This is a genomic window from Thermoanaerobaculum aquaticum, assembly GCF_000687145.1.
In the GTDB taxonomy this organism is placed as follows: Bacteria; Acidobacteriota; Thermoanaerobaculia; order Thermoanaerobaculales; family Thermoanaerobaculaceae; genus Thermoanaerobaculum; species Thermoanaerobaculum aquaticum.
In genome coordinates, this window is the sequence record NZ_JMFG01000022.1 from 1 (window position 1) to 50,215 (window position 50,215).

At 63.9% G+C, this 50,215-nt stretch carries 44 protein-coding genes, 1 CRISPR repeat array and 1 riboswitch; of the genes, 25 read left to right on the forward strand and 19 right to left on the reverse strand.

Features of this window, described 5'->3' with window-relative positions; all coding sequences use genetic code 11:
* Positions 1-50 precede the first annotated feature (50 nt).
* A CRISPR array of direct repeats spans positions 51-445; the repeat unit is 30 nt; unit sequence GGAGTCCCCACGCACGTGGGGATGGACCGG.
* Positions 446-571: 126 nt separating this feature from the next.
* A riboswitch (TPP riboswitch) is annotated at positions 572-755 on the forward strand.
* A 48-nt stretch (positions 756-803) separates the two neighbouring features.
* Positions 804-3,206 carry a TonB-dependent receptor gene (locus tag EG19_RS08610; protein WP_152544001.1) on the forward strand — a complete coding sequence of 801 codons (2,403 nt, stop codon included), beginning with the start codon at positions 804-806 and terminating at the stop codon, positions 3,204-3,206.
* A 95-nt stretch (positions 3,207-3,301) separates the two neighbouring features.
* Here EG19_RS08610 and EG19_RS08615 read toward each other — a convergent pair whose 3' ends face one another.
* From EG19_RS08615 to EG19_RS08625, 3 genes are read right to left on the reverse strand one after another with little or no spacing between them, the layout of a single operon-like run.
* Complete coding sequence (locus EG19_RS08615) at positions 3,302-6,469, reverse strand: S41 family peptidase (RefSeq protein WP_053335129.1); 3,168 nt, start codon at positions 6,467-6,469, stop codon at positions 3,302-3,304.
* 2 nt (positions 6,470-6,471) lie between these two features.
* On the reverse strand, positions 6,472-7,305 hold the full coding sequence (locus EG19_RS08620; protein ID WP_038049760.1) for a hypothetical protein: 834 nt from the start codon (positions 7,303-7,305) through the stop codon (positions 6,472-6,474).
* Positions 7,302-8,426 (reverse strand): hypothetical protein, encoded by a 1,125-nt coding sequence (locus tag EG19_RS08625; protein ID WP_038049761.1) that lies wholly within the window; start codon positions 8,424-8,426, stop codon positions 7,302-7,304. The genes EG19_RS08620 and EG19_RS08625 overlap by 4 nt, the downstream gene beginning before the upstream one ends.
* 60 nt (positions 8,427-8,486) lie before the next feature.
* On the opposite strand from EG19_RS08625, the gene EG19_RS08630 reads away from it, so the two are divergent.
* The 4 genes from EG19_RS08630 to EG19_RS12750 all read left to right on the forward strand — a co-directional run bounded on the left by EG19_RS08630 (position 8,487) and on the right by EG19_RS12750 (position 12,445).
* On the forward strand, positions 8,487-8,903 hold the full coding sequence (locus EG19_RS08630) for a secondary thiamine-phosphate synthase enzyme YjbQ (protein ID WP_038049762.1): 417 nt from the start codon (positions 8,487-8,489) through the stop codon (positions 8,901-8,903).
* A 25-nt stretch (positions 8,904-8,928) separates the two neighbouring features.
* On the forward strand, positions 8,929-9,402 hold the full coding sequence (locus EG19_RS08635) for an arsenate reductase ArsC (RefSeq protein WP_053335130.1): 474 nt from the start codon (positions 8,929-8,931) through the stop codon (positions 9,400-9,402).
* Between the two features lie 37 nt (positions 9,403-9,439).
* Positions 9,440-10,804: an MFS transporter gene (locus EG19_RS08640; RefSeq protein WP_081800055.1), complete on the forward strand. Its 1,365-nt coding sequence runs from the start codon at positions 9,440-9,442 to the stop codon at positions 10,802-10,804.
* Positions 10,805-10,882: 78 nt separating this feature from the next.
* On the forward strand, positions 10,883-12,445 hold the full coding sequence (locus tag EG19_RS12750) for a DUF4153 domain-containing protein (RefSeq protein WP_053335131.1): 1,563 nt from the start codon (positions 10,883-10,885) through the stop codon (positions 12,443-12,445).
* 20 nt (positions 12,446-12,465) lie between these two features.
* On the opposite strand, the gene EG19_RS13415 is transcribed toward EG19_RS12750, so the two are convergent.
* Positions 12,466-14,775, reverse strand: coding sequence for an aminotransferase class I/II-fold pyridoxal phosphate-dependent enzyme (locus EG19_RS13415; protein WP_038049764.1), 2,310 nt, complete (start codon positions 14,773-14,775; stop codon positions 12,466-12,468).
* 15 nt (positions 14,776-14,790) lie between these two features.
* Entirely contained in the window at positions 14,791-16,176 is a 1,386-nt protein-coding gene (locus EG19_RS08655) for a flotillin family protein (protein ID WP_038049766.1), read from the reverse strand.
* 137 nt (positions 16,177-16,313) lie between these two features.
* Between EG19_RS08655 and EG19_RS08660 the strand changes: the two genes are divergently transcribed.
* Both EG19_RS08660 and EG19_RS08665 read left to right on the forward strand, forming a co-directional pair.
* Positions 16,314-17,225, forward strand: coding sequence for a patatin-like phospholipase family protein (locus EG19_RS08660; RefSeq protein WP_053335132.1), 912 nt, complete (start codon positions 16,314-16,316; stop codon positions 17,223-17,225).
* Between the two features lie 17 nt (positions 17,226-17,242).
* Positions 17,243-17,683: an acyl-CoA thioesterase gene (locus EG19_RS08665; RefSeq protein WP_038049767.1), complete on the forward strand. Its 441-nt coding sequence runs from the start codon at positions 17,243-17,245 to the stop codon at positions 17,681-17,683.
* Between the two features lie 58 nt (positions 17,684-17,741).
* Here EG19_RS08665 and EG19_RS08670 read toward each other — a convergent pair whose 3' ends face one another.
* Positions 17,742-19,985, reverse strand: a complete 2,244-nt coding sequence (locus EG19_RS08670) for a sodium-translocating pyrophosphatase (RefSeq protein ID WP_038049768.1) — start codon at positions 19,983-19,985, stop codon at positions 17,742-17,744.
* Between the two features lie 128 nt (positions 19,986-20,113).
* On the reverse strand, positions 20,114-21,322 hold the full coding sequence (locus EG19_RS08675) for an MFS transporter (RefSeq protein ID WP_038049798.1): 1,209 nt from the start codon (positions 21,320-21,322) through the stop codon (positions 20,114-20,116).
* Positions 21,323-21,364: 42 nt separating this feature from the next.
* Between EG19_RS08675 and EG19_RS08680 the strand changes: the two genes are divergently transcribed.
* Entirely contained in the window at positions 21,365-21,832 is a 468-nt protein-coding gene (locus EG19_RS08680) for a nuclear transport factor 2 family protein (protein WP_038049769.1), read from the forward strand.
* Here EG19_RS08680 and queF read toward each other — a convergent pair.
* Positions 21,795-22,202, reverse strand: coding sequence for a preQ(1) synthase (gene queF / locus EG19_RS08685; protein ID WP_038049770.1), 408 nt, complete (start codon positions 22,200-22,202; stop codon positions 21,795-21,797). The genes EG19_RS08680 and queF overlap by 38 nt on opposite strands.
* On the reverse strand, positions 22,183-22,905 hold the full coding sequence (locus tag EG19_RS08690; RefSeq protein ID WP_053335144.1) for a uracil-DNA glycosylase: 723 nt from the start codon (positions 22,903-22,905) through the stop codon (positions 22,183-22,185). The genes queF and EG19_RS08690 overlap by 20 nt, the downstream gene beginning before the upstream one ends.
* A 112-nt stretch (positions 22,906-23,017) precedes the next feature.
* Between EG19_RS08690 and EG19_RS12755 the strand changes: the two genes are divergently transcribed.
* The 4 genes from EG19_RS12755 (at position 23,018) to EG19_RS08710 (ending at position 28,171) form a co-directional block, all read left to right on the forward strand.
* Positions 23,018-24,736 (forward strand): cyclic nucleotide-binding domain-containing protein, encoded by a 1,719-nt coding sequence (locus EG19_RS12755; RefSeq protein WP_152544002.1) that lies wholly within the window; start codon positions 23,018-23,020, stop codon positions 24,734-24,736.
* A 21-nt stretch (positions 24,737-24,757) separates the two neighbouring features.
* On the forward strand, positions 24,758-27,172 hold the full coding sequence (locus EG19_RS08700; RefSeq protein WP_152544003.1) for an ATP-dependent DNA helicase: 2,415 nt from the start codon (positions 24,758-24,760) through the stop codon (positions 27,170-27,172).
* A gap of 70 nt (positions 27,173-27,242) precedes the next feature.
* Positions 27,243-27,683, forward strand: coding sequence for a CBS domain-containing protein (locus EG19_RS08705; RefSeq protein WP_038049773.1), 441 nt, complete (start codon positions 27,243-27,245; stop codon positions 27,681-27,683).
* A complete protein-coding gene (locus EG19_RS08710) occupies positions 27,680-28,171 on the forward strand; it encodes a WbuC family cupin fold metalloprotein (RefSeq protein ID WP_038049774.1) in 492 nt (163 codons plus the stop codon). Before EG19_RS08705 ends, EG19_RS08710 begins: the two co-directional genes overlap by 4 nt.
* Here EG19_RS08710 and EG19_RS08715 read toward each other — a convergent pair.
* On the reverse strand, positions 28,143-28,865 hold the full coding sequence (locus EG19_RS08715) for a glycosyltransferase family 2 protein (protein WP_038049776.1): 723 nt from the start codon (positions 28,863-28,865) through the stop codon (positions 28,143-28,145). The two genes, EG19_RS08710 and EG19_RS08715, sit on opposite strands and share 29 nt — an antisense overlap.
* 24 nt (positions 28,866-28,889) lie before the next feature.
* On the opposite strand from EG19_RS08715, the gene EG19_RS13180 reads away from it, so the two are divergent.
* Positions 28,890-29,216, forward strand: coding sequence for a Smr/MutS family protein (locus EG19_RS13180; RefSeq protein ID WP_081800057.1), 327 nt, complete (start codon positions 28,890-28,892; stop codon positions 29,214-29,216).
* On the opposite strand, the gene EG19_RS08725 is transcribed toward EG19_RS13180, so the two are convergent.
* The 4 genes from EG19_RS08725 to EG19_RS08740 all read right to left on the reverse strand — a co-directional run bounded on the left by EG19_RS08725 (position 29,194) and on the right by EG19_RS08740 (position 34,036).
* Positions 29,194-29,490 (reverse strand): hypothetical protein, encoded by a 297-nt coding sequence (locus tag EG19_RS08725; RefSeq protein WP_038049779.1) that lies wholly within the window; start codon positions 29,488-29,490, stop codon positions 29,194-29,196. The genes EG19_RS13180 and EG19_RS08725 overlap by 23 nt on opposite strands.
* A gap of 48 nt (positions 29,491-29,538) precedes the next feature.
* Positions 29,539-30,489 carry a TerC family protein gene (locus EG19_RS08730; RefSeq protein WP_038049780.1) on the reverse strand — a complete coding sequence of 317 codons (951 nt, stop codon included), beginning with the start codon at positions 30,487-30,489 and terminating at the stop codon, positions 29,539-29,541.
* A gap of 3 nt (positions 30,490-30,492) precedes the next feature.
* Positions 30,493-33,111, reverse strand: a complete 2,619-nt coding sequence (locus tag EG19_RS08735; protein WP_053335135.1) for a M14 family metallopeptidase — start codon at positions 33,109-33,111, stop codon at positions 30,493-30,495.
* A gap of 82 nt (positions 33,112-33,193) precedes the next feature.
* Entirely contained in the window at positions 33,194-34,036 is an 843-nt protein-coding gene (locus EG19_RS08740; RefSeq protein WP_152544004.1) for a DUF4412 domain-containing protein, read from the reverse strand.
* A gap of 239 nt (positions 34,037-34,275) precedes the next feature.
* Between EG19_RS08740 and EG19_RS08745 the strand changes: the two genes are divergently transcribed.
* On the forward strand, positions 34,276-34,485 hold the full coding sequence (locus tag EG19_RS08745; protein WP_038049782.1) for a DUF2905 domain-containing protein: 210 nt from the start codon (positions 34,276-34,278) through the stop codon (positions 34,483-34,485).
* 3 nt (positions 34,486-34,488) lie between these two features.
* On the opposite strand, the gene EG19_RS08750 is transcribed toward EG19_RS08745, so the two are convergent.
* Positions 34,489-34,722, reverse strand: a complete 234-nt coding sequence (locus EG19_RS08750; protein WP_200867133.1) for a NifU family protein — start codon at positions 34,720-34,722, stop codon at positions 34,489-34,491.
* A 77-nt stretch (positions 34,723-34,799) separates the two neighbouring features.
* Between EG19_RS08750 and EG19_RS08755 the strand changes: the two genes are divergently transcribed.
* From EG19_RS08755 to EG19_RS08765, 3 genes are read left to right on the forward strand one after another with little or no spacing between them, the layout of a single operon-like run.
* Complete coding sequence (locus EG19_RS08755; RefSeq protein WP_152544005.1) at positions 34,800-35,405, forward strand: RNA polymerase sigma factor; 606 nt, start codon at positions 34,800-34,802, stop codon at positions 35,403-35,405.
* Positions 35,402-36,151 carry an anti-sigma factor family protein gene (locus EG19_RS08760; protein ID WP_038049784.1) on the forward strand — a complete coding sequence of 250 codons (750 nt, stop codon included), beginning with the start codon at positions 35,402-35,404 and terminating at the stop codon, positions 36,149-36,151. The genes EG19_RS08755 and EG19_RS08760 overlap by 4 nt, the downstream gene beginning before the upstream one ends.
* On the forward strand, positions 36,148-36,663 hold the full coding sequence (locus EG19_RS08765; protein WP_152544006.1) for a LiaI-LiaF-like domain-containing protein: 516 nt from the start codon (positions 36,148-36,150) through the stop codon (positions 36,661-36,663). Before EG19_RS08760 ends, EG19_RS08765 begins: the two co-directional genes overlap by 4 nt.
* Before the next feature lie 71 nt (positions 36,664-36,734).
* Here the strand turns inward: EG19_RS08765 and pruA are convergent, their stop codons facing one another.
* Positions 36,735-38,363 (reverse strand): L-glutamate gamma-semialdehyde dehydrogenase, encoded by a 1,629-nt coding sequence (gene pruA, locus EG19_RS08770; RefSeq protein WP_038049786.1) that lies wholly within the window; start codon positions 38,361-38,363, stop codon positions 36,735-36,737.
* A 289-nt stretch (positions 38,364-38,652) separates the two neighbouring features.
* Between pruA and EG19_RS12760 the strand changes: the two genes are divergently transcribed.
* The 3 genes from EG19_RS12760 to EG19_RS08785 are packed head-to-tail and all read left to right on the forward strand — an operon-like array spanning position 38,653 to position 41,520.
* A complete protein-coding gene (locus EG19_RS12760; RefSeq protein WP_053335137.1) occupies positions 38,653-39,579 on the forward strand; it encodes a glycosyltransferase family 2 protein in 927 nt (308 codons plus the stop codon).
* Entirely contained in the window at positions 39,576-41,183 is a 1,608-nt protein-coding gene (locus EG19_RS12765; RefSeq protein ID WP_053335138.1) for a glycosyltransferase family 2 protein, read from the forward strand. The genes EG19_RS12760 and EG19_RS12765 overlap by 4 nt, the downstream gene beginning before the upstream one ends.
* Positions 41,184-41,241: 58 nt before the next feature.
* Complete coding sequence (locus tag EG19_RS08785) at positions 41,242-41,520, forward strand: DUF3467 domain-containing protein (protein WP_038049787.1); 279 nt, start codon at positions 41,242-41,244, stop codon at positions 41,518-41,520.
* Between the two features lie 4 nt (positions 41,521-41,524).
* On the opposite strand, the gene mnmA is transcribed toward EG19_RS08785, so the two are convergent.
* From mnmA to EG19_RS08800, 3 genes are read right to left on the reverse strand one after another with little or no spacing between them, the layout of a single operon-like run.
* Positions 41,525-42,589, reverse strand: a complete 1,065-nt coding sequence (gene mnmA / locus EG19_RS08790; protein ID WP_038049788.1) for a tRNA 2-thiouridine(34) synthase MnmA — start codon at positions 42,587-42,589, stop codon at positions 41,525-41,527.
* A gap of 16 nt (positions 42,590-42,605) precedes the next feature.
* A complete protein-coding gene (locus EG19_RS12770) occupies positions 42,606-43,229 on the reverse strand; it encodes an FHA domain-containing protein (protein ID WP_053335139.1) in 624 nt (207 codons plus the stop codon).
* Positions 43,230-43,233: 4 nt separating this feature from the next.
* Positions 43,234-44,358 carry a cysteine desulfurase family protein gene (locus EG19_RS08800; RefSeq protein WP_038049789.1) on the reverse strand — a complete coding sequence of 375 codons (1,125 nt, stop codon included), beginning with the start codon at positions 44,356-44,358 and terminating at the stop codon, positions 43,234-43,236.
* 147 nt (positions 44,359-44,505) lie between these two features.
* Between EG19_RS08800 and dnaB the strand changes: the two genes are divergently transcribed.
* The 5 genes from dnaB to radA all read left to right on the forward strand — a co-directional run.
* Positions 44,506-45,864 carry a replicative DNA helicase gene (dnaB, locus tag EG19_RS08805; RefSeq protein ID WP_038049790.1) on the forward strand — a complete coding sequence of 453 codons (1,359 nt, stop codon included), beginning with the start codon at positions 44,506-44,508 and terminating at the stop codon, positions 45,862-45,864.
* On the forward strand, positions 45,839-46,618 hold the full coding sequence (locus EG19_RS08810; RefSeq protein ID WP_038049791.1) for an MlaE family ABC transporter permease: 780 nt from the start codon (positions 45,839-45,841) through the stop codon (positions 46,616-46,618). The genes dnaB and EG19_RS08810 overlap by 26 nt, the downstream gene beginning before the upstream one ends.
* A gap of 9 nt (positions 46,619-46,627) precedes the next feature.
* A complete protein-coding gene (locus tag EG19_RS08815; protein ID WP_053335141.1) occupies positions 46,628-47,410 on the forward strand; it encodes an ABC transporter ATP-binding protein in 783 nt (260 codons plus the stop codon).
* Entirely contained in the window at positions 47,407-48,882 is a 1,476-nt protein-coding gene (locus EG19_RS08820; RefSeq protein WP_038049792.1) for an MlaD family protein, read from the forward strand. The genes EG19_RS08815 and EG19_RS08820 overlap by 4 nt, the downstream gene beginning before the upstream one ends.
* Positions 48,883-48,912: 30 nt before the next feature.
* Positions 48,913-50,215 (forward strand): DNA repair protein RadA (radA, locus tag EG19_RS08825; RefSeq protein WP_053335142.1); only part of this gene is annotated, 1,303 nt, incomplete at its 3' end.

Here is a 50,215-nt window from a genome sequence, read left to right on the forward strand (position 1 = left end):
GCACGTGGGGATGGACCGACCACATTCATCATGTCGGCTACGGTGCTTTGGGAGTCCCCACGCACGTGGGGATGGACCGAAATCTCTGAGGCCAAATATGAGCAGCTCCAGGGAGTCCCCACGCACGTGGGGATGGACCGACCATCGCGGGGCGCAGGATGATAGGCGGCTGGGAGTCCCCACGCACGTGGGGATGGACCGGACCCGCAAACCAAAGCGGCGTATAAATTTAGGAGTCCCCACGCACGTGGGGATGGACCGGTCGTGGCCACCCCCTTGTGCGCCGCCCGTGCGGAGTCCCCACGCACGTGGGGATGGACCGGCGTTGCTGGGCATGGTGGAGGCCATGGAGGCGGAGTCCCCACGCACGTGGGGATGGACCGCGAAAAGCCCTCGCCCCGGTGCATGTGCCAGTGGAGTCCCCACGCACGTGGGGATGGACCGCGCGAGACCGAGGCCATCATCGAAAAGATGAAGCGGAGTCCCCACGCACGTGGGGGCAGCGCCACCTTGACACGCCGGAAGGGCGGGCCTAGTATGCTTTTGGTTCTTTGAAAGCTCACGAAACGTGAGGCATCCGTAGGGGTGCCCCGCACCATTCGCTTCGGTGCGCTGTGCCTGCCAGGGACCGGCCAATAACGGGCTACTGGGGGCATAGCAAGCCGAATGTGCAGAGCGAATGGTGCGGGGCTGAGATCACACCCTTGGAACCTGATCCGGGTCATACCGGCGGAGGGAACGGAGCCGAGGCGCCAAACCACCTCGACCTCTTTTCCCCCGCCTGCCCGGGGGAGGAGGAAACCATGAGAAAGGTTGTTTTGGCGCTTTTTTTGTTGGTCACCACCACCCTCCCGACGGCGGCGGCGGAGCTCAAAGGGCGCGTGCTCGCCAGCGATACCGGCAAACCACTGGCCGGGGCCAAGCTGGAGGTGCGCGAGCTGGGGCTTTCCGCCACCACCGACGGGCAAGGCCAGTTCGTGCTGGAGGTGGGGGCGCAAGCCCAGCTCACCCTGGTGGTGACGTACCCGGGGTATTACCCCGTAAACCAGCGGGTCACCTTGCCCGCCCCGGCGCTGGAGCTTTCGCTGGCGCCGGTGAGGCCGTTTACCGAGCAGGTGGAGGTGAGGGCCAGCCGCGCCCAAACTGGCAAGGACCCCGCCACCTTCACCAACCTGCCCAGGGAGCGCATTGAGGAAAGCTACTACGGGCAGGACCCCGCCATGCTTTTGGCAGCCACGGTGCCGGGGTTTTTTGCCTACAACGACAACGGCCACGGCATCGGCTACAGCTACTTCACCATTCGCGGTTTTGGCCAGGCCCGCACCCGAGTGAGCCTTAACGGCGCTCCCCTCAACGACGCCGAGTCGGGCGAGCTGTTCTTCATTGACCTGGCCGATTTTCTGGCCACCGCCGGGGACATTCAGGTGCAGCGCGGTGTTTTCGGGCTTTCGGGGATGGGAGGCGCGGTGGACATCACCACCGCCCCCGCCAGCATGGAGCCTTCCTTCCAGTTGCACCTGGGGGCCGGCTCTTACAACACCCAGAGGCTCACGTTGCGCTACGACTCGGGCCTGGTGGGCGGACAGTGGGCCCTTACCGCCCGCTACTCCAAGATCACTACCGATGGCTACCGCGACCAGTCCTGGGTGGACATGTGGAACTACTTTTTCTCCTTAAGCCACTTCGGCCAGCGCTCCCGCACCCGGCTGGTGCTCTTCGGGGGTCCCGAGCAAACCCACCTGGCGTACTACGGCATCCCCAAGTCGGTGCTGGAAGGTGGGCGCACCGGAAATGCGGATAGGGACCGTAAGTTCAACCCCCTGACCTACCCCGGAGAAATTGACAACTTCCACCAGCCCCATTTCCAGCTAATTTCCGAGCTGCGGCTTTCCCCCAACACCGAACTCACGCAAACGTTTTACCTGTTCCAGGGGGACGGCTACTACGATCAGTTCAAGACCAACCGCAAGCTGGTGGAGTACAACCTGCCCAACATCACGTTGCCCGACGGCACCGTCATCCGCCGCACCGACCTGGTGCGCCGGCGCACGGTGGACGAGTGGGATGCCGGCTGGGTGCCTACCCTTTCCTGGCAAAAGGGCAACTGGGCGCTGGAGCTGGCCGGTGAGCTGCGCCTCCACAAGGCCCACCACTACGGGCAGGTGACCTGGGCCCAGTACTACCCGCCGGGCGTTCCCCCCAACCGCCGCTACTACGACTACCAGGTGGACAAGCAGAGCTCAGCTCTTCGCCTCAAGGCCTCGTACAGGCTTACCGATGACCTCCTGGCGGTAGCCGGTTTGGGCTACGCCCATCACCGCTACGAGCTTTCCAAGGACCGGCTCAAGGGGCAGGCCTTTACCGACAACTTTGACTTCCTGCTGCCGCAAGCGGGGCTTTTGTGGCGGGTGAAGGAAGGGCAGGAGGCTTATCTCAACGTGGCCCGGGGCATGCGGGAGCCCAACTTCCGCCAGCTTTACGACCCCCAGGACTACTACGGCACCCGGGCGTACCTGGACCCCGAGGACGTGTGGGACTGGGAGGCCGGCTACCGCCTGCGGGGCGAGCGCTTTTCCGCCCGCGTTAACGCTTTTTACATGCGCTTTGCCAACGAAATCGTGTGGGCCGGCGCTCTCGATGACAGCGGCGTGCCCATTTACGGCAACGGCGCGCGCTCGGTGCACAAGGGCCTGGAGCTGGAGGGGAGCTGGTCGCCTTCACCCAACTTTGGTGTGGATGCGGCGCTCACGCTTTCCCGCAACACCTTTACCCGCTACCGCGAGTACGGCTATGACGGCACGTTCACCTCTTACGACGGCAACCGCATTGCCGGCTATCCCGACACGCTGCTGCTGGTCACCGCCCGCGGCCAGCTGGCGGGCTTCCAGGCCGCCCTTACCCTGCGGGCCGTGGACCGCTTTTACCTGGACAACACCCAGGACAACCGCAAGAACCCCGAGGCCCGCCGCCAGCCGGGCTACGTGCCGCTGGTGAACCCTGGCTTTGCGGTGGTGGACCTCACCCTCCGCCGCCCGCTGCCGGAGCTGGCCACCACCCTGGGGCTTTCTCAGCTCGGTGCGGAGCTCCGGGTGAACAACCTCCTGGACAAGAAGTACACCGCCTTTGGCTACGTGGACTACGGGGAGCCACAGTTCATCCCCGCAGCCCCGCGGCATTACTACCTGGGCTTCAGTTTGGGCCTTTGACCTCCTCACCCTTCTGTACGACCCGGGGCCGCAAGGCCCCGGTTTTTTTTAGCCGCAGGCCAGGCCTGAAAAACCCTCTTTTCGCTGCTGCCCAGCTACCACGGCAGGTCCCTGGGATCGGCGGGGAGCTGGGCCAAAAGCACCTCCACCGCTCTGGCCAGCTGGGCGTCGTTCTCCTTGTCCAAATCCTGCTGGGGCGGTTGGAAAACCAAAACGTCGGGTTCACAGCCCTGGCGCTCCATGTTGATCCCCGAACCCGCCACGTACCAGCCGCGGAAAGGCAAACGCACGAAGGAACCGTCAATTAAGCGGGTGCCACCGGTAGAAATTACCGCCCCAAAGGTGGTCATGCCCACCAGCGGCCCGCGTTTTAAGGTCTTGAACGCCCAGGAGAAGATTTCGGCGTTGGAGTAGCTGGCTTCGTCGCAAAGGGCTGCCGCCGGGCGCGTCCACGCCGGCAACGGCAGGCGGTCCTGGGGGTAACCGCGAAGGGACGGGTCCATGCCCCGGGGGACGGTCCAGGCGTGCCGCTTCACGTTGAGGATGGCCATGAGGTAATCGGTGGTCCAGCCGCCGCCGTTGTTGCGCACGTCAATTAAAAGCCCCTGCTTGCCGGACGCGGCGGCAAACAGCTCCCGCTGGAACTCCTCCAGGGAAGGCGCGTCCATGCCTTGAATGTGGATGTAGCCCAGCTTGCCGCCGGAAAGCTTCTCCACGATGGCCCGCCGCTCCTTCACCCAGGCACGGTAGCGGGCCTGCCGCACCTCGTCCAAGCTGGCCGGTTTAACGGTAACCTCCCGCTCCCCCGCCGGGTTTTTCACCGTGAGCCTCACCGGGTGGCCCACCATGCCTTCCAGAAGCGCGAAGAAGTTGCGCTGGGCGTTCACGGGTTCGCCGTTCACCGCCAGGATGCGGTCCCCCACCTTAAGGCCCACGTCCTCCCGGGCCGCAGGGGTATCCTCCAGCACTTCGGTAACGATCACACCCAGGCCGTCGGCAGCGGGCTCCACCTCCACACCCAGCACGCCGGTTTGCACCGGCTCCCCCCGTTCGTTGCGGCGGAAGCCCATGTGGGAGGCGTTGAGCTCCCCCAGCATCCAGTTCACCACCTGCTCGAAATCGCGGTCGGCAAAGGCCACATCGCTGAGCTTCTGGTAGCGCTCACCGATGGCCCGCCAGTTGTAACCGTGGAAGTGCGGATCGTAGAAGTTGCGATCCAGCTCCCGCCAGGCTTCCTGGAACACCTGGGCGCGCAAAGCCCTCCGCGACACGGTAAAGAGCGCCTCAAACTTCACCGGGTCCCCCGGTTTGCCTTCCAGATTCACGCTTTCCACCGTGCCCTTGGCCCCCCGGTACAGAACCAGCTTGCCCTCCTTGAGGAAGGCCAACTGCGAGGGCCGGGCGTCCGACTCGGTGAGGCGCTTGAGCTCCTTCCCGTCAAACCGCACCTTGTAGAGGTCCCGTTGGCCATCGGGCTCGGCCACAAAAACCACGGTGCGGGCATCGCTGGCCACCACAAACTCGCCCTCGTCACCCGGAAGCTCCGTGACCGCCCGGGCCCGCTCGTTGATGCCCGGAAAGTCAATGCGCACCGTGACTTTTTTTTCGCCCTTGGCCTCATCCTTCTTGGCCGCCTTGTCTTCCTCCTCGAAGAGCGCTACCCATTGCTCCGGCGTTCGCTCGTGGTCGGCCTTGGTGAGGTACACCGCCCACAGGTCGAAGGTGCGCTCGTGCCGACGGGAAAGCCAGTAGAGACGCCGGCCGTCCGGGGACCATACGGGGTTGCGGTCCTCGTCCGGGTGCTGGCTCACGTTTACCGCCTGCCCGCCGGCCACGGGGATGATGAAGATATCGGTGTTGAAGTGCTCGTCGTCGCGGGAAAAGGCAATCCACTGGCTATCCGGGGAAAAGGCAAACTCCACGTCCCCCCAGTGGGTGAAAAGCGTCCTGGGGTTGCGGCCGGAAAGCTCGGCGACCGTGAGGTTCCCCTTCCCCACCAGGTACGCCAGGAGCTTGCCGTCGGGGGAAACCCGCGGCTTGCGCTCGTCTTCATCGGACGCGGTCAACCGCTCCTCCCGGAACGAGGTGGCCTTCACGAAGGAGCTGCCGCTGGCCGGCTCCGCTCGGAAGAGGTCGTACTGGCCAAAGCGGTCGGAAGCGTAAAAGAGGGCTTTGCCATCGGGGGTCCAGGTCACATCCCTTTCCCACGCCGGCGTGTGGGTCACCCGCACCGTGACCGGCCCGGAAATGGCGGAAAGCTCCTTGCTCCTCCTGGCCGTGACGTACACGTCCCCGCGCACCACCAGGGCCACCTGGCTGCCGTCGGGAGAGGGCACCACCTCTGAGGCTTGATCCCGCAGCACTGCCCGCTCCATGTCGTCTTCCAGCGCGTCGGTGGCCACCTCCACCGCCAGGCGCCGGGGCTCGCCGCCACTGGCGGAAACCACGTAAAGCCCATCGCCAAACTCGTAGGCCACGATGGCCCCGTTGGCCGAGGCCTTGGGGTAGCGCACGTCCCCGCCCTGGTGGTGGGTGAGCTGCGTGAGCTTGCGGTCGGCGAGGTTCAGGCGGAACACGTTGCGGTCATCGCCACCGTTGTCCGAACGGAAAATCAACGCGTCGCTACCGGCCCAGGAGACGTGATCCTCATCCCACAGGGTTTCGGTAAGCCTCACCAGGTTTCCGGTTTGCAGCTCCAAAAGCCAGAGGTCGCGGTTGGCCGAACCCCGGTAATGCCGGCGGCTGTCCGGGGTGCTACCGCGTACCAGGGCGAGAAAACGCCCATCCGGCGAGGGCACCGCCTCCAGGGCGAGGATCTTCGTGAGCAGCTTTTCGGTGCCCCCGGTGACCGCCACGGTGTAGACGGTGTTTTTGCGGTTCCACGCCTCATGGCGGCGGGAAACGAACACTACCCCGGAGCCCTGGAAGCCCTGGGGAATGTCGGCCGCTTCGTGGAAGGTCAAACGCTTGGTCCTCCCTTCGGGCCAGGACAACAGCAGCACGTCGTCGCTGCCCTCCCGATCGGAAGCAAAAGCCAAAAAGCGCCCGCTGGCATCCCAAACGGCGCCCCAGTCGTAGCCGGGGTCGGCGGTGAGCCGCTGGGCTCGCCCCCCCTGGGCGGGCACCGCCCACAGGTCGCCCTGCCAGCTAAAAACCACCGTTTGCCCATCCGGCGAAGGGGCCGGGAAACGGGCCAACCGCACCTCTTCACCGTGAACCGCCACTGCCAATCCAACCGTAAGAACTCCGGCTAAAAAGCGCATGCTTACCCTCCCTGTTGCGCGCCGACGAAGCGGCCAAACTCCACCATGAGGGAGACCAGCTCGGCGTTGTGCTCCACCGGCAGCGGGTACTCCACCCCCAACAAAGCCCCATCCCGCCGGGTAAAAGCCGCGTACTGCTCCTGGGTGGGGGCAAAGACCTGCAACCCAGAACGTTGGCCAGCCCACCGCGTCACGGTCAAGGCGGCGGCAATTTCCTCCCGCCGTTGCACGGTGGCCAAAAGGGCGTTACCGAGGCCCGGCCGCTCCACCGCTGGCCACGGAAACCCACACACCACGTCCACCTCCGGCGAGGAAAGCGGCGGGAAATCCAGCTCCGCACAGGCCCCTACTCCACCCCAAAGGCCAGCAGCCGGCGGGAAGCCCCAGGGGAAAGCCGCTGCCTCGGAAAGCCTCCCGCCGTGGGTGAGCTCCCTCCAGCCCCTCTGGCCGGAGGCCAGGTCTTCCGTGCAAAGCCAAAGCTTGACCCTTCCCGCCAGGGCCGTTTCCGGGGCCAGGTACTCCCCCAGGGCCGCCGGGGAAAGCCACCCGGAAAGGCGGAAAGGATCGGGCAGCAGCAGGAAACCCTCGTTGAGACCCTCGCGGGCGTAGGCCAAGGCCGGACGGAACAACGCCGCCCCCTCCTGGGCCAGACGCAAAAAGCGCCGGGCCGCCTCCTCGGCTTCTCCGGCCAGAGCCAAAAGCGCCACCTGCGCCGCAAGCCCAGCAGCGGCAGCTTCCCCCCACCGGCGGCCGGAAGCGGTAAGCTGCGCCACCACCCCGGCGCAAAAGGCCGCCTGGGCTCCATCCGCCAAAACCACCAGGCCCCGGGAGCTCACGGTGCCCCCCTCACCACCCGGCGCAGCTCCAGGCTGCGGGTTGCGGCAGCCACTTCACCCAAGGTCAAAAGCCGGGGGGGCTGCATCCACGCCAGAAGCACGGTGTCTGGAAAGTCCAGGGTGCCGTTGCCGTCATCGGCCCACAGCACCGCCCACCGCCCGGACCAGCTCACCGCATCCCCGGGAAGCACATCGTTCCGCCAACGCAAAGGCCGCCCACCCTCCGAAAGCCAGAGCCCATCCCCCACCACCAACCGCTGCGGCGGTCCCCACGGCTCCGCCAGGGGATCCCCCACCGCCGCCAGGGCCGCCACCGCCTGGGGGGTCATGATCAGGTGCCGCACCACCAGCTCCCGGGGGGAAAGGGGCAGGGGCCAACCGGGGCCGCCCTCGGGCCAAACCCCCGGTGCAAAGCTAAAAACCCCACGGCGAAAGGCCAGGCTCACCCTGGGGTTCACGCCTTCCGGAACCTCGGCCAACCGCCAGAGAGCGGGAACCTCCGCCACCTCCCTGGCCCCCGGGGAGGAAACGCTGGCCCAGGGGAGAAGGTCCTGCGGGCGGGCGTAGGCACCCACCTTGACCTTGAAGCGGGTCACACCCCCAATTAAGGTGTTGCCGGCCACGGGCTGGGTGAGGAAGTCGTCGTTGTGGGCTTCGCTGGTGACTGGCGCTTTGAGCTCGCTCCCCATTTCCGGGGCGGCAAACTCCCCGTACGCAAGCTTGTCAGCACTTCCGGCGTTGACGCCTTCCCAGCCGAAGAAAGCCGGCTCCAGCGTGAACCACTGGGCTTTCAAAAACCCATACGCCGAGGGCCAGGCGGCCAAAGGCTCCGGGTGCAGCTCCTGCCCTTGCCAGCGGACCTTGGGAAAGGGGCACAGAAAACGCGCCGGTTTTTTCCCCTGGCGAAACTGCAGCAACACACCGGCCCAGACCCGCTCCTGGGGTTGGCGCGGTCCCACGTCGTCGCTGGCCCACTCCTCACCCTCCACCCAGAACACCACGGCAGCTTGCAGAAGCTGCGGGCGAAGACTCTCGTGCCGGCGCCAAAACGCCAAAACCGCGGCCACCAACAGGACCAGCACCGCTGCCACCAGCAAAACCCGGCGGGTGTCTTCGCTCACGGGCCCATTGTACGTGGGCCTTGCCGGGTAAGTTACAGTTTGCAGGGAGGCAAAAGGCCCATGAAGTCCTACACCAAAACCCTGACGTTCCACACGCCCACCCGGGTGGCCTTCATCAACATCACCCCGGAGGTGGAAAAGGCCGTAGCCGAATCGGGGGTGCGGGAAGGGCTTTGCCTGGTGAACGCCATGCACATCACCGCCAGCGTCTTCATCAACGACGACGAACCGGGCTTGCACCGGGACTTCGCCCGCTGGCTGGAGGAGCTGGCCCCCCACGATGTGAAGCGGTGGGAACACAACCGCACCGGCGAGGACAACGGCGACGCCCACGCCAAAAGGCAAATCATGGGCCGCGAGGTGGTGGTGGCCATCACCAACGGCCAACTGCACTTTGGCCCCTGGGAGCAGATCTTTTACGGCGAGTTCGATGGGCAAAGGCCCAAGCGGGTGCTCATCAAGATCATTGGCGATTAGCTGATAAACTGTCCCGGGGGTTGAAATGCAGAAATACAGGGTCTTGATCCTCTGCACCGGCAACTCCTGCCGCTCGCAAATGGCCGAAGGCTGGGTGCGTCACCTCCTGGGTGACCGCGTGGAGGTGGCCTCTGCGGGGACCCACCCGGCGGGGTATGTTCACCCCATGGCCATCAAGGTCATGGCCGAAGAAGGAGTCATCATTTCTCGCCAGCGGTCAAAATCGGTGGCCCAATTTGCCAATGACACCTGGGATTTGGTCATCACCGTTTGCGACAGCGCCCGGGAAGAATGCCCCTACTTTCCCGGCGCCAAGGAACAAATCCACATTTCGTTCCCTGACCCTGCCCTGGTGGGGGGACCTCGGGAGATACAGGAAGAGGCCTATCGCACGGTCCGCGACGCCATCCGCCAGCGCCTGGTCCCCGAGGTGGAACGCCGCTGCCGCGCGGGGGCTAGCGGCTCCGCCGGTGCTGCCGAGGCTGCCTCGGAGAGCTAGCGCAACGTAAGGCCACTGCACCGCGTAAACTCTTGGCGTGCAGACGGCAAGCCCTGCGGGTTTCATCCAAGATCACCGTCCGCTGTTGTGGGCTACAGCTCTGGGTTCGTTCTTACCGCCTTTTTTGGGGTCCTCCCTGAACGTGGCCCTGCCGGTGATTGGCCGGGAGCTCCAGGCCACCGCCTTTGAGCTTGGGTTAATCGTCAACGCCTTCCTCATTGCCGCCGCCGGCATGCTGGTGCCCCTGGGACGCTGGGCCGATGCCTGCGGCCGCGCCCGGGTGTTCACCTGGGGGCTTTTGGGACAAGCTCTCTGCTCGGCGGCAGCGATCTTTACCCGGTCGGTGCCGGCGCTTTTGCTGGTGCGGGCAGCGCAAGGGGTGGCTGCTGCCGCTACCTTTGCCACCGCCGTGGCTCTGGTGGCCCAGGTGGCACCGGCGGGGCAAAAGGGGAAGCTCCTGGGAGCCAACACCGCTGCGGTGTACCTGGGGCTTACCCTGGGGCCCCCCACCGGCGGCCTGCTCACCCAGCACCTAGGCTGGCGCAGCGTCTTTGGCGCTTCAGCGCTCTTGGCTCTGGGCGGTTGGGCTCTGGCCCGTCCCTGGGGGAGGGAAAAGAGCCCGCGGGAAGGCGTGGCTCAGCCCGCCAGCCTCTGGCTTTTTGCCGCAGGCGTTTCCCTGGTCCTGGGTGGCCTGGCCATGACCCGCGTTCAGGGGCGCTTTGCCGCCCTGGCCGCACTGGGAGCCATTGCCGTTGTCCTTTCCTTCCGGGGTTCCTCGAACTTACCCCTGGAGCCAGCCCTTTTTCGCAACACCGCCTTTACCTTTTCCAACCTGGCGGCGTTGATCCATTACGCCGCTACCTTTTCGGTTTCGCTGTTCCTGGCCCTTTACCTGCAGGTGGTGGGCGGGCTTTCCCCCAAGGCCACCGGCTTTCTCCTCCTCGCCCAGCCGCTGCTCATGGCGCTGCTTTCCCCCGTGGCCGGCAGCGTCTCGGATCGGTGGGAGCCGCGGTGGGTGGCCTCCGCCGGCATGGCCCTCACCGCCGGGGGTTTGCTGGTGTTGAGCTCTGCCCAACTCCGGGTTTCGCTTTTCCAGGTAATCTCGGGGCTTGCGCTTTTAGGCATTGGCTTTGCGCTGTTTTCATCCCCCAACACCCATGCGGTGATGGGCCAGGCTCCAACCAAGTTGCTTTCGGCGGCTTCCGCCACCCTGGCGCTCATGAGGCTCACCGGCCAGGCCGGAAGCCTGGTTCTGGCCAGCTTCTTCCTCCCCGCGAGCAGCCTCGATACGCAAGCCGGAAAGCTTTTGGTGCCCGGGATGCAGGCCAACCTCTGGGTGGCGTCGCTGCTTTGTCTTGTGGGCATGGTTTTTTCTTTAGCAAGGGGCAACGTGCATGGTTAAAGTCGGGTTTGGTGGGTACAGGAAAAGCGGGATGGTGCCCGCGGTAGGCACGGTGGTAAAACGGTTGCGGAGGAGCCGGTGAAAGAGCGATCGAGGTACTGGCTTGTGGCGGGGCTCCTGGCCCTAGCGTTCGATAGGCTCTTTTGGAACGTTGACCACGGCATCAACTTTCCCCTCTTTGCCGTTCTTTGCGTAGCTGGGGGGTTCTTGGTGCTTGGAAAGGAGGGCCACCGGCCGGCCCCCTCGGTGTTTCTCCTGGTCCTGCCGTTGGGGTTTTTCGCCTGGGGGTCGTTCTGTAGGCTGGAACCGCTGGCGCATGTGCTGAGCTGTGCCTGGGTTTTGCTTTTCATGGGCCTCCTGGCCGTGTACTACCGGACAAGCGAATGGTGGCGGACGGACGTCTGGCAAACCCTGTGGTCCTTCTTGAAGTTGCTGACCACCGCCGTGGCTCACGGCTTCATTTACCGATCCCCTAACCCATCGCCGGGGCAAGGCGAGCCGGCACCCAAACCGGGCTGGATAGCGCCGGTGGTGCGCGGCCTGCTGGTGGCGCTGCCGGTAACAGGCCTTTTTGCTTTGCTCCTTGCACGAGCCGATGCGGTTTTTGCCCGGTATCTCGCTTCATGGTTTTCCTTCCGGGCTCTGGCGGAAGCGGTTTTTCGCTTGAGCTACATGCTGTTTGGGGCGTACCTGCTGGTGGGTGTCTTTACCTTCGTGGCCCGGGAAACCGAAAAAGAGCCAGCCCAAAGCCGGCAGCATGGGACCGTTTCTTCGTTCCTCGGGGGAATCGAGGCCAACGTGGTGCTGGCCGCGGTGGATGTGCTGTTTTCCTTCTTCGTGCTTATTCAGGTTCGCTATTTCTTTGCGGGCAAGGCTAACCTGGAGGAGCTCGGGCTCACCTATTCCGAGTACGCCCGTCGCGGGTTTGGCGAGCTGCTGGCTGTGGCCTTCTTGAGTTTGGTGCTGATCCTGGGCTTGCAAAGGTCCACCGAGCAGCAAAGCGCACGCGGGCAGCGCCTGTTTTTAGCGCTTTCGGTGCTGCTGGTTTTGCTGGTGGGCGTGATCCTGCTTTCGGCCTTCCAGCGCCTGGGCCTTTACGAGGAAGCTTACGGTTTTACCCGTGCCCGGCTTTACGCTCACACCCTCATGGTGTGGATTGGGGTGGCGTTGGGAGCAGTGCTGGCGCTGGAGCTGGCCAAGGCCAGGCGGTGGGTGGTTCACGGTTTGCTGCTTTCGGCCGTTGGTTTTTCCGCCCATCTCGTGGCCTCCAGCGTTGACGCCCGGGTAGCCAGGGCCAACGTGGCGAGGTTTGCTTCCGGGGCCAACTTGGACGTGGCTTACCTGGCGTACCTTTCCTCCGACGCCGTTCCCGCTATGAGCCGTTTGTTCCAGGATCCCCGCCTGCCCCAGAGCAGCCGGGAAGCGCTGGGAGCCTCGCTTATCTGCTGGACCTGGCGTCACCGGAACTGGAACGCCCCGGCACCCTGGCAGGAGTTCCACCTCTCCCGCTGGCGTGCCCGGCGGGCCCTGGCCGCGGTGATGCCTTCGCTTGCGGGCTACCAGAAGGAGGAGACCTCAGAAGGGAAAACCGTCCGCACCCCCTCCGGGCAGACCTTCAGCTGCATCGCAGCTTGCCGGTAGCTCCTCAACCTAGCCGTTTCCTACGCCAGAAGAGCCAAAAGCTGCTGGGCCGCGGCCTCCGGGGAAAGATCCGCGGGGAGAAGGAAGCTCTTCACCTGCGACAGCAGCCGGGCATACTGCGCCCGCATGCGCTGCTCCTGCTCCGCGGCCAACGGCGGCAGGTGCGGGTTCAAATAGGGACGGGCAGCTCCTACCTGCCCCGGCAAGCTGCCGCTGGCCAAAAGCCGCAGGGCGTCCTCGGGCGAGAGGGGGCGTGGCCTGGCGGTCAAGGGGTCCTTGGCCAGGAAAACCACCGCTGCCGCTTCCGCCTGACGGGTCCCCCCTAGCCAGAACGGATCCAGCATCATCCGACCCTTAGCCGAGGCCTCCAGGCACACGGGAGCACCCAAATCCAGGGGGCAATCGCGCTCACCGTGGTCCACGGTGCAAAGCGCGCGCTCGGTGGCCATGTTTTCCAGCTTGGCGCGATCAAAAAACCGGCTCAGCGTGGGCAGGTGCCTGGTCCATTTTGCTTTCAGGTAGAGCTTCCGCTCAAGGCCGTCCAGCACCGTGGCCCGCGGCCCAAAGCGCACCAGAACCCCGTCGGCGGCCAAAAGCCGCCCCCCGTGCTCCCGCAGGAGCTGCGCCAAAAGGGCCGTCCGGCCACTCCCCGGTGCGCCAAAAACCAGAACGCCCCTTTCACCCAGAGCCACCGCTGCCCCGTGGGCCCAGAGGGCCCCCTGGGTGCGGGCCACCACTTCCGCCGCTAAAAGCAACGCCATTTCCCGGGTTTGGCCGTAAAAAGCGGTGTTCCAAACAAAACCCGTGTCGGTGGCAAAGCTCACCGCTGCCGAGGGCTCCCTCCCCGGGGCCTCTTTAACCGCGTAGACCACAGCGTGGGGCTCGGGCCCCCCTTCCAGGGGAGAAGGCCAGAAGTTCTCCTGAAAGAAGTCCGCCAGATGCGGGGAGTTGGTGCGCAGCTGCACCACCACTCCACCCACCAATGCGTTCCAGACGAACAGGCTATCCGCCGGCAGGGAGCGCTCCGCTTCCTCCAGGAGCGCGTTGCGTTCGGCAAGCTCGCGGATGGGACGGACGGGCAGGTAGTCGTTGACCTTGGTGATGACGTTGTTGAGCACCCGCGGCCTGGTCCGCTTGGGTTCCTCCAGCTTGGCTAAAGCATCGCTCAAGCGTTTCAGCCCCTCGCGGATGCGCTCCTCGGAGGTGGCAAAGGAAATGCGGATGTGCTCCGGGGCCATGAACGCATCCCCCGGAACCACCGCCAGCTTGGCCTCTTTCAGCAGATAGTAGGCAAGGCCGTAGGTGTTGCGCACCGGAGAGCCGGAAAACTCCTTGTCCAAAAAGCGGCTGACGTTGGGCATGGCGTAAAACGCCCCTTCCGGAACCGGGCAAGAAAGACCGGGGATGCGCGACAGACCCTGAATCACCAGGTTGCGCCGCCGCTCAAACTCCACCCGCATACGCTCCACCTCCAGCTCGCACTCCTCCAGCGCCACCACCCCGGCTTTTTGCACGAAAGAGGTGGCGTTGGAGGTGTTGTGCGACTGGATCTTGGAGGCGGCGGCAATAATCTCCCGGGGACCAGCGGCGTAGCCCAGGCGCCAGCCGGTCATGGAAAAGGCCTTGGAAAACCCGTTGATGATGACGGTCTGTTTGGCCAGCGCCGGCACTGCGGCGGCAATGGAGGTAAAGCGGCGCCCGTCGTAAATAAGCTTTTCGTAAATTTCGTCGGCGATGACCCAAATCCCTTCCCTCCGGCAAATCTCGCCGATTTCCTCCAGCTCCTCGCGGGTGTACACGGCGCCGGTGGGGTTGCAGGGGTAGTTGAGGATCAAAACCCTGGTGTTGGGGGTGATGGCCTCCGCCAGGTCCCGGGCCCTAAGGTGGAAGCCATCCTCTTCCCGGGTGCGCACGAACACGGGGTTGCCCTTGGCCAAACGCACCTGGTCGGGGTAGGAAACCCAGCAAGGGCTGGGGATGATGACGTCGTCCCCTTCGTCCACCAGGGCCATGACCACGCAAAAGAGCGCGGCTTTCGCCCCCGGGGACACCAGCACCTCGTCGGGGGAAAAGCGCAGGCCGTTTTCCCGTTCCAGCTTGCGGCAAATGGCCTGACGCAGCTCAGGAATGCCGTCGTTGGCGGTGTACTTGGTGAAGTTGGCATCCAGCGCCTGCTTGGCCGCCTTCTTGATCTTTTCAGGTGTGGGGAAATCCGGTTCACCCACCGAAAAATCCACCACGTCAATGCCTTGGGCCTTCATGGCCAGGGCCCGGGCGGCAATGCGCATGGTGGGGGAAAGCTGAATTTGGTTCGCGCGCTCCGAGGGCATGGTACGTCTTTTCCCTTACGAGTCCTTCTCTTCTTTTGGCGCGGTTTTTTGCGCCAAAAAGTCGGCAAGCTTCACACCGGTGAGCGATTCCACCACAGTGGGCAGCTGGGCCAACACCTCGGCCACCTGACCGGTGAGCTTGCTGGTACCGGAAGCATCCCCCACCATGACGATGCGGTCCACCTTGGACAGCGGCTCGGCCACCGCCCGGGCCAGCTCCGGCAGCTTTTGAATGACCATCTCGGCCAAAGCGGCCTGGGTGTAGTCCCGCCACGCCGCGGCCTTTTCCCGCATGGCTTCGGCTTCGGCTTTTCCCTGCTCCCGCAACGCTTCCGCGCGCACCTGGGCTTCCAGCCGCAGGCCCGCGGCTCGCCCCTTGGCTTCCAGTTCCTTGCGGTAGGCTTCGGCTTCCGCCTCCAGCTTGGCGCGGTAGGCTTCCGCTTCCGCCGGCCGCTTGACGGTGGCGTCCAGGTGCTTTTCACGCAGGGCAATTTCCTGCTCCTCCAGCTTGGTGGCCAGCTCCTTTTCCACCAGCTTGATTTGGTACTCCTGGCGCTTCACCTGCTCCAAAAGCTTGGCCCGCTCCAGCTCGTAGGCCAGCTCCGCTTGCGCTCGCTTGGCGTTCACCGCCGCCTGGAACTCCGCCCGCTGGATTTCAAAATCCCGGGTGGCTGCCGCCAGTTCGGCTTCCGCAGCCAGCCGCGCCACGTCCCCTTCCTTGCGGTACTGGGCGGCACGGATGGTGGCGTCGCGCTCGGTTTCCGCCTGGGCAATGGCCGCATCGCGCTTGACCTCGGCAATGCGGCGGGCCCCCAAAGCCTCAAGGTAGCCCTGGCTGTCGGTGATGTCCTTCAGGGAAAAGGCCAGGAGCTCCAGGCCCAGGCGGTCAAAATCCGCCTGCGCGGCGCTGCGCACCCGTTCGGCAAAGCGGTCGCGCTGGGAGTAAATTTCCTCCACCGCCATGGTCCCCAGGGCTGCGCGCATGTGCCCTTCCAGAACCTCCTGGGCCACGGCAGCAATGCCTGCAGTGCCTCGGGAAAGGAAGTTCTCCACCGCCCGGTGCAGCCGTCGCTCGTCGGAAGACACCTTGACCTGACCAAAGGCTTCCGCGGCAATGATCACCCCATGGGCGGTGAGGACCTCGGGACAGCGGATGGAAACGGAAATGACGTCCAGGGGCAAAACCTGCACCGATTCCAAAAGCGGCATCACAAAGGTCCCGCCCCCCACCTGCAGGCGGTAGCCCACCCTGCGCCTTCGCCCATCGGGCTCGATGACGGTGGATGTGCGGCCGGAGATGACCAGCACCTGGTTGGGACCTACCTTGCGGTAATTGAAGGCCCAGAGCGCAAAGGCCAAAACCACAACGAAAACGCCAATAGCCCACGGGAGGAACGCCATGAGACCCTCCGTTCCCGGCCAGCCGCCGGGGTCTTGCTCACGATACGACAAGTTCTTTGTCGGTACAAGGTCCCAAAGGCTATCAAGCGAGCGCCACCCCGCGCGTTTCTGGCATTGCTGCGCTAGTATTTCAGCCTGTGGGTTTTCTGGATTTCCTGTTCCGCCGCGGTCCCCGCCAGGGTGTGGTGCTGGCGTTGGGAGGGGGCGGGGCTCGGGGCCTGGCCCACTTGGGGGTTTTAGAGGTCATTGAAGAGGCGGGTATCCCGGTGGCGGGTATCGCCGGAACCAGCGCGGGCGCGGTGGTGGGGGCCATGTGGCTCACCCTGGGAAACACCCAAGAGGTCGTCAAGCGGTGGGAGGAGTTTCTGGCTTCCGACTTCCCCTCGCACCTGCCCGAGGTGCGGCTCACCGAGGAGGTTTCCAGCCGCGATAACCTGCTTCTGTCCTTTGCCCAGCGCCTCCAGCAGGGGGCACAGGTGGCCCTGGCGCTGCACCGACGGGGGTTGGTGGAGCATGAAGACCTGGAGCGCGCGGTGGCGTTCTTGATCCCCCAAGCGAGGATCGAATCCCTGCCCCAACCGTTTGCGGCGGTGGTCACCGATTTTGCCACCGGCAAGGCTGTGGCCTTAACCCGGGGGGATCTGCGGCAGGCAGTGGCAGCTTCTTCTGCAGTCCCCGGAGTGGTGCCTCCCTATGGCCTGGACGGCCGCTACGTGCTGGACGGCGGGGTGGTGGCGGAGGTGCCGGTGGAGGAAGCCCGGGGCCTGGTCCCACGACCGGTGGTGGCGGTGGACGTGGGCGATCTCCCCGATCCTGACGAAGACCCCAGGCGCATCACGGTGCCCCGGGTGCTCATGCGCGCCAACGTCATGACCCACGCCCGCCTCCGGCAGGTGCTGGTGGCTTCCGCGGACCTGGTGATCCGCCCGGAGGTTTGGGGCATGCACTGGTCGGAGTTCCGTCGGCTTACCGAAGCGGTGGAGGCTGGAAGAAAGGCGGCGCGTTCCTGCCTTAACCGCCTGCGGGCCCTGGCTCTGCGACGGGCTTGAAACTGGAGGTTTCCGCTATGGAGCGAGTTTTCCGTTACCCCATTGAGGTGCGTTTCCGCGATTTGGACGCCATGGGTCACGTGAACAACGCGGTCACCGTCACCTACCTGGAGGTGGCACGCACCCGCTTCTGGCTTTCCCAGTTCCGGGATTTCGCCAAGGAGGTGGACTTCCCCTTCGTGGTGGCACGGGTGGCCGTCAACTACCGTCGCCCCATTCGCCTCCACGACATGCTGGAGGTGGAGCTGTGGGTAAGCCACGTGGGGCGCTCTTCCTTCACCATCGCCTACCGCGTATGGGCCAGCGGGGAACTGGCCGCCGATGGGGAAACCGTGCAGGTCCATTACGACTACAGCCAGGGCCGACCCCAAAGCTTCGGCCCGGAACTGCGGGAGCGGCTGGAAAGCTTGCTCATTGCCGGCGAGCCTCAGCCTTCGGTCCGAAACAATCAGGTTTGAACACAATTTGGGGCGACCCACCGGTCGCCCCGCAGTGTTCTCACCGCCTCCGGATTTTCTAAATGAACAGCGGCGCCAAAACCAGGGTGATGGTGGAAAGCAGCTTGATGAGCACGTGCAGAGAAGGACCCGCGGTGTCCTTGAACGGATCCCCCACCGTATCGCCCACCACGGCTGCACCGTGGGTGGGGTTTTTCATGCGCTTGCCGTCGGGGGTCATGAGGTATTTGCCACCGTGGGCCCCGGTTTCAATGAACTTCTTGGCGTTGTCCCAGGCGCCACCGGCGTTGTTCAAGAACAGCGCCACCAGGATGCCGCCAATGGTGCCCACCATGAGAAGGCCTGCTACCGCTTCCGCGGAAATCAGCGGGTCATCGGGGCGGATGAAGATGCGGAACACCACGCCCACCGCCACCGGCATGAGCACCACCAGAAGCCCCGGAGCCACCATGCGCTTCAGCGCGGCCTTGGTGACGATGTCCACGCAGGAGCCGTAGTCGGGCTTGAAGTTGGGCGGAAACACGATGATGTCGTTTTCCCGGGGGAGGTTGGCGTACTGGCGGCGAACCTCCTCAATGATGGACTGGGCCGCCTTCCCCACCGCGCGAATGGCCAACGCCGAGAACAGGAACACCAGCATGGCGCCCAAAAGGGCCCCCACGAACACCACCGGTTTGGCCAGGTTCACCACAAAGGGCGCCGACTCCCCCAAACCGGCGTAGTTCTTCACCTCGTCCATGTACGCCTGGAACAGCAAGAACGCCGCCAACCCTGCCGAGCCAATGGCGTAGCCCTTGGTAAGCGCCTTGGTGGTGTTGCCCACGGCGTCCAGGCGGTCGGTCTTGCGCCGCACTTCCTCGGGTTGCTGGGACATCTCCACGATGCCGCCGGCGTTGTCGGTAATGGGACCGAAGGTGTCCATGGCCAGGATGTAAGCCGCGGTGGCCAGCATGCCCATGGTGGCCACAGCGGTGCCGAAAAGACCGGCGTGGGGAAGGCCGGAGGTCTCACCCAACCAGTAGGAAGCCAGAAGCGCCGCACCCATAACCACCGCCGGCATCCAGGTGCACTCGAAGCCCACGCCCACACCGGCAATGATGTTGGTGGCCGGTCCGGTGGTGGACGCCTCCGCAATGGACTGCACGGGACGGTAGCGGTACTCGGTGTAGTACTGGGTGATGTACACGAAGGCCACCGAGGTCAAAACCCCAATGACACCGCAGAGGAAGAAGTGCCACCAGGCGTTTGGCGCGGCCGGGCTGGAAAGAAGCCAGTAGGTGGCACCGGCAAAGCCAGCCATGGCCAGAGCCACCGCCAGGTAGTACCCGCGGTTTAAGGCCTCCATGGGGTCCATGCGCTCTTCCTTGTCCATCTTCACCGCCAGAATGCCAATCACCGAAGCCAGGATTCCAAAGGCGCGGGCCACCAGGGGGAACATCATCACCCCCACCACTCCCATGGAAAACTCAATGCCCTGCTTCTGGGCGGCCGCCGCCAGGGAGGCACCCAGGATCATGGCGCCGATGTTTTCGGCCGCGGTGGACTCAAAAAGGTCGGCACCACGACCGGCGCAGTCCCCCACGTTGTCGCCCACCAGATCGGCAATCACCGCCGGGTTTCGGGGGTCGTCCTCGGGAATACCGGCCTCCACCTTGCCCACCAGGTCAGCGCCCACATCGGCAGCTTTGGTGTAAATCCCGCCCCCCAGCTGGGCAAAAAGAGCCACAAAGGAAGCGCCAAAGCCATAACCCACAATCAACAGCGGCACCTTGGTGGGTTCCACACCGCCCACGGTGGAAACCAGCGCGTAAAGACCGGCCACACCCAAAAGCGACATGGCCACCACCAGAAGCCCGGAAACCGCCCCACCCCGGAGGGCAATGCGCAGGGCCTCGTTGAGGCTGGAAAGAGCGGCGGTGGCGGTGCGGATGTTGGAGCGGATGGAAACCCACATCCCCACGTAGCCAGCAAACACCGAGCACAGCGCCCCGAAGATGAACGAGAGGGCAATCCACAGCGCCAGCTGCAGCGAGCTCCCCACCGGATCAAACTCCCGCGACTGGCGCACAAAGCCGTAGCCAATGAACAAAACCGCGGCAAAGACCGCAGCCAACAGCAGGATCGTGCGGTTTTGCCGGCGCAGGAAGGCCTCCGCACCTTCCTTGATGGCGTTGGAGATGCGCTGCATCGCCTCGGACCCGGTGTCCTTGGCCATCACCCAGCGCACCAGGTAATAGGCCACCAAAAGGCCAAAAAGCGAAAAACCAATCACCAAAGAGATCAAAAGAGCACTTCCAGCCATGCCTTCCCTCCCCGGCAACCGAGCCCTTGGGCCTCGGTGCAAAAATTCTGGGGGATTATACCTTCAGTGCGCGGGCCACTTTAAAGCTACACCCGGGCGCCCGGCTCGCTCGCTAGGGCTTTACGGTTTCACCGAGCCCCGTCGCCCTCCCCCGGCTCAGCGACGCGCAAAAGGAGCCATCCTCCTGCCAGAAAAAAGGCGGTGGTGGCCAAAACGCCCGCCCGGGGGCTATTGGCGAGTTGTGTAGCAACGGAAAAGACCGCCGGCCCCGCAATTCCGGCCAGCCGCGCAGAAACGTCAAAAAACGAAAAAAACGCCGCTTCGGCCCCGGCCGGGACAAAGCGCGCAAAGAGCGAGCGGGAAAGCGCCTGCGCACCCCCTTGCACCAGGCCCACGGCCACCGCCAAAACCCAAAACTCCCAAGCGTGGGCAAGCCGAGCGCCCCAAAGCCCCACCGCCAGGTACACCAAAAGGGCCGCAAGGATGAGCTTCTTGCACCCCACCCTCCTCGCCCCCCAGCCAAAGGCCAGGGTGGCCGGCACCCCTACTAACTGGGCCACCAGCAAAGCCCCCACCAGGTGAGCCAGGGGGATCCCCAGCTCCCCGCCGTAAGCCCCGGCCATCTTAATCACCGTGCCGATGCCGTCATTGTAAAGCCAGTAAGCCAGGAGAAAACGAAAAGCGTTGGGGTTTTGTTTGAGCCTGGCAAAGCTTTCCCGAAGCACCTGCCAGGGCCTGGGCTTGCCCGCCGGAGGCTCGGGCACCAGAGCAAAAAGCGGCAGGGAAAACACCGCCCACCAAACACCCACCGCAGCAAAGGCCCAGAAGGTATGCCCTCCACGCCAAAGCGAAAGCGCCAGGATGAGCGCCAGCGCTCCCCCGATGTAGCCTAAGCTGTACCCCCAGGCCGAAACCTGGTCCAGCTCGTTCCGCGGGGCTATCCCCACCAGCAATGAGTCGTAAGCCACGTTGCCCAGGACAAAAGCGGTGGCGCCCAAAACGTAGGCAACCCCCGCCCAGAGCCAGTGCCCGTCGAGAAAGAAGCCCACCAAACCGCAGGAAACAGCGCCGCAGGCAATTAAAACCGCCAGCATCTGCCGTCTTTTGGCCCGGGAGTCCATAAAGGCCCCTAAAAGCGGTGTGACCGCCAGGCTTGCCGCCAGGCCCGCAGTGGCCAGCCACCCCCAGGCCACCGTTCCGGCCGGAGCCCCCAGCTGGCGGTTGGCCGCCTGCACCAACAGCGGCGGCAAAAGCGCGGTCATGCACACCAACGCAAAGGCGGAGTTGGCCCAGTCGTACCAGCACCACGCCCACTGCCGCGGGTTGAGTTTGCGCACCGGCAAAGGCTAAAGCTTTCGGCGCAAAGCTACAATGCCCCCATGGTTGCGCTCTTGCTTTTGCTCGCCACCCTGCAAGCGCCTACGCCGGAGACACCACCGGAGGTACCGCCAGAGGCGCAGGTCCTCCAAACCCTTGAGGAGCTGCGGAAGGGGGAAATGTTTCTGGATGCCGACCACCTGGAGCCTCTGGTGGCCTACTCCATGACCCTGGTGGAGGGCTGCCGCAGGCTTTCCGGCCGAGCTGCCTTCCTGGAGCCCCTCCGCAGCTTGCGCGAAGCTGGAGCTGTGGTCACACGCCTGCTGTTCCAGGAAGTGAACGCCCGCGTGTACGGCGCCAGCGCCGTGGTGACCTACCGCTTCGTGCGGCAGGTCAAAGGCGGGCCGGAAGCCGGCAAGAGCGAAGGCTTTTCCACCGACGTTTTCGAAAAACGCGAGGACGGGGTGTGGATCCTAGTGCACCGGCATCGGGTCACGCCTTGCCGCCCGCATCCGGGTAGCGCACCGTAACCACCGTGTGGATGCCGCCCCGCAGCCGGTAGTCCAGGGTGACCTCCATGCGCTTGGGCTGCACCGCCCGCACCAAATCCTCCAGCAGGCGGTTGGCAGCGTGCTCCTGGTAAATCCCCACCTGGCGAAAGGAGGTGAGGTAGTACTTCAGGGACTTGAGCTCGAGGCAAAGACGGTCGGGAACGTAGCGGATCACCAGGGTTCCAAAGTCGGGCAGCCCGGAAAACGGGCACACGCAGTTCCACTCATCGGTTTCAATGGTGATTTCCGCTTCCCGCTGCGGGTACTCGTAAGCAAAGGTCTCCAAAAAATCCGGCCGGATGGCCTCCTCCCCCACAAACGGAAAGGTTTTACCTTCGGCTTGCACCATGGTGGCTCTCCTCCCCCGCCAGCTGCAAACAGCGCGCCAGGATTGTATCGAAGGCGGCGGCGGTGAGGCGACCGGTGAAGGTGTTTTGCTGGGAAACGTGGTAGGAATCCACCAGCACCACACCTCCCGCTAGCAGGTGCTCGCGGCCATGGCCAAATTTGGGTTTGGGCCTGGGACACCCACCCGGCCAGGCCGCCAAAACCGCCTCATGAGCAATGCCGCCCAACGCCAGAATCACCCGCAGGCGGGAAAGGCTTGCAAGGTCCGCCTGCAGAAAGGGGCGGCAGGCGGCCAGCTCGGCAGGGAGGGGCCGGTTTTTGGGAGGCGCGCAGCGCAAGGCCGCCGTGATAAAAACCCCAAAAAGCGCCAGCCCATCCTCCCGGTGCCGGCTTTCCCCTTGCGACGCCAGCCCAAAGCGGTGCAGCGCGGCGTAGAGAAAGTCCCCGGAGCGATCGCCGGTGAACATCCGCCCGGTGCGGTTGGCACCAAAGGCCGCTGGAGCCAAACCGACGATGGCCAAAAAAGCGTTGGGGTCTCCAAAAGCCGGCACCGGCCTGGCCCAAAAACCGTGCCGCGCCACCTCCTCCCGGAAACGGGGGGGCACCCGCAGCGCACAGCTTTCCCGAAACCCCACCAACCGCGAGCACTTCCGGCAAGAAAGCAAATTTTCCCTGATCCCTGACGAGGTTTCCCCTTCCCCCATGCCAGCCATGTTACTTTCCCGCAAACCCTACCGCCACCGCAGCCACCCAAGGCCGCAACGCGCGTTTGACAGCCCTAAAAGGGGACCGTAAACTGGCGTTGGTGCCAAGTTTATGAGCAGGAACCCGGTGGAACCGCACCCCATCTTTGCCGAAAAGCTTTCGGCACTGGCGGAGAGGCTTGCGGCTGCAGGGCAGTACACCTTTGCCGCCGAGGTTTTGGAAATTGCCGCCACCCTCACCCCCCGCGCCGAGCCCCTGCGCAAGCGCATGCTGGTGCTCAAGGAGCTGGCCAAGTCGGCGGAGGACCCGGAGCGGGAGTACAAGCGCCGCAACCTGGAGGCCTCCCATGCCGTGGGCATGGCGCGCATCTTGGAAGGGCGTGGGGAGCTGGGGCGCGCCCAGGAGATGTTTGACCTGGCCAAGCTGCGGGCGCCCTTTCACTACCTGGCCTACGCCGGTGCCGGTTACCTCCACCTTCGCCGCCGGGACCTGCGCGCCGCCCTGGAGGAGTTCGTCCAGGCCCGCCGCCTTAACCCTCTGGACCGCAAGCTGGCGGTGGAATGCGCCCGCATTGCCCTGGAGCTTGAGGATTACCTGGAGGCCCTGCGCCACGCGGTGGACGCCCTGCTGCTTACCCAGGGTGTCAGCGATGCGGAAGAAGCCGCGGCCCGCCGGCGTGTGGAAACCCTGGCTAACCTGTGTCGTCTCTCCCGGGAGGAGCTGGCCGAGCTCCACCGCCAGCGGGCGCAGTTACTGCAGCGGGCCTGCGACCATGTGGCGCTGACCCGGGCCCGGCTGTTCTCCGCCTACCCCCTGGTGGGGTTGGGACGCAAACCCACCCGCCCTGCCGTGCCCCAGGAAGACCTCCTGCGCCTGGCCTTGGATGTGCGCCGCTTCAAGGTTTTCCGCCACTTTACCGATGCCCAGCTCTTGCAGCTGGTGCAGGTGGCACGCAAGGAGCAGTTCCGGGCCGCTCAAACCCTGGCCAACGAAGGGCAGGAGGATTACGACGTCTTCCTCATCCTTTCGGGAACGGTCCAGGTGGTGCGCCGCACGCCGGTGGGTGCGCAGGTGCAGGCGTCGCTTTCCGCCGGCGATCTGGTGGGCGAGGTGGCGTTTTTGGACCGCCGCCCCCGCTCCTCGTCGCTCATCATCACGGAACCGGCGGTGATCCTGCGCTGGGAAGCGGAGGAGCTTTCCCGCCTGATCCACACCAACCGCGAGCTGCACGCCGCGCTTTTGTGGTCCTTCTGGCACGCTCTGGCCAGCAAGATCCGCATGGCCAACAGCGCCATGAACCGCATCATTGCCCCGGGACGCACCGCGGTTCGCCAGACCGCCGGGCAAGCGGGAGAGCCGGTGCGGTTGGATCCCGCCGACAAGGTGGCGCTCCTGCGGGAGCAGGGCTTATCCGCTTCCGAGCTGCGGCTTTTGGCCACCTATTCGCGGGAGGTTCGCTTCCCCCCCGAAACCCTCATCTTTGCGGAAGGACAGCGGGGCGACGAGCTTTACATCGTGGTGGACGGTCAGGTGCGCATTTCCCGCAACCTCCCGGGCTTGGGGGAAGAAGCGCTGGCCATCTTAGGGCGCGGCGAGATCTTCGGGGAAATGGCGCTCATTGACGATGAACCGCGCAGCGCCGATGCCCGCGCCCACACCCAAGGTTGCACGCTCTTCGTGGTGGATCGCTCCCGCCTGGAAGAGGTGCTGGACCTGGACCCCGACGCCGCCTGTCAGTTCCTCACCCTCATGTGCCAGATCCTGTGCCGGCGCTTGCGGGCCATGAACGACCGCTTGCTGGCCTGGCACCTCATGGCCATGCACGAGTAAAAAAGCCCGTACAATGCCGCCGTGGCCGTCAAGGTAGATCTCCCCAACCGGAAGGTCTGGGCTTCGGTGCACGACCTCCTACCGGAAGCCGCCACCTCGGGGTGGCCGGGGGAGGGGTGGGTGCGGCTTTCCGTGGGCTCGGAGCTGCACCGCTTGGTGCAGGCGCGGCTGGCCCAGGAAGACCCCAGCTACCAACCGGAAGTGGTGGTGGAAGCGGAAATCCCTCTGAAGGGCTGGACGCTTTTGGTGAGCGGTCGGTGCGACGGGGTTTTTAGCCCGCCCCAGGGCAAGCCGGTGGTGGAAGAAATCAAGACCCTGCATTTCCGGACGGACCTCTTCCGGCCGGAAGCGGAGCTTTTGCGCCAGCGCTTCCAGTGGCAGGTGCGGCTTTACGCCTACTGCCTTTACCCCGAGGGCCAGGCCCAGGCCCGATTGCGTTTGGTGGACCTGGGCGGCGAAGAGGAGCGGGTGGAGGAGGTGCGGTGGTCGCCGGGGCAGGTGGAGGCCTACCTCAAAAGCCGGCTTTCGGTCTTCATCCACGAGGCGGAAGAGCGGGCAGCGCTTTTGGCCCGCTGGCAGCAAACCGCCGCCCGGCTCGCCTTTCCCTTTCCAGAGGTGCGGCCGGTGCAGCGGGAAGCCATGGCCGCGGTGGAAGAAGCGGTGGCTTCGGGCCGTCATCTGTTGCTTTCGGCACCCACCGGCGTGGGCAAAACCGCGGCGGCCCTTTTCCCCGCCCTGCGCCAGGCCCTGATGACCGGCAAGCGCCTGGTCTTTTGCACCGCCAAAACGCTGCAGCAGAAGCTGGCGGTGGAAACCCTGGTGGCCATGAACGACGGCAGCTTCCGCACCGTGCAAATCCGCGCCAAAGCCAAGATGTGCGCCAACCGCGAGGTCATTTGCCACGAGGAGTTTTGCGACTACATCCAGGACCTGCCTGCCAAATTGGCTTCAAGCCGCTTGGTGGAAAGACTCCTCCAGTGGTCCCACGTGGACCCCAACACGGTGTTTGCTGCCGCCCAAGCGGAAGGCGTTTGCCCCTTCATTGCCCAGCTGGAAACGGTCCCCGAAACCCTTGCGGTGGTTTGCGATTACAACTACGTGTTTGACCCCGGGATTGCGCTTTTCGGTCGCCCCGAAACCGGCAGCCTGGGCGACCTCATCCTGGTGGTGGATGAGGCCCACAACCTGGTGGACCGCGCCCGGGAGTACTTCTCCCCCCGCCTTTCCCGCTCCGCGTTAGCCAGAGCTGCAAACATCACCGGCCAGTTCACCACCAAGGTGTGCCGGGAGCTCACCGCCATCTTTCAGGAGCTCGATCAAGCGCTGGCCAAGACCATAGCCGAAGCCACCCGCGGAAAAGGGCAAGCGGCCCTGGCCGAACCCCCGGTGGAGGTGCTCCGCCAGGCCCGTCTCCAGCTGGACGCGCTCATGGTCCCCTACTTTGCGTTTAAGCGCCAGCAGGAGCTGTGGCTTTCCTCCGATCCGGTGGTGGAGTTGCTGCTGGTGCTGGCCCGCTTTTTGGAGCTTTTGGAAACCGGCAGACCGGAGCTGGTGAGCCTAGCCGAGCGGCAGGACAAAGAGCCCACCGCCGGCCAGCCCGGCGACGAGAGCCTGCGGCTTTACTGCCTGGATCCCTCGCCTTTCCTGCGCCCCATCCTGGACGCCTGCCACAGCTGCGTGGCCATGTCCGCCACCCTGCAGCCCTTCGAGTTTTACCGCGAGCTTTTGGGGTTCGATCCCGATCGCACCGATACTCTGGCTTTGCCTTCGCCGTTTCCCAAAGAAAACCGCCTGGTGGCGGTGGTGGACAGCGTGGACACCTCCTACCGCCACCGCGGCCACGCTTACGGGCCCATTGCCGAGCTCATCCCCGAGCTCTTACCCCCGGGGAAAAACGCGCTGGTGCTGTTCCCCTCGTACCGCTTCTTGCAGGAAGTGGCTTCGCGCCTGGTGGTGGAGACCCACGAGGTGCTGGTGCAAAAGAGCCAGGACTCCGACCTCATGCGCGAGGAAATGCTGCGCCTTTTGCAAACCAACCACCGGGCGGTGCTGCTTTTGGGGGTTCTGGGTGGGGCCTTTGCCGAAGGGGTGGACTACCCGGGGGAGATGCTTTCCGAGGTCATTGTGGTATCGCCGGGGTTGCCCCAGGTGAGCCCGGAACGCGAGCTTTTGAAAAACTACTTCGACCATCGGTCGGGAAAAGGGTTCCTGTACGCCTACCTCGTTCCCGGCATGACCCGGGTGGTGCAGGCGGCCGGCCGGCTCATCCGCTCCGCCGAAGACCGGGGGGTGATCGTCCTGGTTTGCCGCCGCTTTCTGCAACAGCCTTACGCTTCCCTTCTCCCCCAGGAGTGGACGGGGGACGACCCGTCTTCTCTGTTCATCCCCGATCTCCCGGAGGCCATCCGCCGTTTCTTCGAGGAAAGCACCAACTAAAAGCTGCTTGCTCCCTCATCTCCCCTGGACCCCGTGGTAAGCTAGTTTTGCAAAGCCGGGGAGGTGGGTTATGGACACCATCGCTGCTGTCCTTCGGGAAAAAGGAAGCAAGGTTTACACCGTGGCCCCGGGAGCCACGGTGCTGGAGGCCGCCCGCGCCATGGATGCCCACAACGTGGGCTCGCTTCTGGTGGTGGACGGCGACAAGCCGGTGGGCATCTTTTCCGAACGGGACCTCATGCGGCGGGTGGTGGTGGCGGGGAAGGACCCGGCAAAGGTCAAGGTGCGGGAGGTCATGTCCCGGGACGTCTGGGTGGTGGAGCCGGACACCCGGGTGAAGGAAGCCATGGCCATCATGACCGAGCGCCGATGCCGGCACCTGCCGGTGGTGGAAAAGGGCAAGGTGGTGGGCTTGATTTCCATTGGTGACTTGGTGCGGTGGATTTCCAAGGATCAGGAGTTTCAAATCCGCATGCTGGAAAACTACATCACCGGTGCCTACCCGGCATGAGCACATGCCGGGTCTTTCCCCAAGCCGAGCTGAAAGCCACCGTGGCGGCCGCCCAAAGGGCGCAGCGCCAACGCAGCAACTACAACCTCCACCCGCAGTTAGATGACGCTATCCAGCGGTTCTTTAACTGCCTGGAGCCGCCAACCTACGTGCGTCCCCACCGCCACGCCCCCGGGAAGTTTGAGCTCTTTGTGCTGCTTCAGGGAAGGGCCGGGGTGCTGGTGTTTGACGAGCACGGCCAGGTGACGGAAAAACACCTCCTGGCCCCGGAAGCCCTGGTGGCGGTGGAAATCCCTGGCGGGGTGCTGCACACGGTGGTGGCGCTGGCGCCAAACACCGTGCTTTTTGAGGTTAAACCGGGACCCTACGAGCCCCTCACCGATAAGGACTTTGCCCCCTGGGCTCCGCATGAGGGGGACCCGCAAAGCACATCCTTGCTTTCGCAGTGGCAAGCGCTCTTTAGCCCCGATCCCAGAGGTTGTACTTGAGGATGCACCAGATGGCCTCAAAGCCGTCCTTCCAGCCGATCTTCTTGCCCTCGGCGTAGGTGCGGCCATGGTAGGAAATGGGCACCTCGTAAATGCGGACCCCCATCCGCGCCACCCGTGCGGTAAACTCCGGCTCAAAGCCAAAACGCTTAGAAGTAATCCGTAGCTTTTCCTTGACCTCACGGGTGAACACCTTGTAGCAGGTTTCCATGTCCGAGAGGTTGAGGTCGGTGAACATGTTGGAAATTGTGGTGAGGAGCTTGTTGCCCACGTAATGCCAGAAGAACAGCACCCGATGCGGTCCGGAGAGGAAGCGGCTCCCGTACACCACATCCGCCTTCCCCGCGAGGATGGGTCCCAGCAGCACCGGGTAGTCCTGCGGGTCGTACTCCAGATCGGCGTCCTGCACCAGAATCACGTCGCCGGTGGCCAGGGCAAAGCCCGTGGCTAAAGCCGCCGCCTTGCCGGCGTTTTTCTCATGACGGCGCACGGTCATGGTGGTGGGGCGGCTCACGTCTCCGGGCAACTGGTAGCCCCGCAGCACCTCGGCGGTGCTATCGGTGGAGGCGTCATCCACCACCACCAGCTCCAGCTCGGAAATGCCTTCGGGCAGCGGGGCCCGCACCACCCGATCCAGGATCTCCCGCACCGTTTTTTCCTCGTTGTACACCGGCACCACCACCGACAGCTTCATGCCACCTCCTGCTATCGTTTACCTGTGGACGCAAACAAACCCGAGCCTCACGTTTTGCCCATCGAGGACAGCCTCGACCTCCACACCTTTCACCCGAAAGACCTGGAAGCCGCGGTGGAAGCGTACCTGGAGGAAGCGAGAAAACGCGGCTTGCGAGAGGTGCGCCTCATTCACGGGCGCGGGAAAGGGGTAGCCCGGGCTCGGGTGGCCAGGCTCCTGGCGCGCCTCCCTTACGTGCTGCGTGCATACGAAGCACCGCCCGAACGGGGCGGTTGGGGTGCCACGGTGGTGGAGCTTGCGCCGGAACAAGGTGAAAAAGCCAGCCACCCTAATCCAAATCCACGTCTTTGATGACCTTTTCCGGAGCCTCGTCGGGGTTCACCCCTTCCAGGAGCTTGCGGAACTTCTCCTCCCGCACCCGGGAGCCGGCCTGTTCGGCGCGCATGGCTTCGGCCAGCTTGTCGGCCGCCCGCTTTTTTTCCTCCTCCAGCTGCTTGAGACGCTCTTCCAGGGAAGCGGTGGCCTTTTTTTCCTCCGGCGGCTTTGCCGCAATCACCACCTGTGCCTCGCCGTCAATTTCCAGGAGGCTCTTACAGTGCGGACACGTGACGGTAAAGTGCGCCATTGCCGTTCATCCCCACGGCCATTGTACCCCCTTACGTTTGTGGCGGGCTTACTCCCCGCCTTGGCGCTTCTTCGACCGAAGGTTTTTCCCTTTGCGCTCGCGGCTTGTTTCCCACAGCGAAAGCACCGTGGCCCCTCCCAGAAGCACACCCACCACCAACAGCGAAACCCAGGTTTCCACGTGGTAAAAGTCCGCCACCATCATCTTCACACCCACCAAAACCAGGATGAGGGCTAGCGCCGGGCGCAGGTACTTGAGCGAGCGCAGGGCCCCCACCAACACGAAATACAACGCCCGCAAGCCAAGGATGGCAAAGATGTTGGAGGTGTACACCACAAAAGGATCGGAGGAAATGGCCAAAACTGCGGGGATGGAGTCCACAGCAAACATCACGTCGGTGGCTTCCACGGCAATGAGCGCCAGAAACAGCGGGGTAAACCGCAGCCCCCGGTCGCCCTTGACGGCAAAAGACTCACCGTGAAACTCCTTGGTAAACGGCAAAATACGCGCTGCCCAGCGCACCACCAGGTTTTTTTCCGGGTGAACCTCTTCCCCTCCGGTGGCAAGCTTGGCGCCGGTGGCTAACAGGATCGCCCCCAGCAGGTAGTTCACCCAGTGGAAGTGGGTTATGAGGCTGATCCCCACGAAAATGAACAAACCGCGAATGACGATGGCCCCCAGGATGCCCCAGAACAGCACCCGGTGCTGGTTTTCCGGCTGCACCCCGAAGTACGCGAAAAGCCCCACGAAAACGAAGAGGTTGTCCACCGACAGCGATTTTTCAATTAAAAACGCCGTGAGGTAGGCGAGGGCCGAATCCCTCCCCTCCACCACCGCCACAAACACCGCAAACGCCAAACCCAGACCTACCCAAACAACGCTCCAGGTCACCGCTTCGCGCATGCTCTCGCGATGGGCGTGGCGATGGAAAACCAAAAGATCGAGGGCCAGAGCCCCCAGCACCAAGCCGCCAAAGACCAACCACCACCAGAAGTGCATGGCTTATGGTACCAAGGCAGGGCCAAAGAGCACGGCGTTGGCGAGGAGCAGCGTGGTGGCCCGGCTCATCCCGCGGAAGGCCGGCGGCTCGGCAAAAGCCACCACCATGCCTTTGCTGTGCCGTTGCACCATGAGGTAGCCCTTGTGGGGAAGTTGCTTTTTGGATTCGGGAAAGAGAAACCCAGAAGCCACTAGCTCCCCTTCGGCGGCGTACACACCCACGTTGGTCCCCTTGTTGAGCTTCAGGGGCGTAAAGATCCGCCGGGAGTTCACCAGCGCGTGGACCTTGCCGTCAGGAAACCCTGCTGCCAGAAGGTGCTGGGTATCCAGCGTCACCGCGAGGATGGCCCCGGGCACCTGTGGGGGCTGCTCCTCCTCGGGCTGTACCAGCTTTTCATAGTCCGTGGGTGCCTCCTGGCCCGCTGGGGCATTGCCGGACGCCGTTTTTTCTTTGTCCTTGGCAGCCCCACCCCGCTTTTCCAACGTGGAAGCCAAGAGCCCCACCTTTTCCCCGGTCAAAAACGCCGCGGCTTCCCCTTCGGCAATCAGCACCCCACCCTCGTTCACCCAGTACTTGAGGCGATCCACAGCCTCCGGAGGCAAAACCCGGGCGTAGGCAGCAGCAGAAAACCCATCGGGAAGCACAATCACGGAGAACTGGGAAAGATCGGCGGAAGGCAAGCTGCTCACCCGCACCGGCGTGACAGAAAGACCCAGCTGCTGCTCCAGGGCGTAGCGCAGGTGCCCTGCAGCGGTGGGGCTGGTGGGAGCGTCCCACAGGAGCGCCACCCGCGGTGCCACCAGCGCATGCACGCGGTTGGACCCCAGGTCAATACCGGAATCGGCCATGGAGGTGTCGGTGCCAAAAAACCGCACGCCGGTTTCCCGGGCGACCCCCTCGAGGATCTCCCGGAGCTTTTCGGGGTTCCCCTGGCGGCGAACCACCACCGTACCTGCCAGGTAGGGCTTTCCGGCGATAATAAACGCCTTTTCCGCTACGCCAGCTTTGATGTTCTGGGCTAAAAGCCGCACCACTGCGCGGGCCGAGGAAAGCCCCTCCCAGGGAAGGAGGAACGCCACCTTACCCTGCCCTTCGACGCCGTACGGGAGGGGCGCCTCGGGGTTCACCTGCGTCCACCCGTCCCCCACGTTGACCTTTTCCTCCCGCACCGGAAGGTTCCAGAGCAGAGGCAAAGACCAAGCGGTCACGTCGTAAATTTCATCGGGCAACCGCTTGGCCTCCCGCTTCACCTGCAGGTCCACAAAGTCCTTGGGAAGCGGCACCTCCTCGCTCAAAAGCACCCGCGCCAGCCGGCCCAAAGGCTGGGAAAGCGGAAGCACGTACGACCCGGCCCACGGCCCGGAGCCAGGCCGAAAAACCTCCAGCCCCTGTCGGGCCAGCAGCCGGGCCAGCTCCTCCGCTCCTTCCTTGCTGGCTTCCCACACATAAGCTAGGCCCTTCCCTTCTTCCACCGCCCTTTGGCGATAGGTGAAGAACCCGTTCCAGAAAGCCTTTTTGTGTTCCGCTGCGGTCTTCACGGTAACGAAAGCCGCCAGCAGGTGGTGAGCCACCGCGTCGCGGTAGCGCAGGACCTCACCGCTGCGCAAGCGAACCGCCATGCCCCGGGTAGAGGCCTGCTCAAAGGTAGCCCCACAAGCCCCTCCGAAGAACGGCCAGGACTCACCGTACCCGGGGTAAAAGGCATCAAAGGTTTCCCGGGTCCAAAAGCGGATGCCCGCCTCGTCAAACGCCGCGGCTAAACGCCCGCCCAAAAGCTCCCAGAGCTTCCCCTGCTCGGGGGAAACCAGGGGGTTGTGGGGGTCAGCCGGGGGTGGGAAAAAGTAACCCTGTTCTGCACCCATTTCGTGGAGGTCCACCACCACCTGGGGGGGCAGCCACAGCATGCGGGCCACCCGCCCTTGGGTTTCCGGGTGGGTGAGAGCAAACCAATCGCGGTTCAAATCGAAGAGGTAATGGGAAAAGCGCCCCCCGGGCCAGGGCTGCACGTGCTCGGCGGAGGCGGGGTTTTCGTCGGGTACCAGCCCGCGGGCCTGGCGGGTGGAGGCCACAAAGCGCGCCCGGCCGTCGGGGTTTTGCATGGGATCCAGGACCACCAGGACTTCATCCAAAAGCCTTTGGACCTCCGGAGAGCGAACGGCGGTCAGGTAGTAGGCCAGAGCCAGCGCTGCTTCCCCGCCGGAAGCTTCGTCGCCGTGCACCGAGCCCACCAGCCAAACCACCAGCGGCAAATCAGCCGGCAAGGACTTGTCCCCCGCGGTCTTAAGCCGCGGATCGGCAAGGCTCCTGAGCTTGGCAGCGACCTCCTCCACGCGCGATACGTTTTCCGGCTTACCCACCACCAAGAGCAAAAGCTTGCGCCCCTCGAACGAGGTGGCGTAGGGGATGAGCTTCACCCGATCGGGAGCGGCCTGGGCCAGAGCTTCAGCGTACCGCTCAATTTGCAGTGGATCGCTGATCTCCTCACCCCAGTCGTAGCCCAGCACCTGCTTGATCGTGGGGACGGCGGGATCCAAACCAGCCGGTGGCAAAACCTCCAGGCTGCTGGCCATAGCCACCGCTGCCCATAACCCCAAAAACGCTGTAAAAAACCGAACCTTCATGGGCGCCTCCGCAATGGAGCCATTGTACGAAAAGCGGCGGGCCAAGTTTTGCCCGCCGCCGGAAGTTCAAAAGCGAATGGGCTTACTGCTTCTTTTTGCCGCCAAGCAGCTTCAACATGGGGTTTTCTTCCCCTTCCCCCTGGTCCGGGCTTTCGCCCGTGGGCAAAAGCGACACCTCCTGGTAACCTGCGGGGATTTCGAAGGTGCTGTCAGGGACCGGCATTACCTGTAACTTCGTGACCTCCATGGTGACCACCGTGGTTTGCGTGGCCCCCTTCTTGTCCTGGGTGGTGGTTACAGTGCGGATTTTCAACGGGATACCCTTCACCTTTTCAAGCTCCAAAGCCAGCAGGCGGTTAAAGTCCTCCGACGGGGTCTTGGGAGGGGTCTTCCGCAGGTACACGCCCAACGCTTTTTCCACCAGATCCGGCGCCACCCACAGCTCGCGAACCTCTTCCACGCGGTTGTCCTGGCTCATCATCATGAACTTCATGGTTTGCCGGTAGGTGGTGCGAAACTTGTAGTAAATCGTGGGCAGGCCAGCCACAATTTCTCCCGGCCTTTCCTCCAGCTTTTCCACCTTGGCGTCGTGGATTTCCATTTTCATCATCTTGGTAAAGCCGGCGGCCATTTGCATCATCGCATCCATATCCCACTTGGTGTACGTCTTGTCTTTGGGGCTCACCAGGTACAAGGTTTGCCCGCCCCCAAAAGCCAGCAGGTAATCCCCCGGCTTCATCATAGGGTTACCGGTCGTTTCGAAGAAAATTTTGGCCTTATCGCCGGAAACCCAGGCCTTGACGGTGGCTGCCTGAAGCTCACTGCCCTTGCCCTCACCGGTGGTGCGGGCCTCGTAGTAAACGCCAGAGCTGGCCGGCGCCGCCAGCACCGCTACGGCCAGCATCGCCAATGTGAAAACCCGCAACTTCTGCACTTCCGTACCCTTCCTTTCTCCCTGCACTTCCTGAGCAGGTGACAAAAAGTCTAATCCTCAGGTTCGAAACGGTCAAACGCCAGCGCGCCGGCCCAGGGTGAAATATCGGCGGGGCGGGCAAAAACCCCGGCGTGGAACAGGCCCCCGACGGGACCCGACCTTGCAGGCCCAGGCCCAGAGCACCTGGTTTGCATGCCTCAAGCCTTCACCGGCGCTACCATAATTCCGGTATGGGGACTGTGGGTCGGCTGCTCCTTGCCACGGGCGCGCTTCTCATGGTGTTCGGCGCGCTCTTAATTATTTGGGACAAGATCGGTTGGCGGCTGCCGGGGGATATCGTGGTTCGCGGGCGCAACTGGACCTTTTACTTTCCCCTGGCCACTTCCCTTTTGCTCTCGGCGCTGCTAACCCTCGTTGTGTGGCTTGTATCCCGGCGTTAGGAGCTACACGCTTTCCACACCGCGGATTTCCGGGATTTGGCTCTTGAGGCGCTCCTCCACGAACCCCACCAAGGTCATGGCCGCCATAGGACAACCGGAGCAGGCCCCCATGAGCCGCACCCGCACCACCCCGTCGGCAATCCCCACCAGCTCCACGTCGCCCCCGTCCATGGCCAAAGCCGGCCGCAAGTCCGCCAGTGCCTGTTCAACCCTTGCCCGCAAGTTCTGCTCTGCCATCGCCCCACCCTCTCCCCCATGATTTTCCAACACTTTCGTTAAGCCGCCAAGGGAGTGAAAAATTTCAGAACCCAACCGTGGGAAAATACGTTGGGGTCTTTCGGATGGAGGAGGTGAGCTTGGATCGGGTGGTGGAGCGGTGTAAGGCGGGGGATCCCTTGGCCTGGGAGGAACTGGTGCGGGCCACAGCCGATCACATTTACCGCATGGCGGTGAGCTTCACTCGCAACCGCGCCGAAGCCGAAGACCTCACCCAGGAGGTGTACATCCGCATCTGGCAAAACCTGCACCAGTACGTGCCCGGTTCCTCCTTCCGCGCGTGGGCCTATCGGGTGGCTCATAATTTGTTTGTGGACCACTACCGGCGCACCCGGAAGGCTCGGGAAGCCACCTGGCTTGACGAAGAGTTCCTGGCCACCTTGCCCTCCGGGGACGACCCGTTCACCCGGGCGGTGCGCAAGCAACGGCTGGAGATGGCCCATCAAGCGTTGCAGCGCCTCCCCGAAGAACTGGCTCAGCTTTTGCTTCTGCGGGACTTTGCCGACTGGAGCTACGAGGAGCTGGCGGCGGAGTTTGATTTGCCCCTGGGTACCGTGAAATCCCGTTTAAACCGCGCCCGCCGGGAGCTGGCGATGGCCATTAGGCAAATGGTGGGGGCTGCCGCCCCAGAGGCACCCGCATGACCCTCTGTGTGGAGCTTCTGCGCTTCTTGGAGGAGGGGCATTCGCAACTCCCCTCCGAGCTCGCCGAGCACGTGGCCAGCTGTCCCGCTTGCACCACGCTCATGGCCGCCTGGCCCGACGTCACCACGGCCGGGCAAACCGTCCGCGATTTGCGGGCGCCCTCCGAGCTGGTGGCCAAGATTGCCGCTCTCCCCCGGCTGCCCCTGGCTTGCGAGCAGGCGTGTGAGGCGGCCAGCGCCGTACTGGATCGGGAAGCCAGCGAAGAGCAGCGGATGGCGCTCATGGACCACCTGGCCCAGTGCCCCGCCTGCCGCACCACCTGGGACGCCCTGGCCACGGTCAAGCAGGTGGGTGAGGTGACCAGGGCCCCCCAGGGTTTGCTTCCCCGGTTGGCGGCTATCCCCCTGCCGCGGATCGAAAGCAAGGGACGGCGCTGGCGGTTGGCAGCCGCGGCGGTGTACATCCTTGCCGGGACGATTTTCCTGGCGATGGGTAACAGCGAGGTGATCAGCCGGGAAGCGGTGGGCAAGGTTTCCGATGCGTTCTTTTACGGGCAAGCCGCGGTTACTAACCGCCTGCGTTGGGCGGAAAAGGAAGTCAAAGCGTGGCTTTCCCAAACCCAAAAGCTGGCCCGCGACTCTCTTTCCAAGGCCGTGTCTTTCTGGCAAGAGACGGTTTCTCCCCAGGACAAAAACCTCAAGCCGCAAAAACCCGTTTCTGAAGGTGAGGAGGAAGGACGAACATGAGCACGCCATCGAGCCCGTTACCCCCACCCCCCCCGGAACCCAGGCCCTATGGGCATAAATCCCCGGGCCTGGCGGTGCTGTTTTCGCTGCTGCCGGGATTGGGCCATATTTACCTGGGCTTGTACCAGCGCGGTGTGGCGTTTTTTGCCGCGTTCCTGGCGGCCCTTTGGCTTGCGGATCATGCCGATCTTTCCGGGGCTTTGGTTGCCTTTGTCTTCTTCTTCACCATGTTCGACGCCCACCGCATGGCCACCCTCCTGGCTGCCGCACCCCCAGGAGCGCCGCTGGTCTCGGCACCGCAGTCCACCTTTGGCAAGGGCAACCTCACCATGGGGGTTGTGCTCCTGCTGGCCGGGGCGTTGTTGCTTTACAGCAACTTCTACCCCCTGGACCTCTCTTTTCTCGCCGACTGGTGGCCTTTGGGCCTTATCCTCTTCGGCCTTTGGCTGGTGGTGAGGGACCTCCGCGGTAAAACGGCAAAGGAAAACGTCCAGGACGGGCCAACGGTTTAACCCTTTAGGGCCTTCGAAAAAGGAAAGAGGGCGGGACCACCCGCCCTCTTGGCTTTATCCCTCGGTTTTCCTTACACGTCACCCATGAACGGGTAGGCAAAGTGGGTGGGCGGCACAAAGGTTTCCTTGATGGCCCGGGGGCTGGTCCAGCGGATCAAGTTCCACATGGAGCCGGCTTTGTCGTTGGTGCCGGAAGCACGGGCCCCGCCAAAGGGCTGCTGGCCCACGACCGCTCCAGTGGGCTTGTCGTTGATGTAGAAGTTCCCCGCCGCATCCCGCAGCCTCTCGGTAATGTAAGCAATGGCCTGCCGGTCCTGGGCGAACACCGAGCCGGTGAGGGCGTAGGGCGAGCCTTGATCGCAAAGGGTGAGCGCTTCGTCCAATTTTTCGTCGGGGTACACGAAGAGGGTCAACACCGGGCCGAAGATTTCCTCCTTCATGAGCTTTAAGTTGTGGTCCTTGGCCAGCACCACCGTGGGTTGAATGAAGTACCCCGTGCTCGCATCGTAAGTACCCCCGGCAAGGATTTCCGCATCGGGCGAGCTCTTGGCGTACTCGATGTACGACACGATGCTGTCAAAAGCGGCCCGGTCAATGACCGCCCCCATGAAGTTGCGGAAGTCCTCCACATCGCCAACCTTAATTTCCGCAATTTGCGCCAAAAGCTGCTCCTTCACCTGCGGCCAGAGGGAGGCGGGGATGTAAGCCCGGGATGCCGCCGAGCACTTTTGCCCCTGGTACTCAAAAGCCCCCCGCACCAGGGCGGTTACCAGCGCCGGCACATCGGCAGAGGCGTGGGCAAACACGAAGTCCTTGCCCCCGGTTTCCCCCACCACCCGCGGGTAGGAGCGGTAACGGGGGAGGTTTTCCGCAATGGTCCGCCACATGGCCTGGAAGGTAGCGGTGGAACCGGTGAAGTGGAGCCCGGCCAAATGCTCTGAGGCCAGCACCGGATTTCCCACCTCCCCGCCGGAACCCACCACGAAGTTGATCACGCCCGGGGGCAACCCCGCCGCTTCCAGCAGCTTCATGGTGAAGTAAGCCGAATACACTGCGGTGGAAGCCGGCTTCCACACCACGGTGTTGCCCATGAGCGCCGGTGAGGTGGGCAGGTTGGCGCCAATGGAGGTGAAGTTAAACGGCGTCACCGCAAAAACGAAGCCCTCCAGCGGCCGGTACTCCACCCGGTTCCACTGCCCCAAAGGGGAAAAGGGCTGGTCGTCGTAAATTTGCTGCATGAAGTAAGGGTTGTAGCGCCAAAAGTCAATGATCTCGCAAGCGGAGTCAATTTCCGCTTGGAACACGGTCTTGGACTGGCCCAGCATGGTGGCGGCGTTGAGGGTGTCGCGCCAGGGGCCCGCCAGTAGCTCAGCGGCTTTCAGGAAAATGGCCGCCCGGTCGTGCCAAGCCATGCGCGACCAGGTCTTGTGGGCCGCGAGCGCCGCCTCGATGGCCATGGCCACCTCATGCGGCCCGGCCTTGTGGTACTTGGCGAGAACGTGCCCGTGGCGGTGGGGCATCACGCAGGTACCGAGCCTTCCGGTGCGCACCTCCTTGCCGCCAATGATCAGCGGAATTTCGATCTCCTGACTCCGCATTTCGGCAAGCTTCTTCTTCAAAGACGCCCGCTCCGGGCTGCCCGGCGCGTACTGCTTCACCGGTTCGTTGATCGGCTTGGGGATCCGAAAGCTCCCACTCATGGCGACCTCCCTCGCCGGGTTTGTGAAAACCCGCGCAAGGGATTCTAGAGGCCGGCCTGAACCGGGTCAACCAACGTGCCTTCGTTTATGGCACCGGCCCAGGATGCTGGAGCCGCCGAAAGCCTCGTTATTTGTTTGCCGCTTGTGAGCACGATGGAAACAAAGGCAAAAAGGCTGAAGACCCGCCAAGTCCGAAATAGGAAACGCCAACGCCACCAGAAAGCCCACCGGCAGAAGTTGAGGGTGCCGGATCTCATTTAGCCAAAAAACTTTCAGCTAACATACCTGCGTGGCAGAAAGCGGCCCTTGCCTCCCAAAGATTTCCGTGGTGGTGCGCACCCGCGACCGCCAGGAGTTGCTTTCGGAAGCGTTGGCAAGCATCCAGGCCCAAACCTACCGCCCCTTGGAGGTGGTGGTTGTCAATGATGGCGGCGGTCCGGTGGACGGGGTGCTGGCAACGGTTGAGGCAGGGGTCTCGGTAGTTAAAGTCGAACACCCCGAGCCCCGGGGTCGCGCCGCAGCATTGAACGCTGGCGTGGCCGCAGCTACTGGGGCGTGGGTGGCCTTCTTGGACGACGACGACCTTTTCCTCCCCCAGCATCTGGCGTTGTTACAGGCCACGGCTTCTGCCAAAAATGCCCGGGTCGCTTATGCGGGGTGCCGCCTGGTTCCATGGGATGGCGGGGAGGAAGAGGTTTTTGCCACCCCTTTCCACCGGGATCTTCTGGCGGTGGCCAACTTCATCCCCATTTGTGCGGTGCTGGTGGATCGCTCGGTCCTCCTGGAAGTTGGGGGCTTTGACGAATCCCTCCCCTACCTGGAGGACTGGGACATGTGGCTGCGCCTGGCGGAGCGCCATGACTTTGCCTTTTGCCCGGAAGTCACCTCAATTTACCGGGTTCGCCCTGGCTCCGTGGGCGGTGAAATGGCAGCCGAACGCTGGGCAGTTTTCGAGAGGGTACTGGCGAAACACTGGCACAAAGTGACCCCCGCCCAGCTGGCCAGCCGCTTCCAGCAGCTGGAGAAGGCCATAGCTGAGCAGCGGCGCCTCATCAGGGAATACAGAGAAGAAGTGGCACGCCTCCGGGAGGAGAACCGTTTCGTGCGGGAACTGGCGGAGGCTCACCTGTTGGGCGTCGTGTGGTGGCTGCATCGGCTCTGGCGCGGCTGGCAAAAGTGGCGGGGCAGGAAAGGGCAAGGGGAAAAGGAAGCATGAGCCGCATTGGCGAAGCGCTTTACCGCGCCGTGCGGCCCTTCCCCCGAATTGCAGCCGCACTCCATTACCTCCGCCACCCCCGGCTGTTTGTCCACAAAACCGCTCAGTTGATCCAGCGTAAATGGCGACTTAGGGCCTACCGCCAGGCGCTGAAAAACGGAAAGCTGCTCGTAGAGGTGCCCGGTGAGTTGCCATCCTTCCTGATCACCGTAGCCACGCCCGTGTACCGGGTGGCCGAAGAGCACTTGCGGGCCGCCGTTGCCTCCGTACGGGCGCAAACCTATCCACACTGGGAGCTGATCCTTCTCGACGATGCTTCACCCGACGCCCATGTAAAGAACGTCCTCCGGGAGGCATCCGCCTGGGATCCGCGAATCCGCGTGGTGCACCAGCCCTCGAACCTCGGCATTGCTCTGGCAAGCAACGAGATCATCCGTCTGGCCCGAGGTGAGTACGTAGCCTTTCTCGATCACGACGACCTTTTACACCCGAGGGCCCTGGAGCAGGTGGCCCGCTTTCTCGCTGGCCGGCCCGACGTGGATTGGTTGTTTACCGACGAGGACAAAGTAGATGAGCGGGGCCAGCACAGCGAGCCCTGCTTTAAGCCGGGGTGGTCTCACCACCTCTTGCTGACCTTCAACTACGTCTGTCATTTGCGGATCGTCCGTCGCTCCATGCTGCAACGGGTTGGAGGCCATCGCCCGGGGTTTGACGGTGCTCAAGACTACGACCTTGCGCTGCGCGTGCTTCAAAACGGAGGACGTTTTGCCCACCTCCCCGGGGTCCTGTACCACTGGCGGACGGTGGCCAGCTCCATGGCCCGGGCGGCGGCCGCGAAGCCCGCGGCTCACACGCACGCGTTGCGCGCCCTGGCCGAGCACGCGGCCAGCTGGCCCACAGGAGGTGAGGTTAGCGCTGAAGTGCTGCTGGCACCCGCCAGTTTCTTCCGGGTTCGGCGCATGCCGCCAGAGGGTCTGAGCCTGGCCGTGCTTTCCCCAAAGCCTCCCCGGCTCAGTGGCTTGCGGGGCTTTCGCATGGAGTGGGTAGAGGTGCATCCCGGGCTTTTAGCCCCCGAGGAGTTGGCGAAGGTCGCCCGGGCAAGCACCGCCGAGGTTTTGGTGGTGCCGCCCCCTCAAGGTTTCACCGAAACCGAGCTCCAAGAGCTGCTAAGCCTCCTGCAGGTGCCCAAAACCGCGTTGGTTTGCGCCCGAGCCTGTAGAGGTAAGACCGTACTCCACAGCGGCTGGGTGGCCTCCGACACCGGGGAGTTGCGGGATCCCTGGAGGGGGTTGGACCGCAACGATCCCGGCTATCTGAACTTAGTCATGGTACCCGGACCCCGGCTGGTGCCGACGCCTCAAGGGTTTGTGGTGTGGCGCCAGGCGGTGGTGGCGGCAATGGCCGCTGCAGAGGACGTGCCAGCCCCATGGAAACTCCCCTTGGGCTGGCACCGACTGGGCCTGGAGGTTGTGGCCACGCCCACGGTTTCCTACGAGGCTGGGGAGATTTGGGCAGCCCCACAAGCCCCGCTGCCCGCCGAGGCCCCGGTGCACATGAGGCGGTGGCTGGACGAATTTGGCCTGGTTCCGGCCCCTCGCTTTTAAACCCCGGCGACCAAGGATCCCAGCAAAAGCTTCGAGCTACAATGCCCGGGGAGGCTTTATGACCGAGCGGCAGATCAAGATCACGGTGCCTGAGAACATCAGCCTCGGCACCTACGCGAACTTCGCTTCCATCGTTCATAACTTTGCCGAGTTCGTGCTGGATTTTGGGCGGATTGTCCCGGGAAGGGATGACGTGCAGGTGGTGGCCCGCCTGGTGATGACCCCGGTGCATGCCAAGCAGCTGCTGCGGGCGCTTTCCGAAAACATCGCCATTTACGAGCACAACTTTGGGGAAATCCCCCAGGGCCCCAACGTCCCCTCCGAGCCGGCCATGTGAGCCTTTACCAGGCGCGGGTAATGAACCCCCCGCCCACAACCCTTTCACCCTGGTAAAAGACAGCCGCTTGCCCGGGCGCCGGCGCCAAAACCGGTTCCCGGAAGAAAACCCGCGCCAAGTTACCTTCCACCTCCACCACAGCCGCCTGGGGCCGGTGACGGGAGCGCACCTGCACCTCCACCTCCAGATTCGCTGGCGGGGCGATGAGCCAGTTGATCTCCCGCACTTCCAGGCAGGACTTGGCCAGGCTCCCGGCTTCCCCCACCACCACCCGGTTTTCCTCAGGTTTCACCGCCACCACGTAAAGCCGACGCCCCGAAGCCACGCCCAGGCCCCGCCTTTGGCCCACCGTGAAGCCCACAAAGCCCGGATGGCGACCCAAAACGTGCCCCTCTTCGTCCACCACTTCTCCGGGCCCGGGCAGACGGGGCCCGGCCAGTTTGGCCAGCACCTCCCGGTAGGTTTTCCCTTCGGGAACAAAGCAGACCTCCTGGCTGTCCGGCTTTTGGGCGTTGGGAAGCGAAAGCTCCGCCGCCAGCGCCCGCACCTGGGGTTTGGTCATCTCTCCCAGAGGAAAGATGACCCGCGCGAGTTGCTCCTGGGTGAGCTCAAAGAGGAAGTACGACTGGTCCTTTTCCCGGTCCACGCCGCGCAGCAGCTGCAGCTGCCCATTTTCTCGCCGGACACGGGCGTAATGCCCGGAGGCCACGGCATCGGCACCAAACGTTTCGGCAATCCGCAAGAGCTCCCCAAACTTCACCCGGGAGTTGCAGCGCACACACGGGGACGGGGTCTGGCCGGCGAGGTAGCCCTCCACAAAAAGCCCCAGCACCTCTCGCTGGAAGGTGTCCTCCATGTTGACCACGTAGTGGGGCACACCCAAAAGCTCGCAGACGGCGCGGGCGTTGGCCACATCGTCCAGGGAGCAACAGCGGGAAACGCCCAGACCCACGCGGGAGAGGTCGGCCAGGTGCAGGGTCACCCCCATGACCTGGTGCCCCTGGCGGGCCAGGAGCGCGCAGGCCACAGCCGAGTCCACGCCACCGGACATGGCAACGATGACCTTCATGCTAGGCAAAACACCTTCAGAGGATTTCGGAATCCCGCACCTCGGTGACGATGAGCATGAGCGTGGTGGTCCCCAGCGAAAACTCCTGCTGGCTTTCCAGAGTGGCCTGGTTGACCTTCACCCCGTCCACAAAGGTGCCGTTGGTGGAACCCAGGTCCTTGATGCTCACCTCGTCACCGCGGATTTCCAGCATGGCGTGGCGCCGGGAAACCTCGCTGTCGGTGAGCTGGATGTCGCAACCCGCACCGCGACCCAAAATGACCCGGGGCTTGTCAATGCGGAAGACCTTGCCAGCATCGGCGCCCAGGATGACCGCCAGCGAGTAACGCCTGTCCTTGGGCAAAGGCGCCAGCTGCGGCAAATCCTCGTCCAGGGCCGGGGCAATCTGGCGAAGGTCCACCTGCTTGGTGGTTTCTTCGTGGGTCTTACCGCGGGTGCGGGTGGCGTCCCCGGGGTCGGCGGCAGCCTGGGGCGCAGCGGAAGGGCGTACCTCCTGGACCACGGTTTCCGGGGCCGTGGGTTTTCGCACCTCAAAGACGTGGCCGCAACGGGCGCACTTCACCAGCTTGACCGCCGCCTCCCCAAACTTGGATTCGTCGTACTGATAGCTGGTCTGGCAAGCAGGGCACGTAATGATCATGGTTTCACCGGCTCCGCGCCACGATCTTCTCTAAAGCTTCCGCAAAAAGCTCAATCTCTTCCCTCTGGGTTGTTAAACCCAGGGAAACCCGCAACGTTCTCGCGGCCCAATCGTTAAAACCCATAGCCCTCACCACAGCACTGGGCAAGCTCGCCCCTGAGCTGCATGCCGGTCCTGAGGATACTGCAAATCCCTCCAAATCCAAAGCCGCCACCGCCACGTTGCCCGCGAGGGGTGCGGGCAAACCCAAACAGGAGGTGTTGGCCACCCGGGGCACTCCCTGGCCAAAGATCACCAGGTCGGCAATGCGCTCCTTCAGAATGCGCTCCATGTGATCCCGAAGCTCCCCTACCTTCGCCCAAAAGCCTAGGCGCTCCCGCAAGAAATGGCAGGCCCACCCCAAGGCGTGAATGGCCACCAGCGGTTCCGTACCCCCTCGCCTCCTGAGCTCCTGCTCACCGGGGATGAAGGCGGGCAGCTCCAAGCCGTCACGCACCAGCAGGGCACCGGCCCCGGGAAGGCCACCAATCTTGTGCCCGGAAAGCGCCAGGGTGTGCACCCCCAACTGCCGGAAGCTCAGGGCTACCTTCCCCACCGCTTGCACCGCGTCGCAGTGCACCAGCACCCCCGGGCGGCTCACCTCGGTCACCAGCTCGCTTATGGGTTGCAGCACACCGGTTTCGTGGTTGGCCAGTTGCACGCACACCACCGCCGGGGGCCGCACCTCGCCCAAAACCTCCCGGCGGATGAGCCCCTGCCGGTCCACGGGAAGGACGTCCACCTGGGCCCCAAAACCGGCCAGGGCTTCGGCCGCCGAAAAAACCGAAGGATGCTCTGTGGCCCCCAGGTACAGGCGAACCCCGTTGGGTCCCCCCAGGGCACGGGCCAACCCCCACAGCGCCATAGTGTTGGCTTCGGTCCCCCCCGAGGTGAACACCACTTCCTGGGGGGACGCCCCCAGCAACGCGGCCACCCGGTTTCTGGCCTCTTCCACCAGCCGGCGAGCGAGCCGCCCCTCCTGGTGAATGCTGGAGGGGTTTCCCAGCGCCAGGCTCTGCAGCTCGCCCACCTTTTCCCACACTTCCGGAAAAGGGAACGTGGTGGCGTTGTGGTCCAGGTAAACCCGCACCGGGGCATTATAAGGAGCGGCGCCGAGACCGACTCTCAGGCTCGCCCGCCGGCGCCACATCGGGCGGCAAAGGGGCAGTGGTACGATACCCGCATGGGCGCGACGTCACCTTCCCAGGTTCCTGCCGTTGAGGGTGCGTCCGTACGTGTGCCGTTCAGCGAATCGGCTGAACGGGCAGTGCTGGGCGCAATCCTCAACGACGGCACCTGCTTTTACCGGGTGGTGGATGCCCTCAAGCCCGAGGACTTTTACCTCGAGCCCCACCAGCTGGTCTTTCAAGCCTTCGCCCACTTGGCCCTGGAGAACACGCCCATTGACCTGGTTAACACCGTAGCTGCCATGGAGCGCCTGGGCACGCTTTCCCTGGTGGGTGGTCCTTCTTTTCTGGCGCAGCTGGCCCAGGACCTCCCGGACCCGGAAGCGGTGGAGCACTACGCCGAAATCGTGCGGGAAAAAGCCATTCGCCGGCAGCTCCTGAAGGTTTCGGGGTCGCTCATGGTGGAAGCGGGGCAGGAGGGGGGTCGAGCCCTGGACATCCTGGACCGCGTGGAAACCATGGTTTTGGAGCTGGCGGACCGCGCCATCCAAACCGGCCCCCGCCGCATTGGCGAGCTGGCTTCGGAGGAGCTGGAGCACCTGGAGCGCACGGTCAAATCCGACCACCCCTTCATTGGCCTGGAAACCGGCTTTCGCCGGCTGGACGAGCTCACCTCCGGTCTCAAAGCGCAGGAGCTCATCATCCTGGCCGCTCGCCCGGGGGTGGGCAAAACCGCCATGGCCCTCAACATTGCCTCCCACGTGGCCCTGCGGCTCAAGAAGAACGTGCTGTTCTTTTCCCTGGAAATGTCGGCGTCCGCCCTGGTTCGCCGGTTGCTCGCGGCGCAAGCCAAGGTGAGCTTGCAAAAGATCATCAGCGGGCGGATCTCCTTCAAAACCGGACGCCCCCGTTCCGACTTTGAATGCCTGGTGGAAGCTGCCGACCACTTTGCCGAGGCCCCCCTTTGGATTGACGATTCGGCTTCGCTCTCGATTCTGGAGCTTCGAGGCAAAGCCCGCAGGCTCATGATGGAGCACGGCCTGGACCTCATCGTGGTTGACTACCTGCAGCTTCTAAGCTCGGGGATGAAGACCGAAAACCGAACCCAGGAGGTTTCCGCCATTTCCCGGGGCTTGAAGGCGGTGGCCAAGCAGCTCAACGTCCCCATCCTGGCCCTGTCCCAGCTTTCCCGCCAGCCAGAACGGCGCGGCCAGGACGCCCGACCTCAGCTTTCGGATTTACGCGAGTCCGGCTCCATCGAGCAAGATGCCGACGTGGTGATCTTCATTCACCGCAAAATTGCCCCCAGAGCCGAGGAGGAAAACATGGAGGAATCACGGAAGGCTGAGATCATCATTGCCAAGCAGAGAAACGGCCCCACCGATGCCTTCTTGCTGGTGTACCTGGAACCCTACACGCTGTTCACCGATCCCGAGTTCACCGATGAAGCCGCTAGTCCGTTTTTTTGAGGTCCTCGGCCGCCGGTGGGTGGCGGTTTTCGAGGAAATTGGTCGCTTCTTCTACATCCTCCACAGCACCTTCCTGTGGACCTTCCGCAGGCCCTTTGATGCCCGGGAGTGGGTCCGGCAAATGGTGCGGGTGGGGGTGGATTCGGTGCCGGTGGTGGGTCTGACCGCCCTTTTTACCGGCATGGTTCTGGCCTTGCAAACCTACCGGGGCTTTGCCCGTTTTCACGCCGAAGGGTTCGTGGCTTCGGTGGTTTCCCTTTCCCTCACCCGGGAGCTGGCACCGGTGCTGGCTGCCCTCATGATTGCCGGCCGCATCGGCTCTTCCTTTGCCGCCGAGCTGGGAACCATGAGGGTCACCGAGCAAATAGACGCCCTTTACGCCATGGCTGTGGAGCCCATCCAGTACCTGGTGGTGCCGCGGGTGGGAGCGGCCACAGTGATGCTGCCGTTTCTCGTGGCCTTTGCCGATGGCATTGGGGTTTTTGGTGGGTACGCCGTGGCCGTAGGGCTCATGGGTGCCAACCCCGTGGTTTACTGGGAAAAGACCTTCCAGTACCTGGACCTCAACGACGTGTTTTCGGGGCTCATTAAGGCTGCGGTTTTTGGCCTCATTCTGGCGGTCACCGGCTGCTCCAAGGGCTTCTTCACCGCCGGTGGAGCGGAAGGGGTGGGGCGCTCCACCACTGCTGCCGTAGTTATGGCGTCGCTGGTCATTTTGCTTTCGGATTTTTTCCTCACCAAGATCCTGTTTTAGGGAGGCGGCATGCAAAAGGAAAGCTCAGGAAGCTCGCCTCGCCTCCCCAAGATTGCCGTCATTGACCTTTGGAAATCCTTCTCCGGTAAAGAGGTCCTGCGGGGGGTGAACCTCACCGTGGCCCCTGGCGAATCGTTGGTGATCGTGGGCGGTTCCGGGGCCGGGAAAAGCGTGCTTTTGAAGCATCTCATTGGGCTGGTGCAACCGGATCGCGGGCACGTCATCGTGGACGGCGAGGACCTCGCCTGCGCCGAACCCGAGAGGTGCCTGGCCATCCGCCGCAAGTTCGGCATGTCCTTCCAGGAGGGAGCGCTCTTTGACTCCATGAACGTGTTCGACAACATTGCCTTTCCCCTGCGCCGTCACACCCGCATGAGCGAGGAGGAAATTGCCGAAAGGGTGCGAGAGTGCTTGAGCCTGGTGCACCTTTCGGGCATCGAAAAGAAAATGCCCTCCGAGCTTTCGGGGGGCATGCGGCGAAGGGTGGGGTTTGCCCGGGCCATTGCCCTGAAGCCCGAAATCCTGCTTTTCGACGAACCCAACACCGGCCTGGATCCCATCACCGCAGCGGCCATTGACCGGGTCATCATCGAAATGCGCGACAAGCTGCCGGTGACCATGGTGACCATTACCCACGATATGAACTCGGCCTTTCGCATTGCCGACCGCATTGCCATGCTGCGCGGCGGCAAAATCGTGGCGGTTGCTCCCCCGGAGGAGTTCCGCAAGTTGCCCGATCCTTACGTGCAGAGCTTTTTGGCTGGACAGCCAGTGGAAGAGGAGGTGGCATGAGCCAAACCGCAAAAGTTGGCGCTTTCATGCTGGTGGCGCTGGTCATCTTGGCGGTTTTTATCATCAAAATCGAGGAAATTCCCTTTGGCGCCAAGGCCGGCCGCCAAATGGTGCAGGCGGAATTTCCGTCGGTGGCGGGTCTTGACGAAAAAAGCCCGGTGCGCATTGCCGGTGTGCGGGTGGGGATCGTGGAGAAAATCGAGCTGGCCGGCAGTCGCGCTCGCGTCACGCTTTCCCTGGACCCCCAGGTGCGCTTGCACCAAGGGGCGTGGGCAGAGGTCACGAGCCTGGGCATGCTCGGGGATAAGTACATCGAGCTGCACCCGGGTTCCCCCGAGGCCCCCCAGCTCCCCCCCGGAGTGGTGCTTTCCGGGGAAAGCCCGGTGGCGTTTGACCAGGTCCTCAAAACCGCCGGCGAAATTGGCGGCGACATTAAAGAGGTCACCGCTAGCTTGCGGAAAGCCTTAGGTGGTGAAGCCGGTGCGGCCAAGCTTGAGGAGATCCTGGAAAACATCCGCCAGCTCACGGCCGAGACCCGCAACCTGGTGGCTGCCAACCGCGCTGATGTGGACGCCACCATTGAAAACTTTCGGGCCTTCTCGGCCACCCTCCGGGAGGAGCTCCCCAAGCTTGCAGAAAAGCTCCAGAAGCTTGCCGACAACGTGGATGCGGTGGTGGCCGAAAACCGCAGCAACGTTTCCGACACCATTGCCAACCTCAAGGACCTGTCGGGCAGGCTGCGCACCTCCGCCGACAACTTAAACCAAATCACCACCAAAATCGCCAAGGGGGAAGGGACCATCGGCAAGCTGGTTAACGACGAGGAGACCGTGAACAACCTCAACAGCACGTTGAAATCCGTGGAATCCGGGGTGCAGAGCTTGAAAAACACCATTGGCCGCGCCGAGCGATGGCGTTTGGACGTGACCTTGAGAACGGAAAGCCTGCCCAAAGCCGACGACTCCCGCTCGGCCTTTGGCTTTGACCTGCACACCACCGAGCGGCGCTTTTTCCGGCTGGAGCTGGTGGACTCCCCCTACGGCCGGGTGCGCAATACCCGGGAAACCGTGACCACCACCTTCCCCGATGGCCACCGGGAAACCTACGTGCAGGAAAAGCAAAAGATCACCGACGCCTCAACGGTCAACGCCCAAATCGGCTACCACCTGGGCAACACCACCGTGCGGGCGGGCCTTTTTGAGTCCGAAGGCGGCTTTGGCCTGGATCACGCGCTCCTGCAAAACAAGCTCAAGCTCACCCTGGAGGCGTACGATTTCAACCGCGACATCAAGCCCCCTCACCTGCGGCTGGAAGGCCGCTACTTCCTCACCCCCAACATCTTTGCCTTTGCCGGCTGGGACGATCCCCGGTGGTCTGCGCGCTCGTCGTTGCTGGTGGGCGCGGGCATCACCTGGCGGGATGAGGACCTGAAGTACCTCCTGGGCACCGCCGCGTCGTTCGGGGGAAAATGAACCCAGCATGAGCTCTGGCCGGGGGGCGGTGTGAGCGTTTGGGAATGCACCAACTGCGGGCAAACCGCCAGCAAGTGGTACGGGCGGTGCCCGGCTTGCGGTGCCTTCAACACCTTCGAGCAGCAACCGGAAAAGCGGCGCAGCCGAGGGCGCTCTTCCCAGGCCACCCCGCTGGATGCCGTTGCGGCCGAGGCGCTCCCCCGCCTTTCCACCGGCATTCCCGGCTGCGATCGGGTTCTGGGTGGCGGGCTGGTGCCCGGCTCTCTGGTGCTTCTGGCGGGTGAACCGGGCGTGGGAAAATCCACGCTGCTTTTGCAAATGGCCAGGAGCATTGCCGGCGCCGGCAAGGTCCTTTACGCCAGCGCCGAGGAATCCGCCACGCAGGTGGCCCTCCGCGCCCGCAGACTTTCCTGCCAGCACCCCCAGGTGCTGCTCCTGGCCGAATCCACGGTGGAGGCGGTGCTCGAGGTGGCCAGCCAGCTGAAGCCCGCCCTTCTGGTGGTGGACTCGGTGCAAGCCATGCGCTCGGAGGCCGTGCCCTCCATCCCCGGCAGCGTCACCCAGGTGCGGGAGGTGGCGGCGCGGGTGGCGGAAGCCGTGAAAACCGGCGGTCCTCCGGCCATCATGGTGGGCCATGTGACCAAGGACGGCACGGTGGCGGGGCCCAAGTCCCTGGAGCACCTGGTGGATGTGGTGCTGGAGTTTTCGGGAAACACCGCCCACGCCCATCGCTTGCTCAGAGCCACCAAAAACCGCTTCGGTCCTGCTTTGGAGCTGGCCCTCTTTTCCATGGGCGAAAGGGGGCTTGAGGAAATCACCAACCCCTCCCAGGCGCTGTTAAGCGATCGCGTTTCCGGTGCCCCGGGATCCTCGGTGGCCGTGGTGTTGGAGGGGCTTTCGCCGCTCTTGGTGGAAATCCAGGCGCTGGTTTCCCGCTCGCCGCTTTTAAACCCCCGGCGGGTGGCCCAGGGCTTTGATGCTGGCCGCCTGTCCCTGCTTTTGGCGGTGGTGGAAAAGAGGGCGGGGGTGAAGCTTGCCGATCGGGACGTGTTTGTCAACGTGGCAGGGGGTCTGGAGGTGGTGGAACCGGCGGCGGATCTGGCGGTGGTGGCCGCGGTGCTTTCCTCGTTGACCGACGTGCCGCTGCCCGAGGACGCGGTGTTCTTTGGAGAGGTGGGGCTTTTGGGCGAGGTGCGGGCGGTAGGCCGGAGCGACGCCCGCCTGCGGGAAGCTGCAGCTTTAGGCTTTCGCCGCGCCTTTACCGCCAAGAGCGCGTCCCTGGAGGCTAGCCCACCGGTCAGCGTCACCGGCCTGGCGGACATCGGCTCTCTGG

Coding starts and splice junctions, on each gene's coding strand:
- EG19_RS08680 (WP_038049769.1), top strand. CDS start 21,365: ATGGTTGCGCTCTTGCTTTTGCTCGCCACCCTGCAAGCGCCTACGCCG.
- EG19_RS12765 (WP_053335138.1), top strand. CDS start 39,576: ATGAGCCGCATTGGCGAAGCGCTTTACCGCGCCGTGCGGCCCTTCCCC.
- EG19_RS08610 (WP_152544001.1), top strand. CDS start 804: ATGAGAAAGGTTGTTTTGGCGCTTTTTTTGTTGGTCACCACCACCCTC.
- EG19_RS08710 (WP_038049774.1), top strand. CDS start 27,680: ATGAGCACATGCCGGGTCTTTCCCCAAGCCGAGCTGAAAGCCACCGTG.
- EG19_RS08670 (WP_038049768.1), bottom strand. CDS start 19,985: ATGGCTGGAAGTGCTCTTTTGATCTCTTTGGTGATTGGTTTTTCGCTT.
- EG19_RS12755 (WP_152544002.1), top strand. CDS start 23,018: ATGAGCAGGAACCCGGTGGAACCGCACCCCATCTTTGCCGAAAAGCTT.
- EG19_RS08745 (WP_038049782.1), top strand. CDS start 34,276: ATGGGGACTGTGGGTCGGCTGCTCCTTGCCACGGGCGCGCTTCTCATG.
- EG19_RS08655 (WP_038049766.1), bottom strand. CDS start 16,176: ATGGCGTTCCTCCCGTGGGCTATTGGCGTTTTCGTTGTGGTTTTGGCC.
- EG19_RS08810 (WP_038049791.1), top strand. CDS start 45,839: ATGAAGCCGCTAGTCCGTTTTTTTGAGGTCCTCGGCCGCCGGTGGGTG.
- EG19_RS08785 (WP_038049787.1), top strand. CDS start 41,242: ATGACCGAGCGGCAGATCAAGATCACGGTGCCTGAGAACATCAGCCTC.
- EG19_RS13415 (WP_038049764.1), bottom strand. CDS start 14,775: ATGCCCTCGGAGCGCGCGAACCAAATTCAGCTTTCCCCCACCATGCGC.
- mnmA (WP_038049788.1), bottom strand. CDS start 42,589: ATGAAGGTCATCGTTGCCATGTCCGGTGGCGTGGACTCGGCTGTGGCC.
- EG19_RS08715 (WP_038049776.1), bottom strand. CDS start 28,865: ATGAAGCTGTCGGTGGTGGTGCCGGTGTACAACGAGGAAAAAACGGTG.
- EG19_RS12770 (WP_053335139.1), bottom strand. CDS start 43,229: ATGATCATTACGTGCCCTGCTTGCCAGACCAGCTATCAGTACGACGAA.
- EG19_RS08730 (WP_038049780.1), bottom strand. CDS start 30,489: ATGCACTTCTGGTGGTGGTTGGTCTTTGGCGGCTTGGTGCTGGGGGCT.
- EG19_RS08615 (WP_053335129.1), bottom strand. CDS start 6,469: ATGCGCTTTTTAGCCGGAGTTCTTACGGTTGGATTGGCAGTGGCGGTT.
- EG19_RS08765 (WP_152544006.1), top strand. CDS start 36,148: ATGAGCACGCCATCGAGCCCGTTACCCCCACCCCCCCCGGAACCCAGG.
- EG19_RS08665 (WP_038049767.1), top strand. CDS start 17,243: ATGGAGCGAGTTTTCCGTTACCCCATTGAGGTGCGTTTCCGCGATTTG.
- EG19_RS08750 (WP_200867133.1), bottom strand. CDS start 34,722: ATGGCAGAGCAGAACTTGCGGGCAAGGGTTGAACAGGCACTGGCGGAC.
- EG19_RS08725 (WP_038049779.1), bottom strand. CDS start 29,490: ATGGCGCACTTTACCGTCACGTGTCCGCACTGTAAGAGCCTCCTGGAA.
- EG19_RS08690 (WP_053335144.1), bottom strand. CDS start 22,905: ATGGGGGAAGGGGAAACCTCGTCAGGGATCAGGGAAAATTTGCTTTCT.
- EG19_RS08635 (WP_053335130.1), top strand. CDS start 8,929: ATGCAGAAATACAGGGTCTTGATCCTCTGCACCGGCAACTCCTGCCGC.
- EG19_RS08705 (WP_038049773.1), top strand. CDS start 27,243: ATGGACACCATCGCTGCTGTCCTTCGGGAAAAAGGAAGCAAGGTTTAC.
- queF (WP_038049770.1), bottom strand. CDS start 22,202: ATGGTGCAAGCCGAAGGTAAAACCTTTCCGTTTGTGGGGGAGGAGGCC.
- EG19_RS08815 (WP_053335141.1), top strand. CDS start 46,628: ATGCAAAAGGAAAGCTCAGGAAGCTCGCCTCGCCTCCCCAAGATTGCC.
- EG19_RS08760 (WP_038049784.1), top strand. CDS start 35,402: ATGACCCTCTGTGTGGAGCTTCTGCGCTTCTTGGAGGAGGGGCATTCG.
- EG19_RS08820 (WP_038049792.1), top strand. CDS start 47,407: ATGAGCCAAACCGCAAAAGTTGGCGCTTTCATGCTGGTGGCGCTGGTC.
- pruA (WP_038049786.1), bottom strand. CDS start 38,363: ATGAGTGGGAGCTTTCGGATCCCCAAGCCGATCAACGAACCGGTGAAG.
- EG19_RS08735 (WP_053335135.1), bottom strand. CDS start 33,111: ATGAAGGTTCGGTTTTTTACAGCGTTTTTGGGGTTATGGGCAGCGGTG.
- EG19_RS08630 (WP_038049762.1), top strand. CDS start 8,487: ATGAAGTCCTACACCAAAACCCTGACGTTCCACACGCCCACCCGGGTG.